The following is a 57,671-nucleotide window of genomic DNA, read 5'->3' as shown; positions in this document are numbered from 1 at the left end:
GCTGCGGGGCCACCTCGAAGGTGGAGACGTTCCCCGGGCGAGCCACCCATGACCGACGTCGACGGAACCCCGATGGGCACCCCCGATGATGACGCCCCCGACACCAGTGCCAGCGACCCCAGCGACCCCGGCGTTGCCGGCGAGCGGATGCCCGACCAGCGCCTCGACTCGGCCGTCGCCGAGCGCGGTCTGGCCCGGTCCCGCACCGTCGCCGCGCAGCTGATCGTGGGCGGACTGGTCACGGTCGACGGCACGCCCGTCGTCAAGGCATCCGCCAAGGTGCGGGACACCCAGCTGATCGAGGTGGCGGCCACCGACCACTACGTCAGCCGCGGCGCCCACAAGCTCATCGCCGCCCTCGACGCCTTCGCGGTTCCGGCCCTGGGCCGCACGGTGCTCGACGCCGGAGTGTCCACGGGCGGCTTCAGCCAGGTGCTGCTCGAACGCGGCGCCGGCCAGGTCATCGGGGTGGATGTGGGGCACGGGCAACTGGCCCCCCAGCTGGCGACCGAGCCGCGACTCGTGCTGGTCGAGGGGTTCAACCTGCGCTACGCCACGGCCGAGAAGATCGCGGCCGCCTCCGGGGTGCCGCAGCGGGTGGACCTGGTCGTGGGAGACCTGTCATTCATCTCCCTGACCACCGTGCTTCCGGCCCTGGTGGCGTCCGCCGCCGACGGTGCCGACTTCGTGCTGCTGATCAAGCCGCAATTCGAGGTCGGCAAGGGCAGCATCCGCGAGGGCGTCGTGCACGATCCGGGCCTCCGCGCCGACGCGATTGCCGGTGTGCTCTGGGCGGCGTGGGACCTCGGCCTCAAGACGAACGGTTTGATCGCCTCGCCCATCGCCGGCGGCGCCGGAAATCGCGAGTACCTGTGCTGGCTGTCGAGCGCGGTCGGCAGCAATCCGACAGAATGGATCGAACGCACAACGGCGCTGGTGGGAGTGACTAAATGAGTGCAGCACCACGCAACATCCTCGTCGTCGCGCACACCGGCCGCACGGATTCCCTCGAGGCCGCCGTCACCGTCTGCCAGCAGCTGCTGGCCGCCGGAGCCGTGCCGGTGCTGGCCCGCAACGAGCGCGCCGACCTGCTCGCGCACTGCCCGGACCTCGACGACCAGATCGCGATCCTGCACGAGTGCGTCGCGACCACCGAACTCGAACTCGTGATCGTGCTCGGCGGAGACGGCACCATCCTGCGTGCCGCCGAAGTCGTGCGCGGCTGTTCGGCCCCATTGCTCGGCATCAACCTGGGCCACGTAGGTTTCCTCGCCGAGAGCGAGCGCGACGACCTCGGTGAGGCCGTGCGCCGGGCCCTGCTGCGCGACTACCTGGTCGAGGAACGCATGGCCCTCGCCGTTCGGGTCAAGCTCGGCGATGAGGTGATCTACGAGACCTGGGCGTTGAACGAGGCCACAGTCGAGAAATCCAGCCGTGAACGGATGCTCGAGGTCGTCATCGAGGTCGACGGCCGCCCGCTCTCCTCCTTCGGTTGCGACGGCGTGGTCATGTCCACGCCCACGGGCTCCACCGCCTACGCCTTCTCGGGCGGTGGCCCGATCGTCTGGCCGACGCTCGACGCGCTGCTGCTGGTGCCGCTCAGCGCTCACGCCCTCTTCGCCCGCCCGCTCGTCGTGGGCCCGGACTCGTCGCTCGCCGTGGAGGTGCTCGCCCGCACCGGCGGGGCCGCGGTGCTCTCCGCCGACGGTCGCCGCGTGCACGACCTGCCGCCGGGCTCCCGTGTGATCGTGCGCCGTTCACCGATTCCCGTTCGGCTGGCCCGCCTGCACAGCGGCCCGTTCACCGACCGACTGGTCAACAAATTCAACCTGCCCGTCACGGGCTGGAGAGGCCCGGTCGGCCGTGAATAGGCGTTCCGCATGATCGAGGAGCTCGTCATCCGTGACCTCGGTGTCATTGCCGAGGCCACCCTGCCGCTCGGCCCCGGCTTTACCGCCGTGACGGGCGAGACCGGCGCCGGCAAAACCATGGTCGTCACCGCGCTCGGCCTGCTGCTCGGCCAGCGTGCCGATCCCGGTCTCGTGCGCCAGGGCCAGTCGCAGAGCTGGGTGGAGGGCCGCTGGCTGATCCCCGCCGACGGCACCGTCGCGACCCGCGTGCGGGACGCCGGGGGAGACCTCGACGGCCCCGAACTCATCCTCAGCCGCTCGGTGTCCGCGGAGGGACGCAGCCGGGCCGTGGTCGGCGGGCGCAGCGCCCCCGCCGGCGTGCTCAGCGACCTCGGCGGCGACCTCGTGGTCGTGCACGGCCAGTCCGACCAGGTGCGTCTGCGTTCGGCCGTCGCCCAGGCTGCAGCCCTGGACCGCTTCGCCGGGCCGACGCTCGCCGACACCCTCGACCTGTTCCAGAGGGCCTACTACCGCTGGCAGGGCCTCCAGGGTGAGCTCGACCGACTCGTCGACGAGCAGGACCAGCGCGCCCGCGAGGCCGACACGCTGCGCGCCGCCATCGACGAGATCGAACTCGCCGCCCCGCAGCGCGGCGAAGACGAGTCGCTCAGCGAACGCGCCGAACGCCTCGGCAACCTCGAGGAGCTGCGCATCGCGGCCGCCCAGGCCCGGGAGTTGCTCTCGGCCGAGGAGAACCCCGACGAGATGCCCGACGCCGTCGCCCTGCTCGAGTCCGCCCGGCGCCAGCTCGAACGGGCCGGGGAGCACGACCCAGCCCTGCCGCCCTTGGCCGAGGCACTCGCGAACGCCGGCTTCCTGGTTGCCGACATCGCCGCGCAGCTCTCCAGCTACCTGGCCGGCCTCGACGCCGATGGCGCCCGCGAACTCGAGGTCGTGCAGGAGCGCCGCTCGGAGCTCACCGGCCTGGCCCGCAAGTACGCGGGCGGCCTTGACGAGGCCATCGACTTTCTCGACACCGGCAGTGCCCGTCTGCTCGAACTCGACAGCGACTCCGACCGCATCGACACGCTCCGCACCGAAACGGATGCCGCACGCCAGTCGACTGACGGCCTCGCCGACCAGCTCACCGGCATCCGTCGCGCTGCCGCAAAGGCCCTGGGTGCGGCCGTCACAGCCGAACTGGCCGCCCTGGCCATGCCGAACGCGTCGCTGCTGGTCGAGGTCGACGGCCGGGCCGAGATCACCGCCACCGGACGCGACCTCGTGAAGATTCTCCTGCGCCCGCACGCGGGGGCGGAGCCACGGTCGCTGGCGCGCGGGGCCTCCGGTGGCGAACTGTCCCGGGTGATGCTTGCGATCGAGGTCGTCATCAACGCGACCGACCCGGTGCCGACCTTCGTCTTCGACGAGGTCGACGCCGGCGTGGGCGGCGCCGCGGCGATCGAGATCGGCCGCCGGCTGGCCCGGCTCGCCGAAACCGCCCAGGTGATCGTGGTCACCCACCTTGCCCAGGTGGCCGCGTTCGCCGGCAACCACCTCAGCGTCGTCAAGGACAGCGACGGCTCCGTCACCGCCAGCAGCGTGCGCCAGCTACACGGCGACGAGCGTGCCGCCGAAATGGCCCGCCTGCTCTCCGGCCTGCCCGATTCCGCGAGCGGACTCGAACATGCCCGGGAGCTCATGAACCTCGCCCGCGCCAACCGATAGGTCAGCCCTCAATGCTAGAGTCGAAGCCCGTGGTGGAAAATAAAAGCACGGACGAATCAGTACGCAACGACACGACACGACACATCTTTGTGACCGGTGGTGTCGTTTCTTCTTTGGGCAAGGGCCTGACGGCGGCAAGCCTCGGCAATCTCCTCACGGCCAGCGGACTCCGCGTGGTCATGCAGAAGCTCGACCCCTATCTCAACGTGGACCCCGGCACGATGAACCCGTTCCAGCACGGCGAGGTCTTCGTGACCGACGACGGTGCTGAGACCGACCTGGACATCGGACACTACGAACGGTTCCTCGACATCAACCTCAACCAGGCCGCGAACGTCACGACCGGTCAGGTCTACTCGCAGGTGATCGCCAAGGAACGCCGCGGCGAGTACCTCGGCGACACCGTGCAGGTCATCCCGCACATCACCGACGAGATCAAGCGCCGCATGCGCCTGCAGGCCAGCGACGAGCTGCGCCCCGACGTGATCATCTCCGAGATCGGCGGCACGGTCGGCGACATCGAGTCCCAGCCGTTCCTCGAGGCGGCACGCCAGGTGCGCCACGAACTCGGCCGCAACAACGTCTTCTTCGTGCACGTCTCGCTGGTGCCGTTCCTCGGCGCCGCAGGGGAGCAGAAGACCAAGCCCACCCAGCACTCCGTCGCCGCCCTGCGTTCCATCGGCATCCAGCCGGATGCGCTCGTGCTGCGCAGCGACCGGCCCGTCTCCGACTCGAACAAGCGCAAGATCGCGCTGATGTGCGACGTCGACGAAGACGCCGTGGTCAACGCGGTCGACGTGCCGAGCATCTACGAGATCCCCACCATGCTGCACGATCAGGGCCTGGACAAGTACATCACCGACCGCCTCGGCCTGCCCGTCACCAGCGTCGACTGGACCGGTTGGCAGAAGGTGCTCGACGCCGTGCGCGAGCCCCAGCACACCGTCACCATCGGGCTGGTCGGCAAGTACATCGACCTGCCCGACGCCTACCTGTCGGTCACCGAAGCGCTGCGCGCCGGCGGATTCGCCAACCAGACCAGGGTCCAAGTCACCTGGATCGCCTCCGACGACTGCGAGACCGAGGAGGGCGCGAACCGCCTGCTCGGCGAGCTCGACGGCATCTGCGTTCCCGGCGGCTTCGGCGTGCGCGGCATCGAGGGCAAGCTCGGCGCCCTCAAGTTCGCCCGCGAGAACGGCGTCCCCGTGCTGGGCCTCTGCCTTGGCCTGCAGTGCATGGTCATCGAATACGCCCGCAACAAGGCCGGCCTCACCGGCGCATCCTCCTCGGAGTTCGACGAGGACACCGAGTTCCCGGTGGTCGCGACCATGGAAGAGCAGGTCGAGATCATCGCGGGCGGCGACCTGGGTGGCACCATGCGCCTGGGTCTCTACCCGGCCGTTCTGGCCGAGGGATCCATCGTGGCCGAGCTCTACGGTGCCTCCGAGGCGTCCGAACGTCACCGCCACCGCTACGAGGTCAACAACGCGTTCCGCTCTCAGATCGCGGATGCCGGCCTGTGGTTCTCGGGTACCTCACCCGACCGCCACCTGGTCGAGTACGTCGAGCTGAAGCGCGAGGAGCACCCGTTCTACGTGGGCACGCAGGCGCACCCGGAGCTGCGCAGCCGGCCCAGCCACGCGCATCCGTTGTTCCGCGGCCTGATCAGCGCGGCCCTGGACCGCCAGCAGGCCAGCCGCCTGTTCGAGGTCGAAGCCAAGGAAGAAGCCTGAGCCGTGACCCACCCGTCTGTGCCCGCCGCCAATGTGACCGCTTCTGTGACCGCCGAGAAGTCCGGCGAATCGGCCTCCGCCCCGCTGGCGGATGAGCCGGCCTTCGCGGCGGTCTCGGACAGCGCGATCGTTTTCGACGGCAAGGTGTGGGATGTCCGCCGCGACACCTTCGGCTATAACGGCTCCGGCATCATGCGCGAGTACCTGGACCACCCGGGCGCCGTGGCGATCCTCGCCCTCGACGAGCACAACCAGGTGCTGCTGATCAAGCAGTACCGACACCCCGTGCGCACGCGCGACTGGGAGCTGCCGGCCGGGTTGCTCGACGAAGACGGCGAGCATCCACTCGTCGGAGCGCAGCGCGAGCTGGCCGAGGAGGCCGACCTCGTCGCCACCGAGTGGAATGTTCTCGGTGAGTTCGCCACCTCGCCCGGCGGCAGCAACGAGGTCATCCGCATCTACCTGGCGCGCGGCCTCGCCGCGGCTCCGGAGGTCTTCGAGCGTACCGAGGAGGAAGCCGACATCGAGGTGCGCTGGGTGCCGCTTGATGACTGCGTCGATGCCGTGCTGGCCCGCCGGGTGCAGAACCCGTCGCTGGTGATCGGGGTGCTCGCCGCCCAGGCAGCCCGCGCGCGTGGCTGGAGCACCCTCGGGGCGGCGGATGAGCCGTGGCCGCGGCATCCGGTCAATTGGGACCACACGGTGTGACCGGTTGGCCTCGTCTGGTGGTGTGAGCGGTGCGGCTGGTGTTCCTGCTGGCCGGGGCGTTGCGGGTGTGGGCGGTCCGTCTGCTCCGGGAGTTGCCGGTGGGGTCGTCGCGGCGGCCGTGGACTCGTATCTGCGGCACGTCGCGATCGAACGCGGCCTGAGCACCAATACGGTGTCCGCCTACCGGCGTGACCTGGCCATCTACAGCCGGTGGCTTGCCGCGGTCGGGTTGACCGGACTCGCCGACGTCACCCGGCAGCACATCTCCGACTACGTGCGGTTCTTGGGATCCCGCGAGGAGTCGCCGCTGACCGCGGCGTCGATCGCGCGCATCCTCTCGACCGTGCGCGGGTTTCACCGATTTCTGCTCGAGGAGGGCGTGGTCGACACGGATGTCGCCCACGAGTCCAAGCCGCCCAAGCTCGGCACCCGGCTGCCCAAGGCCATTTCGATCGAGCAGGTCACGCTGTTGCTCGCGGCGACCGACGGCGACGAGGTGCAGAACCTGCGCGACAAGGCGCTGCTCGAGCTGCTCTACGCCACGGGCGCCCGCGTCTCGGAGGTGGTCAACCTCAATGTGGACGATGTGCTCGACCCCGAGGTGGTGCGCCTCACCGGCAAGGGCGACAAGCAGCGCATCGTGCCGGTCGGCAGTTACGCGCGCGCGGCCATCGACACGTTCCTGGTGCGGGGGAGACCGCTGCTCTCCGCCCGTGGACCGGCGACGCCGGCCCTGTTCCTGGGCCTTCGCGGCAAGAGGCTCAGCCGGCAGAACGCGTGGTTGATCATCCGTGCCGCGGCCGAACGCGCCGGCCTCGAGGGGCACGTCTCGCCGCACACGCTGCGGCACTCCTTCGCGACGCACCTGCTCGAGGGCGGGGCCGATGTGCGCGTGGTGCAGGAGTTGCTCGGCCACTCCTCGGTGGCCACCACCCAGATCTACACGCTCGTCACCGCGGATACCCTGCGCGACATGTACACGACGGCGCATCCGCGGGCGCGGGTGTCCCGGCCCGTCCCCCCGGTCTCCCCGCTCTCCCCGGTCTCCCTGCTCTCCCCGGTCTCCCTGCTCTCCCCGGTCTCGCCGGTCTCGCCGGTCTCGCCGGTCTCGCCGCTCTCGCCGGCCTCGCCGCTCCCGGACCCCAATTCCGCATAACTGTTCCCGTTTCGGACAACTGTTGCCCGTGTCCTGGCAACAACTGTCCGGAACGGCAACAGTGGCGGCCGGGGCCGCCGCGCGCCGCTGACGCTTGAGCTTTCCGGGACATTCCGTTCGAGCGGCCACCGAAGGCTGCGTCTCGCGTTTTCTCCGAAGTTACGTGACGACGGATGCCGAGAGCCGCCCACGCTCGCGGCTGCGGCGGCCCCGCCGGTGGTTGAGCCTCCCGAAACCCGGTGACCTGGCCCTCGAACCCGCCCGTCGGCATCCGTCACCGTCGCTAGCTTCGGAGTTTTTCGGAACCCGCCGGTCGAGCGGCCACCGAATGCGGCGTGTCGCGATTATCCCCGAGGTTACGTGACGCCGGCTGCCGCGAGCCGCCCCCGCTCTGGGCTGCGGCGGCCCCGCCGGTCCGGGATGCGTAGCCAAACCCCGCCTAACTGTTGCCGTTCCGGACAACTGTTGCCCGCGTACCGGCAACAATTGTCCGGAACGGCAACAGTTGCGGCCGGGTCCGCCGCGCGGGGCATCCGTCACCCGCGTCGCCACCCGCGTCGTCACCCGCGTCGTCACCCGCGTCGCCACCCGTCGGAGTCTCGGCGCCCTCCCTGGCATAGCTCCTGCAATTTGGCTGCCGGGAGCCGGTTCCACCGTGTTTTCGGGCCTATTCTGCAGGATTTGCAGGAGTTATGCACGAGGGGTTACACACCAGGCCGGCGGCTGACCAGCGGAAGCCAGTGCAGATCCCGCAGACGGGCGCAGGTCGGTGCGGCCGACCTCAGAGCAGGCGCAGCCCCACCACAGTGATGATCGGCTCGCGCTGCCCGCCGGAGTGCACGATGTGGCCACCGCCCTCGTCGACGGTGAGCTGGCTCGCGTGGCAGCGCAGGGCAGCCGTGACCGTCGCGAGGTGCGCCGACAGGTCGAACCACTCGGCCGCACCCGCACCCGCACCCGCACCCGCACCCGCACCCGCACCCGCACCCGCACCACGCGCATCCGAAGTAGCACCATCCACCCCCACCTGCACCACCTCGGCAAACGCGACCCCCGCCGCCCGGCTGCCGGCCAGCGCCGCTTCATGCATGCGCACGTGATCCGGATGCCCGTACCCGCCACCGTTGTCGTAGCTGATCACGAGGGCAGGCCGAAGCTGCCCGATCAGCGCGGCCACATCCGCGGTCACTTCGGCCAGGGGCGCCCGCACCAGGGCGTCGCCGTCGATGTCGTCGGCCGGCCCGGCCAGCCCCGGACGAATCCAGGTCATGCCCGAGTCCCGGTACGCGCGCGGCGCGAGGCCCGCGGCGCGCGCGGGCGGCGTGCCCAGCCAGAACCGATCCGCGAAACCGATGCCGAGGGCCGCCGCGGCGCAGGCGAGCTCCCGCTCGCGTTCCCGGGTGAGCGCATCCGTGCCCTCGAGCACCGACAGCGGCCCGCGCACGACCTCGCCTTGCTCGCCGCGCGTGGCGGTCAGCAACGACACCCGGATGCCCCGGGCCGCCATTGCCGCAATCAGCGCACCCGTCGCAATGGTTTCGTCGTCGGGGTGAGCGTGCACGAACAGAACAGTGGGAACACCGTCCAGCAGACTCACGCGCTGAGCAGTGAGGGGCGGCGGTCGCCGGCACCGGGGCGCACCAGCGACCGGTACACGGTCACGAGGCCTTCTGCCGACCGCGGCCAGTCCAGGTGCTCGGCCCGCTCGCGCGCGGCGAGCGACAGACGCCGGGCGAACGCGGGGTTCGAGAGAATCTGCGTGAGCGCGCCGGCCCAGACCTTCGGATCGCGCGAATCCAGCACCACGCCGGTGTCGCCGTCGAGCACCGCCTCGCGCAGTCCGCCGGCCGCCGCGGCGACGACGGGAACACCGCTCGCGGCCGCTTCCAGCGCCACGAGCCCGTACGTTTCAGAGTGCGAGGGTACGAGCACGACCCGCGCGCCGCTCAGCAGCAGGGCCAGGTCCACGCGGGACTGCGGACCCACGAAACGCACGTTGCGCTCGATTCCGTGCCGGGCTGCGAGGGACCGAAGCTCGTCGATATAGCCGTCGTAGTCGGCTGACGCGTCGCCGGCGATCACGAGTTCGGGCCGGATCGGCTCCGGCACGGCCGCGATCGCCTCGATCGCGAGGTCGAGGCCCTTCAGCGGCTGCAGGCGCCCCGCGACGATCGCGTACCCGCGGATGTCGATCGGTCCAGAAAGCTCGGCGGCCCCAGCCGCGGCGGCAGCGACACTCCGGATGTCCGTGGGCCGGAACAGAATCCCGTCCACCCCCGGCAGCACGATCGAGATGCGCTCGGGCGCACCGCCGAGCCGCTGCACGATGGTGTCGGCCTCGGACTCGCTGATTGCGACCAGGGCATCGGACTCCTGCGCCAGCCAGGCCTCGCCAGCCATGCGCCCGGGGGACTCGGGGCGTTCGCCGGCCGACAACGGCGTCGACGCGTCGGCCGCGATGCTGTGGAAGCTCTGCACGTGCGGGATGCCCCGGCGGCGCGCGAGCGGGAGCGCCGCCATACCCGAGAACCAATGGTGCGAGTGGATGACGTCGTAGGGTCCCAGCGCATCCATCTGCACGCGGAACGCCTCGATGAACTCCTCGTGGTCGCCCTTCGGCACGGGACGGGCCGGTCCGGCCTCGAGAAAGCGGAGCGTCACCCCGGGGCTCAGCTGCATCGTCTCCGACACGGGGGAGGAGCGACGGGTGAGGATATCGACGTGGTGGCCGGCGGAGGCGAGAGCCTCCGCCTGGTGCCGTACGACCACGTTCATGCCCCCGGCGTCGCCCGAGCCCGGCTCAGCTCCCGGGGACGTGTGCAGGCAAACGAGCGCGATTCGGAGGGGCGTAAATGGCTGAGGCACCTGAAAATCTTAACGCAAGAGCCTGTGACTCACCCGGTTCCACAGATCAGAGACCGATCACGGACCGATCACGGACCGATCACGGACCGATGACAGGCCGAGACACGCCGGATTCACGCGGCAGACCTGCGGTTTTCGGCGATCCGTGCCGCAACATGCCCGATCCGATCGCTACAGTGGGGACAGTGACAGGTGTAAGACGGATCGAGGGCATCTCAGTGGCGCGCAAGCAGGATGACCGGACACGACTTTCCGGTTTAGACGAGGTACCGGTCGGTGCGACCGGTCGACCCAAGCGCGACTTCGACGAACCCGCGGTTCTGCCCAGTCACGGCCCGGCGCGCATCATTTCGCTGTGCAACCAGAAGGGCGGCGTCGGTAAGACGACGACCACCATCAACCTGGGTGCCGCCCTCGCCGGCTACGGCCGCCGCGTGTTGGCCATCGACTTCGACCCGCAAGGCGCCCTCTCCGCCGGTCTCGGTGTGCCCACCCACGACGTCACCACCATCTACGACCTGCTGCTGAGCGGCTCGGTCAGCCCGCACGACGCCATCCAGAAGACGTCGGTGCACAACCTCGACATCATCCCGGCCAACATCGACCTGTCCGCCGCGGAGGTGCACCTCGTCAACGAGGTCGCCCGCGAGCAGATCCTGGCCCGCGTGCTGCGCAAGATCTCCGGCGACTACGACGTCATCCTGATCGACTGCCAGCCGTCGCTGGGCATCCTCACCGTCAACGCGCTCACGGCCAGCCACGGCGTGCTCATTCCGCTCGAGTGCGAGTTTTTCGCCCTCCGCGGTGTGGCGCTCTTGATCGAGACCATCGACAAGGTGCGTGACCGGCTCAACCCGGCCATCGAACTCGACGGCATCCTGGCGACCATGTTCGACTCCCGCACCCTGCACTCCCGCGAGGTGCTCGAGAGGGTCGTCGACGCGTTCGGCGACAGTGTGCTCGAGACGGTCATCGGCCGCACGGTCAAGTTCCCCGACGCGAGCGTCGCCGGCGTCCCGATCACCGAATTCGCACCCGAGCACGCGGCCGCCAAGGCCTACAAGCAGGCGGCGCGGGAACTGATCCAGCGTGGCGCCGTCGCCTGACGCGGACGCACCGAAGTCGTTTTCGGTCGCCCTCGGCAACTTCGAGGGTCCCTTCGACCTGCTCCTGTCCCTGATCGGCAAGCACGAACTCGACATCACCGAGATCTCCCTGAGCCGGGTCACCGACGAGTTCATCGCCTACCTGCGCGGCCTCAACCAGGACGAAGAGCTCGACCAGGCCACCGAATTCCTGGTGGTCGCGGCCACCCTGCTCGACCTCAAGGTCGTCGGGCTGCTGCCGCAGGGTGAGCTTGTCGACGCCGAAGACGTGGCTCTGCTCGAGGCCCGCGACCTGCTGTTCGCCCGGCTACTGCAGTACCGGGCCTTCAAGAGCGCGAGCGCCTGGTTCCAGGGCCAGCTCGATGCCGAGTCCACCCGGCACGTGCGGGCGGTGCGGCTGGAGGAGAAATTCCGCCGCCAGACTCCCGAGCTGGTCTGGACTCTCTCCCTCGGCGACTTCGCCGCCCTGGCCGCCCTCGCACTCACCCCGCGGGTTCTGCCCGGCGTGGGGCTCGACCACCTGCACGCGCCGCTGGTCAGCATCCGTGAACAGGCGGCCTACGTGGTACGGATGCTGCGCGCCGCCGACACGCTCACGTTCCGCGAGCTGATCGTGGGCGCCGAGGTGAAGGGCGTCGTGATCGCCCGTTTCCTGGCTGTGCTCGAGCTGTACCGCCTCGACGCCATCTCTTTCGACCAGCTCGTGCCGCTCGGCGACCTCAGCCTGCACTGGAGTGCCGAGACCTGGACCGACGACACCCTCGCCAACCTCGGAGCCGACTATGAGCATTGACACGACTATGAGCAGTGACACGACTATGAGCAGTGACACGACTATGAGCAGTGACACGACTATGAGCAGTGACACCGCCCCCGCAGCAGAGAACACAGAAAACACAGAGGGCACGGATGCCCCGCGCCCCCCGCTCGAGCGCACCCTCGAGGCCATCCTGATGGTCGCCGACGAACCGCAGGGGCTGCTGCAGCTCGCCGCGGCCGTCGACGCCACGCTGGGCGAGGTGCGCGCATCCGTCGCCCGGCTCGTGGCCGACTTCGACGGCCTCGCCGGCACCGTGCGCCGCGGCTTCGAGCTGCGCGAGGTGGCCGGCGGCTGGCGCATCTACGTGCGGCCCGAGCACGATGTGACCGTGGCCGACTTCGTGGTCACCCAGAACCCGAGCCGGCTTTCGCAGGCGGCCCTGGAGACTCTCGCCGTGATCGCCTACAAGCAACCGATCAGCCGCGGGGCTGTAGCCTCGATTCGTGCCGTTAATGTGGATTCGGTCGTGCGCACACTGCTCGGCCGCGGTCTGATCACCGAAGCGTTCACCGACAGTGAGACCGGTGCGATCAATTACGGCACCACAGACCTTCTGCTAGCCCAGCTCGGAATCAACTCGCTCGACGAGTTGCCATACCTATCGCCGTTGCTCAATGACGGCGCGAACGGATTTGAGGAATTGCCATGACAACCGACAACCAGGGGATTCAGGGGACACCCACCAATCTCGAGGCCGCCGCCGACGGCGTGCGCCTGCAGAAGGTCATGGCCTCCGCGGGCGTCGCGTCCCGACGGGTCTCCGAGGAGATGATCGCCGCCGGCCGCGTGCGCGTGAACGGCAAGGTCGTCACCGAACTGGGCCGCCGGATCCACCCCGACTCCGACCTGATCATGGTCGACAACGTCGCCGTGCAGCTGGACACCAGCCGCCGCTACGTGATGCTGAACAAGCCCGTCGGCGTCGTCTCGTCGATGCAGGACGAGAGTGGACGCCCCGACCTGCGCGAGTTCACCGACCAGTTCGAGGAGCGCCTGTTCAACGTGGGCCGCCTCGACGCGATGACGAGCGGCCTGCTGATCCTGACCAACGACGGCGATCTCGCGCACGTGCTCGCGCATCCGTCGTTCGGGGTCTTGAAGACCTACATCGCCAAGGTCGAGGGCCGCGTGTCGGCGCAGACCATCCAGCTGCTGCAGAGCGGCATCGAACTCGACGACGGGCCCATCTCCGCCGACAAGGCGCGCATCCTGACCAGCCCTCCCGGCGACGGCTTCAGCCTGGTCGAGCTCACCCTGCACTCCGGCCGCAACCGCATCGTGCGCCGCATGATGGAGTCCGTCGGCCACCCCGTCGTCGACCTCGTGCGCCGCCAGTTCGGCCCGCTGCACCTCGGCACGCTGCGCGTGGGCGCCGTGCGCGACCTGACCAAGGTCGAACTCGGGCAGCTGCTCACCGTGTCGCGGGCCGAAACCAAGATCTAGGCCCAGGTCAGGAGTTCCAGTGGTTGAATCTCGCTTGATCGGGCCCGTGCGCGTCGTGGGCGCCGGCCTGCTCGGCACCAGCATCGGCCTGGGCCTCCGCGCGCGCGGCATCGACGTCATCCTCGCCGACGCGTCGCCGACCAACCTCAGCATCGCCGTCGACTACGGCGCCGGCCGCGCCGCCACTGCCGGCGACCTGCCGCAGCTGATCGTGGTGTGCGTGCCGCCCGACGTGACGGCCGAGATCGTCGCGCGCGAGCTGGCCGCCCACCCGCAGGCGATCGTGACGGATGTCGCGAGCGTCAAGCTCGCCCCGCTGCAGGAGTTGCGCGCGCTGGGGGCCGACGTGTCCCGCTACATCGGCGGTCACCCGATGGCCGGCCGCGAACGTGGGGGACCCCTTGCCGGCCGCGCCGACCTCTTCGTCGGCCGCCCCTGGGTGGTGGCCGCGCACGACGCGATCAGCTACCAGCAGGCCACCGCGATCGACGACCTGATCCTCGACCTCGGCGCGATCCTGGTCGAGATGAGCCCCGAGGAGCACGACAGTGCGGTGGCGCTCATCTCCCATGTGCCGCAGGTCGTCTCCACGATCATGGCTCGCCGGTTGACGGATGCCGCCGGCTCGGCCCTGAACCTCGCCGGCCAGGGTCTGCGCGACGTGACCCGCGTCGCGGCCAGCGACCCCGAGCTGTGGGTGCAGATCCTCGGCGCGAACGCCGAACCCGTGCGGGACATCCTGCTTGCCTACCGCGACGACCTCGACCGCTTCATCGACGCCTTGGAAGCCCCCGCCGCACCGGGCGCGCGCCGCAAGGTGGCCGAGGAACTCGCCGGCGGCAACGCCGGGGTGGCCCGCCTGCCCGGCAAGCACGGCCAGGACCGCCGCTTCGTGTCGCTCAGCGTGATGGTCGACGACACCCCCGGGCAGCTGGCCCGACTCCTCAACGAGGTCGGCGAGGTCGGGGTCAACCTCGAAGACCTCCGCCTCGAGCACTCACCGGGCGCCCAACTGGGCCTGGCCGAAATTTCTGTACTCCCTGAGGCCGTTGGTCGCCTCACCGAAGAGCTGGCCGCCCGCGGCTGGCGGATTGCTGGTTAATCATGGGTCGTCACTCAAGCCCCCACATCGTCGCCATCGACGGGCCGGCCGGCAGCGGCAAGTCCAGCGTCAGCCGCGCCGCCGCCAGGCGCATCGGCTTCGACTACCTCGACACGGGCGCCGCGTACCGGGCCTTCGCCTGGTTCGTCAGCGACCGGGGCATCGACCCGGAGAACACCGACGCCGTCGTGGCCGCCCTGGGCGACTTCGACTACTCCATCGGCATCGCCCCCGACGAGCACGTCGTTCGGGTCGGCCGGGCGGATGTCACCGACGCGATCCGCGACCCCGCCGTCTCCGCCATCGTCAGCTCCGTGGCCCGCATCCCGGAGGTGCGCACGCACCTGACGGAGCTGTTTCGCGCCATCGCGGCAAGCTCCAAGCGCACCGGAATCGTGATCGAGGGCCGGGACATCACCACCGTGGTCGCCCCCACCGCCGAGATCCGCATACTGCTCACGGCTTCCGAGGAGGCTAGAATGGTTAGGCGCTCTGCGGAAATATCGACCCAATCGACTGAAACCGTGGCGGAGCAGCTGCGATCGAGGGATCGCGCTGACTCACAGGTTGTCGAATTCATGAGCGCCGCAGACGGTGTGACCACCGTCGACTCCACCCATCTCGACTTCGAACAGACCATTGACGCGGTCCTCGACGTCATCAATACCTACCGCGAGGCCATCGCATGACCAACAACAACGACTTCGACGACACGATCCCCGACCCCGACACCGAACTGGTGACGCGCCTGGACGATCTCGACGACGACCTGGTGACGCAGCGCGCCGCCGCCCTCCGCACCGGATTGAACGAGTACGACCTCGCGGACGAGGACTTCGACGTTCTTGACACGGTGACGGAAGACCCCGACGCCATCCAATACCTGCCGGCCCTGCCGGTCATCGCCATCGTCGGCCGCCCGAACGTGGGCAAGTCCGCGCTCGTGAACCGCATCCTCGGCCGCCGTGAGGCCGTCGTGGAGGACACCCCCGGGGTGACCCGCGACCGCGTCACCTACAAGGGTGAATGGCACGAACGCCGCTTCAGCCTCGTCGACACCGGCGGCTGGGAGCCCGACGCCAAGGGCATCGACGCATCCGTCGCCGCGCAGGCCGAACTCGCCATTGAACTCTGCGACGTCGTCATGTTCGTCGTCGACGCCAACGTGGGACCGACCTCCACCGACGAGGCCGTCGTGCGCCTGCTGCGCAAGGCCGGCAAGCCCGTCTTCCTCGTCGCCAACAAGGTCGACGACATCCGCCAGGAGCCTGAGGCCGCGAGCCTCTGGGCGCTCGGCCTCGGCCAGCCCTGGCCCGTCTCGGCCCTGCACGGCCGCGGCGTCGCCGACCTGCTCGACGCGATCCTCGAGGAACTCCCCGAAATCTCCGCCGTCGCCAAACAGGAAGTCGGCGGACCACGCCGCGTCGCGATCCTCGGCCGACCGAACGTGGGCAAGTCGAGTCTTCTGAACAAGGTCGTCGGCGAGGAGCGCGTTGTTGTCAACGAGCTAGCCGGAACCACGCGCGACCCCGTCGACGAGCAGGTCGAGCTCGGCGGCAGGGTGTGGCGCTTTGTCGACACGGCCGGCATCCGTCGTCGCGTGCACCTTTCGCAGGGCGCCGACTTCTACGCCTCACTGCGCACCAGCGCCGCCCTGGAAAAGGCCGAGGTGGCCGTGGTCCTGATCGACGTGACCGAGGTGATCAGCGAGCAGGACGTGCGCGTGATCGACCTGGTGCTCGAATCCGGTCGCGCCCTCGTGCTGGCCTTCAACAAGTGGGACCAGATCGACGACGACCGTCGCCGCTACCTGGAACGTGAGATCGAGCAGGACCTGGCGCACGTCTCCTGGGCTCCGCGGGTGAACATCTCGGCCAAGACCGGCCGCCACATGGAGAAGCTCGTTCCGGCCCTCGAGACCGCTCTCGAAGCCTGGGACACCCGCATCGCCACCGGCAAGTTCAACGCGTTCCTCGCCGAGCTGGCCGCGTCGCACCCGCACCCCGTGCGCAGCGGCAAGCAGCCCCGCATCCTGTTCGGCACCCAGGCCTCCAGCCGCCCGCCGACCTTCGTCATCTTCACCACCGGGTTCCTCGACCCGGGCTACCGTCGCTACATCCAGCGTCGCCTGCGCGAGGTTTACGGCTTCGAGGGAAGCCCGATCAACATCAGCATGCGCGTGCGCGAGAAGCGCAAGCGCTAGCCGCTCAGCGCTGAACGCTCAGCGCTCCGCACGACCAAAGGCCCCGACCGGGAGATGTCTCATCTCCGGGCCGGGGCCTTTCCTGTCGTCTACACCCCGAGTTCCATCACGACCCGGTCTTTCCGCACCCGCGCCACCTCCACGAACCCGGCCGCAGCGAACAGCGACATGGTGCCGTGGTACAACTCCGCCGACGGCGCCTTCGGGCGCAGCGCCACATCCACCGGGTACCCCTCCACCACCCGGGCACCGCCGCCGCGGGCCTGCGCGACCGCCCCGCGCAGCAGCGCCGCCGCCACCCCGCGCCGCCGATACCCGACCCGCACCACGAAGCACGTCACCGCCCACACGGATGCGTCGTCGGGCTCCTGCCAACTGCCCTCCGTGACCACCTTCGCCCGTTGCAGTCTCGAATACGCCATTTTGGGCTCGACCGCGCACCACCCGACCGACTCCCCGTCGAGATACGCGATCACGCCCGGTCCGGGGGCGCTGGCCTGCACCTGCTCCCGCAGCATCCCGACACACGCTTCCGAGGTGGCGTTCTGGAACTCCCGGTTCGCCAGCTTGAAGTACTGGCACCAGCATCGTGCCGGGTCGCCGAGGATGCCGAACACCAGGCTTACGTCTTCCCACGGCACGGATGCGACGGCTTCGACCCTGACTTCGCGCTCTGCTGGCATGCACTCACGCTACGCCCGCAGAGTCGCACCGCCGCGCTGTGCGTGCGCCGCTTCGCGCGTGGCACGCCACCCGCGAAGCGGCGCAGCCCCCGCGTAACGCTGGCGCGCACCATGAGGACACCTGCCCGCAGATTCCGCGCTCAAGCGACGGATGGTGTCCGCAAGCGCTCCCGGGACGCGGTAAGATATTCTAGTTGTCTCCTGCTGGTTCTGTTCGCTGGAATCGTTGCAGGAGCGGCGGGCTGTGGCGCAGCTTGGTAGCGCACTTGACTGGGGGTCAAGGGGTCGCAGGTTCAAATCCTGTCAGCCCGACCAAATGTCCCGGAAACTCAAGGGTTTCCGGGACTTTTTTGGTTAAGAGATTTGATTGTGTCATCACTACGTCATCACTTTCAGCCCATTTCCGCCGTTGAGCCGGCCCTGCCGTGCGAGGCGCTGAGGTCGGTTTCGGTTCCTCCCGATCGTCCGGGATCGCCCGGCACACCTTCTGGGTATGAGCATTCACAACGAGAACCCAACCTCTCCTTCCACCGACGACTGGGGCCTGGAGCCCCTGATGGACGTCCACGAGCTGGCCTCCTACCTGGGCATCCCGATCTCCACCGTCTACGACTGGCGGGTGCACGGCAAAGGCCCGGCCGCGTACCGGTTCGGCAAACACCTCAAGTTCGCCATTTCCGATGTGCGAGCCTGGATCGCCCAGCAGCGCGAACCCACCAGCTAGCCCAGGCGTCCCGATCGGCGGTGAGCTGAAATGCCCCGGCAACGGTTGACCATCGGCACCTTCGGCGACATCACTACCCGAAAGTTACCGTCCGGCCGATTTGCGGCAAGGACCCGTTATCGAGACTGGGACGGCCACGCACGTTTGGTGCAGGCCAGCGGCGCCACTGCCAAGGCCGCTGAACGGGCACTGAAGGCGAAGATCGCCGACCGGGACCTGTTTCAACCCGCCGACACGTCCCTCACCCCGGACAGCCTGTTTAGCCACCTGGTGACCTACTGGTTGGAGGACATCGACCTGGAGGACCGGATTTCGAAGACCACCCGCAACCTCTACGAGCGCAACATGCGCACCCTCGTCTCACCTGCCTTTGATCACCTAACGTTGCGGGAGATCGGTGTGGCCCGGTGCGACAAGTTCATCAAGCAGTTGGCGAAGATCTCCTACAATCGCGCCAAGCAGGCCCGGGTGGTGCTGCGGCTCGCCCTGGAGCTGGCTGTGCGGCACGAAGTCTTGCCGCGCAACCCGATGGACCACGTCGCCCGGCTGCACCGCGAGCCGCACGTCCCCGCCGCGCTCATGGCCCCCGAGGTCAACGTGATCCGCGCGGCGATCGCCCAGTGGGAAAGCGCCGTCAACCACACCTCCGGCCCCAAGCCCGACGGCCAGCTCGGCGCAATGATCGAGGTGATGCTCGGCACCTCGGCCCGAATCGGCGAGGTCCTGGCCATCCGCCGCCGGGACGTCGACATCACCAGCCCCGTACCCTCCATCCGCCTGGCCGGCACCATCGTCAGCCGCAAGGGGGAGCAGACCTTCCGGCAGGACCACCCCAAAACCGCCAAGTCCACCCGCGTCGTCGCCATCCCCACCTTCACCTCCGACGCGGTCCGCCGCCGGCTCGCCAAAGTCGGGAGTATGGGCCTGGATGACCTGCTGTTCCAATCCCGGGACGGAACCCCGCTGACCACCGCGAACGTGCGCCGACAGCTCCGACAGGTGCTCGAGGGAGCCGGCATTAATGGGGTGACCCCGCACATGTTCCGCCGCACGGTTGCGACCGCCGTCAACACCAATGCCAGCATCGAACTCGCTGCCGAGCTACTCGGCCACACCGACACCAGGGTCACGGTGATGCACTACATCCAACGCAACGAACTCGTGAACCCGGCCACCGCCGCGCTCCTCGACCGGGCGTTCGCAAAAGACGAAGACTGAACACGGTGCTGCCACGGTGGCAGCACCGTGCCATCTGGGGATTCGCTGCCTCGAACAGAATCTGCGACCCGAACGCCGTTGCTGTCCTGGCGGGCAGTCGCGATGGATACTGACCTGTCGCGGTGCCGCCACCGCGGCGGCACCGTGTCATCTGGGGTTTTGCCCTTCCGCAGGGAATCCTCGCCTCGGACCGCCGCACTCATTGACCGGCGTTGGCGAGAGACGAGTACCGTTCACGGTTGGGCCACGGTGGCCCCACCGTCCCATCTGGAGTTTTACCGAAAGCCCGAGAATCAGGCCGTCGATGCAACGTGCAGACCTTCAACAATGTACCTTCCATTTTGCGCCTAGGATCGATCGTTTTCAATCGTTCTATCCTTGAAAGCGGAAGAACGCCCGTAGCTTCCTTGGCGGTCATCCTGTGGGTCCATCATTCTCTTTGGATACGCTCCCGCCTTCGCCCAGCTCGCTCATCTCGCTCTGCTGTTCTGTCGTGAGGTCAGCTTCCACCGCGAGAGGGTCAGCGCCCGATCAGCGTCCTCGTCGAGCCGATGCTCGACGAACAGTGCCCTGGCGGCGGCCGGATTGGGGCCAGCGTCTGCTCCTATTCGCGCTTCCGGCTGACATGCCAATTATGCGTTTGCGGGAAGGTTTGCCCCTTCACCAGCTTCGAACTCTCGGAACCACGAAGGACGACTTTCAGGTGTGGTTTCCTGAAGCGTTGCTTTCGCGGCCGCCAATACCGTTGCAAACCAGACGATGTCCTCCACCCTGGAGATAACTTTCGTGCCAGCCTCACTCTGATTCTCTCTTCCAGACCCGGCGTCGGAGAGTGCAATTGGTATTTGGGACTCGAGGGCAGCTGCGTTCGCGAGGGGCTCGGGACCCGCTAACCGCATGCGAGCTGACGCCTTCACAAATGGCTCAAAGTTCCCAGCTGGGGTGCGCTTTCGGCCAGCGTCAGCGAAAACCAGCGGATAGAGGCTCCAAGACGCGCCACAGAAGGGCTGAATGGAGACCAGCCCGGCGTTCGCGCCCCTTTCGGGTGTTACCGAATCCGTATACATCTCCAGCGCCAGCGACTTGGGATAGGGGTCGACGTAAACAATCCTGAGCACTCCGCTTGCGACGATTAGGCGCATGCACATGTGGCATGGAAAAGCTGTCGTGTATAGCGTTGCGCCCTTAACAGAGATGCCCAATCTAGCGGCTTGCATCAGCGCCGACATCTCAGCGTGCACGATGCGTCCGAATTCGATAAGCGACATCATTCGGGTCTGATTTAGGTCGGCACTCTCGGATTCCATGATCGCTGTCAGCCGTGCCTCAGCGGATTTGTCCGAAAGTTCGGACGATAGGAAGCCCCCTTTATTGAGGGCTGACACCAATTCATTGAGGGTCCGACGGGTTTGCTTCTTGTTGTAATCGCCACCCGTTGTGAAGTCCCGTCCGTCCGCAGGGTCGCCCGCCCAATATTCGCCGCCACCAGCCTTCGGGACCTCGTTTGAACCGGTCGAAACTATCTCACCCTCCGACGTCGTAATCACGGCGCCAACCTGTCTGCCTGGATCGGCAGAACGAAGTGAAGCGCCGAAAGCATGATGCATTGCTACTTCATCGCGCGTCGGTGTCAGAAAAGGATCTCCGAACAAAAGGCCCACCAGCCGAGCAACCTCAGATCCCACGTCTTCACTCATGTCAATGAGATAGTCAGCTTGGGAGTAGACGTCCCTGCCCTGCTGCCCAAACTTGTTCTCGATGTCTTTCTCATCTCGTCTCATCAGTTCGCCAGCCGCTGATCCCGGCAAGGAATCCTGTGACTCGTCGCGCAGCTGCGTCGATAAGTTCCTTAGTCGTGTCATCGCATCTTGCTGGACGCCGACGAGTACGAATCGTTTGCCATACGTCTGCCTGAGGAGGGAAACCTCGTCTTCATGCTTCAGAGTGCGGAGGAGCCAAGCGAACCGACGCGCGCGAGTATTTGTGCCTCGAAGGTCAAGCATGCGGGCTGCCGCGATTGCGGCCAATGCATCACCGCTCTTATAGCTATCTCGAAGCTCATCGCCTTTGTCCATGCGGGCCGTGTAGTAGCCAAATGACTCGGTCGCGGCTCTGTCTACATCGAGCAATTGGCTAAGGCGAATCGTTTCGGATTGATAAGCGTACACGCGGAGCTCGTCTTGGAGACGAGCCAATAGTGCGTCGAGATCCGTACCGATGGGTGCGACAAATCCGATGACTATCTCGAAATCCGGCACACGCTTGGCGTCTACTAGCAACTTTCCCCAATGAGAATAGGATCGCCCGCGCCGATAGGCGCGTGACTTGTTCACCGTACCGCCAGTTTCGTCGTGTCTTGAGCTTCAAGATTGGGATGCGGGGTCATTGATCGCCGATCCTGCCCGCTTCGACTCGGGTGGGCGCGTCTGGGACTTGTTCGGAACAAAGGCCGAGCGAGCCCCCAAAAACGGCAGTCGACGACAAGCCGGTCTTCGCATACGCAATCAGACTCCCGCAGCCGCAACGCGGCATCGCCGACGCAGTCGACGCGCCGGCCGCCAAGACGCTGCCGGACCTCCAGCACTCCGTGAAGTGGGACATGGCGCAATACGGCGTCGGCGACGGGTGGCGGTCTAGCTGCGGCGGCTTCGCGGGCCACGTCAAGCTCATGTTCTTCAATGGCGCCGCGCTCGAGCCGGTACCTTCGGTGAAGACCCCCCAAACGCGTCGACACGGCGGGGACGTCAGGTGATAAACCACTTTTGGCCAGCCTTCTCGATACGGTTCAACGAACGGTCGCAGACGGCCACGGGGGGATCCGATGATCAGTAACGCGCGGCACTCGCATGATGCGAGCAGATCAACGAGCTTCGCACCGTGATGGCCGAAATCAGCACTACGTTCTGCTTGGTGAAATCATCGTCAAAGACTGGGCGGAGAACGCCCGCGCGACCGACTTGCTCGACTATGCGCACCTTCGACGGTATTGCACCGCACGCCGGGACAAGTCTTCATGAGTGACACCGTTCTGCCGCTCTCCCTAATGAACCGCGATCGTTTTCTCGCGCTTTTCTACGACGCAGAACGGTTCGATATCCACGCCAAGACCGTGATGCATTTGCACGTGCTTCGCGTGGACGGAGGCGCCTTTGCTATCAAGCCGCTGTTCAAGGAGCTGGTGAATAACAGCGTCAGCTACGTGCTCTCGCGCCAGAACTTGCAGAAACTACTGCAGGACCCAAGCCGTATGGGTGAGTTCTTTAGAAAGACCCAGGCACAGTTCAAGGCACCGGATTCCAACGCGGGTGAGGGCGGCGAACTCCTTCTTTACTCGTTTCTTGAAGGCCACCTTGGTGCCCCGAAGATACTCTCGAAAATGGAACTCAAGACGTCCTCGGAACACTACGTACATGGCACAGATGGCGTGCACCTGCTCGAAGTGGTGCATGGGGATTACCAGCTGATCTTTGGTGAATCAAAGATGTACGGAGATGCGACGGGCAAGATTGGATCGAGTCCCGGTCGCGGCGTAAAGGCCGCGTTCGAGTCGATGGGCAAGGTACAAGAAGATGACTTCGATTTCGACACTTGGCTCGTCGAGTCGGAGCTGCTGAAAGAGAATCTCGACGAAAGCAAGATTGAGTTGCTAGCGTCCATCCTCTTACCGCCCGCGGCAGGCACTCCGTCGATTACGAAATCGAATGCCTTCGGTGTCTTCATCGGCTACGAGCTTGATGTGACCACGTATCCATTTGCCATCCATACAGCGGTAGAAATTGAGACCCATCTTCGAACGCTGGCGCTCAGCGCGCTTGAGGCCGAGGTAGCAACGATCAAGGCTGAGATCGAGAAGCGCGGCCTGGGCGGCTACCAGTTCCACATATATGCGGTTCCGTTCCTGAAGCAAAACGTCAACGGGATGGTTCGTGGAATTGAGGACATTCGCATCGACCTCGCGTCTGAGTTGAGCGGCAAGAACTTGCGCCCGCCCAAGGAGAAGACAAAGAAGTGACATCTCGAACCGCAGCTGACGTTCTCAGCGACATGATCGTTGGACGCCCGGACTTCCAAGCGGCGCAGGCAAGCCTTGAACGCGCTGTTGCAGAGTCGTTCCTTTCTGGAGACGTGATTCAGCCCGTCGCCTCGGCCGATGCGAAGCACCTACTGCGCTACGCGGACGTGCTGTCGCACTCTAGTGAGCCTCGCCATCGAGAGCTCGCCTATACGACCATTGCCTTGCTTCGTGAATATGACGCGGTGACGGGATTCGATCAGGAACTGAGCGATCGAGTGCTGGCAATTGCCGAGGCCGTTCTGGTGCAGCTCGGAAACTTCCCTGGACTTCGGACGCTACAGCAGGGTGTCGGTAGCCGATATGCCCTGCCCCTGTCTCGTGGCACGTTGCGTATCGCCAAGGAAGTCCTCCAGCGAACGAACAAGGGGGACGCGATCCTCACCGATACGCAGTACGCCATCACCGAGAAAATGCGCGGTGAGGATTACTTCAGCTTCTCGGGTCCGACCTCGCTAGGCAAGTCCTTCATAATCAAGGATGCGCTGTACGACATTGTTCGGCGCGAAGAGTTGAACGAGCACTGCGTTGTCATCCTGGTGCCCACCAAGGCGCTGATCGGGCAGACAGCTGCTGACCTCCGTAACCTCCTCGCGGAGGTGCCAGAGGTGAACGTAGCCACGTACCCCTCGCTACCCAAACTGCTCCGCCAGAAATATCGACGCACTATCTTTGTTCTGACTCCAGAGCGGCTGCTCCGATATCTCGCGAACCCGGTGCGTGAGATCGACTACCTCATCGTTGATGAGGCGCAGAAGGTCATCGCGAAGAACGACGCTCGTAGCTCGCTCTATTACCACGCGATCGTGGAGGCCACGCGACGATTCGCGACAAAGCTAGTCTTCGCCTCGCCAAGTATCGAGAACCCCGAGCTGTTTCTGGAATTATTCGGCCGGGCCACAAACGGGGTAATCTCAGTGCGCGAACGAACTGTCGCGCAGCAGCGTTACTTCGTTGATCTGGTCAGCAGGAAGCAGTACTACTTCTCGGGACTCGATACTAAGCCGCAGGAACTGCGCGATCCTCCAGCTCAGGGCGACGTGCTCGATCTAATTCTGTCTCGAAGCGGCGACCGCAAGGCGATCATCTACATCAACGGATCGTTGAAATCAGCTGAGTTCGCATTGCGGCTCGCGGAACGTCGCGGCCCGGTACCCCACGAAAGGGTCGAGGACTTGATCAAACACGTCCGCGAGTACGTGCACAAGGACTACTTTCTCGGTACTACGCTTAGCCGCGGCGTCGCCTTCCACCACGGCAAGATGCCGCAGGAAGTGCGAGAACGCGTCGAGCAAGCATTCGCGGACCCTGACTCTCCCATCCAGTTCGTGGTGTGCACATCGACTCTTCTTGAGGGCGTGAACCTTCCGGCGAAGAACATCTTCGTCTTGAGTGATAAGCACGGAAACAGCACGTTCACCAAGATCGACTTCGAGAACCTCGCAGGTCGGGCCGGACGTCTCACCTACGATTTCTCCGGCAACGTCGTATGCGTGCGCGAGGAAGCGAATCGGTGGGCGGGCGGCACACGTGCGTTAATCCCCCGGGCTGAGCCAGCCCGCGCGGAGAGCTTCCTAGTAAAGCCGGCGAACAACCGAAAGAAGGAGTACACCGACATCGCGCGGATCTTGCGCGGCGAAGACCTCCCGGGCAAAACCTCGGCTGATCACCGAAGGAGTGTCGAGCAGTACGCGTCGATCCTAACGTTGCACCAGATCGACAATCAGCAGACGCCATTGCGAAGCTACTTCCTCGACAAGGTGCCCGATGGCCGTGATCTGTTGAAGAAGGTCGCTGCTTCCGTCGCAGTGCCTCCGGATGTGTTGCGACGCTCGCCGAATATTTTGCCCAAGTATCAGGATCGAGTCTGGAACGAGCTCACTACAGCATCGGCTGAACCACTGGTGGCTGGTGATGCTGATCTAACCGACGTCCAGACCTTTCTCAGCGTGCTCAGCCGGCTCAGCAAACTCTACGGCTGGCGTTCGACGGAGGTTTCCGGCACCGATCCGCTGATGCCAAGAAACGCTGACGACGCCGGGTGGGAACGGCGCCTCTTCTACTGGGCTCTTCTCATGCGCGGATGGGTCCGCGGCGACCCAATCAACCGAGTAATTTCGAGCTCCATCGCCTACTACGCACAGCGAGGTTGGATCTCATATCGCGACTACTCCCGCGAGGAGAGTCTCGTCACCGAGCCATTCAACCGACAGTCAGCGAAGCACGTCAACCTCATCATCGAGTGGACACTTCGGGACATTGAGGGTGGGCTGCGGTTCCGCATAATTGGCTACCTGCAGAACTTCTTCGATGTAAGCGTCATGTCGCTCGGGCGAGAAGCGTCCGGAATCAACGTCGCCGCACTTGTGGAGTACGGCACTGCCGACCCGCGGGCGATTCAACTGCAGGAGGTCGGTTTCGGCCGAACGGTCGCGGCAGAGATCCTGTCAGACCATCTCGACGCTTTGCAGTTCTCCCACGCGCACGAGCTTGAGGACTTCGACCACGAGGCGATCCTCAAGAGCATTAACCTCTCGGACGAGGCTCGCGTGGAGGTCGAGAACATCATGGTCAAGGTCGACACCAAAGTCGGTGCGTGACTTGCACGACGACTTTGATCCGCGTCTACTATTACCGCTCCACCAAGTCGACTTTGAGGAACTCCAAGAGGTCGTGACCGAGGAGCCGTTTGTTCGAGAGGGATTCGAGCTCTTGAAGGAAGCGTCGATTCTTCTTGCGGTGGTCGCCGGCATTCGCACTGAGCGTCTCAGGAATGGATTGAGTCGCGATCAGGCGATCATCGTCGGGCACTACGCGCGCATGACGAAGCTCATGAAGAGTCTGATCCGGCAGTTGTCCGACGGGCATGGCGGTGACCAGCAGATCGCGGTGAGCCGCGAGTTCATGGACTCGGTTTCGACCGTAATGTATCTGCTTCGGGATCCTGGCGACGGGGCTCGATATACGTCCTACGTGATGGACAGCCTGATTGCTGAGCGAGAATTTCTTAAGGACGTGCGTGAACAAGTCGCGCAGCGCGGCGGCGTGATGCTCCCCATAGAAGAGCGCATCAACCGTTCAATCGCAGATACCCTCTCCGCGGCCGGCGTGCGTGAGAAGGATATTCCGTCGCGCCGAAACAATGGCTGGCCGAATGCTCAGGCGAGGATCGAGTTGCTCGGGCCAACCGCCTACTCCGCCTATAGGACAGGATCCGGGGCGGTACACGGGAGCTTCACCGAAATTTACAAGAACTATCTTGACGGGACTTCAGGCGGGTTCGAAATCGAACTTCGACCGCAGCGGTTTCGTCCGCAGCCGCTGCTTTCCATGGCCCTGCTGTCGCTGATGACCTTAAGCGACTACAGCTTCAAGTTCCTGGGGGTGGCGTTGCCCCAGGTGCTTGAAGACCGCGGACGTTCTCTACTGGATGTTCTCCGTCGGGTGGATGACCTTCACGAACGCTACTTAGCGGACCGTCAGGTAGCCCGCAGCTAGAACGAGAACGAGCAGATGAAACGAGCGATCCCCTGGACAACGCCACGGGCTGGCTCGAGATCGTTTTGGAGTATCTGAGTCGAAAAGGCTCTGCATGACAGCCGTCGCGATGGATTCGAGCGAAAGGGATGGCCCTTTGTACAAGTTATCGGAGCGGCCACCACGTCGCTTCGCGACCCTGACCGCTCAAAAAAACGAGGCTGGTTAGCGCCGGGGACCTGCTCGCGCCCGTCGACGCGCGCCCGGATCAAACGGGCACTGCCCTTTCCAGTGGACCGCGCGGAGCCGGGATTCTGGTGGCAAAAGACGATATACCCGTATGGCGGTGCGCTCCGGGGTGTCTCATGGGCGGCCGGAGTATGCGCGGGCACTCCGCTCAGGACTACATTCGCAGCTGGGATGAGCCGCCTCTGCGACAGGTTGAGGTCAACCAGACCGTCGCTCCCGCGAGAAGAGATCGCCGACGTCCTGGGGGCGAATCCAGAAATCGAAGTTCTAAGCGAATATAGAGTGAATGGCCCCGGTCGGATGGAAGTGACCAGGATGAGATCGTATTCCAGGCCGGTTCTGACCAGCCAGGGCACTCTTGACTGGACTGGCGCAGCCACGCTTAGCCGTTGACCGGCCGCGATCCCCACAAGCCGGCAGCCAGAACTGACACCAACTCTCAAGAAAATGGCGCCTCAATCGCCCGCCAGCTGTACCAGATCTGAATTGCCACGCCTCTTGCAGATCGAGGCGGCACACCTCCTAGGTGACAACGGAGGAGGCCGCGGTGACGGTGTCGATGCGGGTGATGAGCGCCGGCGACGGCTACAAGTACCTGCTACGCACTGTCGCGGCTGGCGACGGGAAGCGGGCACTCTCCACGCCGTTGACCCGTTACTACAGTGCGAAGGGCACGCCACCGGGTCGATGGATGGGAAGCGGTCTGCCGGACCTTGGTTCAGGTCGCATCCTCAAGGGCGCTGAGGTCACTGAGGAGCAGCTGCAGCTGCTGATCGGTATGGGGCGTGACCCGGTCGATGGGGCGCCGCTCGGTCGCGCCTATCCCGAATACCAGAGGCCAGCTGGTCCTGTGCCGCGCGGCAGCTCTCAGGAGACTGCCATGCGGCGGCGTGCGGTTGCAGGGTACGACTTCACGTTCTCGATTCCGAAGTCGGCGAGCATCCTCTGGGGCGTGGCAGACGCAGCCACGCAGTCGCCGATCGTGCAGGCGCATCATGCCGCGGTTTCCGAGGTCGTGGCATACATGGAGCGCGAGGTCGCGGCGACGCGAACAGGAACCACCGCGTATGACGGAGCCGTGGCGCAAGTTGATGTGACGGGCCTGATCGCCACCGCGTTCGACCACTTCGACAGTCGAGCCGGCGACCCGCACCTGCACACGCACGTGGTGATCAGCAACAAAGTGCAAACCGTGCTCGACGGCAAGTGGCGCTCGCTCGACGGTCGACCGATGCACGCAGCCGTAGTCGCGCTCTCCGAACTGCATGAGTCCTTGTTCGCGGACGCCTTGACGCGATCACTGGGCGTGCGGTGGGAGATGCGGGAGCGGGGGAGGGACCGTCACCCCGCCTTGTCGATCAGTTCAGTTCCGGAGGCGCTCGTCGCGGAGTTCTCGTCGCGGTCTCGGCATATCGAAATCGCGACCGACGCGCTGATCGACGCCTACCTGGGTCGGCACGGCCGCCGGCCCGGCCCGGTGACCATCATGAAGCTCCGCGCCCAGGCGACACTATCCACGAGGCCCTCGAAAGAGGTGCGCTCGCTCGCCGAACTCACCGCGGCGTGGCGCGACCGAGCGGAGCGAGTGCTCGGCCAGGACGCGACGAAATGGGCGTCCACGGCAGCCACAACCTCGCCGGCACCTATGTTGCGTGCCGAGGACGTGCCGCGGGAGGCGATCGATGAGATCGGGTGGAGAGTGATGACATCGGTGAGCGAGAAGCGTGCGACGTGGCGGCATTGGAATCTCGCCGCCGAGGCGGCACGCCAGCTGGCGCAGCACCGGTTCGTATCGACGTTTGATCGCGAAGCCGTCATGGGCCTCGTCGTCGATGCCGCGGAGCAAGTCTCATTGCGGATCACTCCACCCGAGCTCGCGCCGACTCCGTTCTCGTTCCTGCGCGCGGACGGCACGTCCGTCTTCCGACCGAAGCACGGCACCCTCTTCACCTCGACGCAACTGCTTGACGCGGAGTCACGCCTGCTGGAGCGCGCCGCGGACACGACCGGCCCCCGAATAGCCCCGGCCACGCTTCGCGCAATCTCACAAAGGCGGCTATCAGGTGGCGTCCTGCTTTCTGACGACCAGGTCGCCGCGCTAACATCCATCGCCGACTCTGCGCGAGCCGTCGATGTCCTGGTGGGTCCGGCCGGTGCAGGCAAGACGACGGCGATGAACGCGCTTCGGCACGCGTGGGACGCCGAGCACCATGCGGGCTCGGTGGTGGGGCTCGCTCCTTCGGCCGCCGCCGCTCAAGTACTGGCAGAAGATCTCGGCATCCCAACCGAGAACCTGGCGAAGTGGTGGCAGAACCATCTCGACCACGGAGTGACCTTCCACGCCGGCCAGCTTGTCATCGTCGACGAGGCCTCCTTGGCGGGCACACTGTCCTTGGATCGGATCACCGCACTTGCCGCGAGCACCGGTGCCAAGGTTCTGCTAGTTGGCGACTACGCGCAGCTCCACTCGGTTGACGCCGGCGGCGCATTCTCCATGCTGGTCCACAACCGGGCGGATGCCCCCGAGCTCGTCGACGTGCACCGATTCACCCACGAGTGGGAGAAGACAGCCTCCCTCGGACTGCGCCAGGGCGACCCCGACTCGATCGACCATTACATCGCGCACGCCAGAGTGAGCGGCGGTGACACCGAGTTGATGATGGATGCCGCCTACACGGCCTGGCGCGCTGATAGCCGGGCGGGCGGGGCCACGGTGCTGATCAGCGACTCGAACGAGGCGGTCGCATTGCTGAATGCGCGTGCCCGAACAGAACTCATCCTCGAGGGTCGCGTTGACGCGGTCCGCGAGGTCGCACTTCATGACGGGAACCGTGCCGCTGTCGGCGACACAGTGATCACCCGCCGGAATGACCGGCGGTTGCGCAGCTCTCGAACCTGGGTGCGCAACGGAGACCGGTGGACCGTGACCGAGGTGCGGCGGAACGGCTCGGTCGACGTCCGCCAGCACGGCCACCGGCGGGGGAGCACGGTGCGGCTTCCCGCGGACTACATCAGGCACCACCTCGAACTCGGCTACGCCGTCACATCACACCGCGCGCAAGGCATCACGACCGACACCGCTCACGTCGTCGTGACCGCTGGGATGACACGCGAAAACCTCTACGTGGCAATGACGCGAGGCCGCGACACGAACAGCGCTTTCGTCGCCGTCGACCGCCCCGATGTCTCCCATGTCGGGCCGCGACCGGGCGGAGACAAGAATGCGACGGCTCGCGGTGTCCTTTTGAGCGCTCTGCAGCACGTGGGCGCCGAACAGTCCGCGCACGAAACGATCGTGGCGCAGCACAATACGTGGGGTTCCGTTGCCCTCCTCGCTGCAGAGTATGAGACCATCGCGGCAGCCGCGCAGCACGACAGATGGGCGGCATTGGTGCGCAGCAGCGGATTCTCTCCCCGCCAGGCCGAGCAGGTCATCAATTCGCCCGCATTTCGTGTGCTGGCAGTGGAACTTCGGCGAGCCGAAGCCCATCATCTCGAGGTCCAGAGCCTGCTTGCTCGCGCGGTTGCAGGACGCGGAATGGATGACGCTCAGGATGTTGCGGCGGTTCTGTGTTCTCGACTAACGACGGCGGTCGGACGTGACGCACGCGCGCGCAGGACGCCGCGACTTATCGCAGGACTTATCCCTAAGGCAATCGGACCGATGACCTTGGAAATGCGCCAAGCTCTCGATGAGCGCTGCGACCTGATCGAATCGCGGGCGAACGCCGTACTCGACGAAGCATTGCTCGCCGGCGCCAGGTGGACTCGGGCACTCGGGCCCGTCCCACGGCGACAGGAGACAACCAGTTGGAGAGAGCAGGCGCGCACAGTGGCGGCATACCGAGACCGCTACGCAATAGCTGGCACAAAAGCACTTGGCACCGCCCCGCAAACAGAGACCCAGCGACGCGATGCCGCTCGCGCTCGTGTCGCGCTGGAGGCCGCGAAGCGTCTCGCGGAAGAACAAGACGCGTTTGCAATTCTCGGCCCGGGACGCACGGCGGGTCCTTCGCCCGTGCGCGTCCGCATGTAATAGCCAGCGTCTGCTCGCACTGCCATCGGGGCTGCCAACCGGCTTGCTTGGGCACGGATGGCCTTGCGAGACAACGACCGGGCGTCGCCTGGCGGCCGTTGTCCCCAGTTGCTTCGGCGGCTTCAAGGGGTCGTAGCAACACCGTACGAGTGAGGTGTTGGTGATGGCGTCGAGAGTGGTGTTGAAGGAGCGCGAGGACCTGTTCTGGGTTCGGGTTCGCGCGGGGATGTCGGCGGCGGCCGCGTGTGAGTCTGTGGGAGTGAATCGCAGACAGGGATATCGGTGGATCAAGGCTTCCGGCGGGCAAATACCCGTTCCGGCCGCGGCGTCTTCGGGGCGCTATCTGGGTCAAGAGGAGCGTCTGCGCATCGCGGATCTTCGGCTGGGCGGCGCAATCGCAGACAGGGATATCGGTGGATCAAGGCTTCTGGCGGGCAAATACCCGTTCCGGCCGCGGCGTCTTCGGGGCGCTATCTGGGTCAAGAGGAGCGTCTGCGCATCGCGGATCTGCGGCTGGGCGGCGCCGGCGTTCGTGCGATCGCCTGGGACCTGGGGCGCTCCGCGTCAACCCGCTTGAGCTCAATCACAATGTGTTCGCGGTGGTTTCGGGACTGTTCAATTACTCGGCTGAGCATCCTGTCCACGACGACAACGCGTCCGTCTCCATCCGTCACGGGCAAGTCGAGGTCGTCCGGTGCCAAGTCGTGTCGTCCCAGAAGGTTGGTATGGGCGTTTAGCGCAGTACGAAGGGTGTTGTCGTCGGCAGTTAGCGCGTACTCCTCGCGAAACACCCAGGTCTCCTCGGAGAGGATACGGTGCAATTGGCGTCGCTCTGTGACGAGCGTCTTGAGGGTGGAGTCATTGATAATTTCCTCAAGCCCGGTGAGGAATTCTAGGCGCCCGACGACCTGACTTCCGACGCGGAGCAGCGCTCCCAGGGAGGTCTTCTTGATGAGGTCGTTGAGCTCACGCGCGCGGAGGTACGGGATCCCAGCCATGACCTGGCCGGAATCGAATCTCTTATGGACTTATGGACTCCAGCGGTCGAAGCAGCAATCCTCGAAGTAACCCAGCCTTACCGAGAGCGGCGGCTGTGCGGAGACGGCTCCTCACTGATTGTTGACGGCTGTCTTGATCTACTCGAACCCAGAACGGGGCGTAGGATCCTGGCCATGGAGGACGGATTTGAGTCGATTGTCGCACCGCGCTGTCGTACGTGCCTGTGCTCCTATGAAGCCTCGGGGACACCCGACTATCCGTACTGGGTTTGCCCCTCCTGCGGGATCCCGCTTCTCAGTTGAGCAACCTCGGTCATGCCCTAACCGTGGCTGGGTGAGCGTGCGTTTATCGTGGCGGTTCCGCTCCGCCTGAAATTCAGTTCACCGCTGCGGGTGCCAGCCAAAGAACTTTGGCATGCGGACCTGCCCCATGTGCATGGGCGGTGCCTTGCGACACAGCTCTACTGAGAAGGGGGTAAGGCCGGCTCTATGCCGTTGTGCGTAGGATCGTGCTCATCTGACCCTGGATACGAACGAACACGCGGGTTTTGGCAAGCGCTACTCTGGCGATATGACCAAGTATGAAGATACCCCCGAGCAAGCTGAAGCCAGTTTGCAGCGCTCCAACGATGAACTGAGCAGACTCGACAACGCGCTCACGGTCGTTGAAGCGCGCTCTGAAGAGCTAGAGCGAGACATCGACGATGCCTTCGCTGCCGGTGACGGTGAGCGACAAGCCAAAGCAGAGGAAGAGATGGAAAGGGTTCAGCAGGAGGTCCAGGACATCAACACTGATCTAGTGGGTGCGCATCAGTACCATGCAGACAATCAAACGTTTTGGTTCGACAGCTGAGCCATCCCTAGCGAAACCTACTTCTTCTTCGCGTTCGCCCGGGCGAGCTTTTCCTTCAGCTTGGCGATCTTGAGTTGAGCCTCCGCGTCCTTGCGGATCTCTCGCGGCGTGCGATTGGTAGCGCCCTTGGTGCGTGCCATGTTTCCCCCAGTTGGTAGGTCCGACTATCGCTTTTTTTATCATAGATGTCGCTCGTGATTACACACGACCGGGCAGAGTCCTGACTCCCGACTTATTCGACGGAGACGATACATCCAAACTCGTAATGACGGGAGCGTTCAGATACGGTTTCGTGGAGAGCTCAGACGGGTTGACGATGAGCGGCAACTTCAGCTCCTGGACTGCTGAAACTGGTACCGGCACGGTCATTGTGCCGTAAGAGAATTGCGCGCGTTATCGATTCGAAAAAGGGGCGCACAACCCGCTCACATCGCTGACCCAGTCAATTTCGCAGGCGCTTCTGACAGCGTTCAATTCATCCGGATGATGTCGGGGCGCGAGGACCTCATTCGGTGATGTCTGTGCCCCACTCTGTCAGATCGCAGTGCACGCTCTGCTGGGTAGAATCCTCGGCCCGACTGATAGGCGAAGATCTTCGATGGTCGTGAGGTCGGGGACGTCCTCATCGCGGCGGACAGCGATCGAGCCTTCGACGCGTGGGCCGGGGGTGAGGGTGGGTGCGCGAAGTAGACTTGGTTTTATGCATGTAACTCAACAACGCGCCGCCCTGCAACGCCAGATCTGGCAGATTGCCAATGAGGTGCGCGGGGCAGTCGATGGCTGGGATTTCAAGCAATATGTGCTCGGCACCCTGTTCTACCGCTTCATTAGCGAGAACTTCTCCGGTTACATCGAGGGTGGCGATGACAGCATCCACTATTCCCGACTGTCCGATGACATCGTCACCGATGATGTCAGGGACGATGCCATCAAGACCAAGGGTTATTTCATTTACCCTAGCCAGTTGTTCACCAATGTGGCCGCCGCTGCCCCAGCCAACAAAGCCCTGAACACTGACTTGGCCAACATTTTCACTGCCGTCGAAGGCTCGGCCAGCGGCTACCCGTCCGAGCTGGACATCAAGGGCCTGTTCGCTGACTTCGACACCACCAGCAACCGCCTCGGCAACACCGTCAAAGAGAAGAACGCCCGCCTGGCCGCGGTACTCAAAGGCGTGGCCGAACTGAACTTCGGCGACTTCGAGGGCAACCACATCGACCTTTTCGGCGACGCCTACGAATTCCTCATCTCCAACTACGCCGCCAACGCCGGAAAATCGGGTGGCGAGTTCTTCACCCCGCAGCACGTCTCCAAACTCATCGCCCAACTGGCCATGCACGGGCAAACCCAGGTCAATAAGATCTACGACCCGGCTTGTGGATCCGGTTCTCTGCTACTGCAAGCCAAGAAGCACTTCGATTCCCACATCATCGAAGAGGGATTCTTTGGTCAGGAAATCAACCACACCACGTACAACCTGGCGCGGATGAACATGTTCCTGCACAACATCAACTATGACAAATTCAACATTCAACTCGGCGACACGCTGCGCACACCACATTTTGGCGACGAGAAGCCCTTCGATGCCATTGTCTCCAACCCGCCGTATTCAGTGAAGTGGATCGGCTCGGATGACCCCACACTAATCAACGACGACCGTTTCGCGCCTGCAGGGGTGTTGGCACCAAGATCTAAGGCCGACTTCGCTTTTGTGTTGCACGCGCTGCACTATCTCTCCGGCAAGGGACGTGCAGCCATCGTCTGCTTCCCTGGCATCTTCTACCGGGGTGGCGCGGAGCAGAAAATCCGTCGATACCTGGTAGATAACAATTACGTAGAGACCGTTATTGCACTGGCGCCAAACCTGTTCTTCGGCACTACCATCGCAGTGAATATTTTGGTGCTATCGAAGCACAAAGCCGATACAAAGATCCAGTTCATCGACGCCAGCGGGCTGTTCAAAAAGGCAGTCAATTACAACGTACTCACGGACAATGATGACGAAGACAATCCGGGGCACATACAGCAGATCATGCAGGTGTTTGACACTAAAGCCGACCTCGCGCACTTCGCCACGTCGGTGGATTTCGATGCCATAGTCGACAAGGATTACAACCTGTCGGTCAGTAGTTATGTGGTAGCCGAGGACACTCGCGAAGTTATCAACATCACCGAGCTCAATGCACGCATCGAACAAGTCGTCGCGCGCCAGGTCGAACTGCGTTCTTCGATTGACGCGATCGTTGCCGACCTGGATGGCTCAGAGTGAGCCGAATTGCCGAACTGATCGCGGAATACTGCCCGAACGGAGTTGAATACAAACAACTCTCAGAATTGGCGAACACAGTTCCCGGGCTTAGTGGCAAGAGTAAAGCAGATTTTCAAGATGGCAATGCGCGCTTTGCCTCGTATAGGAATATTTTCGCTAACCCAGTTTTGGACTTACAAGCCCCGGACTTGGTCAAGGTGAAAGAAGGTGAGAAACAGAACTCTCTTCAGCTGGGAGACATTCTCTTCACCGGCTCTTCAGAGTCATTTGACGAGGTCGGGATGTCGTCAGTTGTTACCACGGAACCGCAGGAGCCTATCTATCTCAATAGCTTCTGTTTCATCGTCCGGCCAAACCGAAATGACTTGCTCGACCCGGAATTCGCTAAGCATTTGTTTCGTAGCGAATCGGTAAGGAAGCAGATTCGTGGAACCGCCAACGGAGTTACACGGATCAATATCTCAAAGCCGCGATTCATGAAAGTCTCGATTCCGGTTCCGCCGCTTGAGGTGCAACGTGCCATCGTTGAGACTCTTGATTCGTTCAGTCTGCTGGAAGCGAAGCTGGGAGCTGCGCTGGAAGCAGAACTCGACGCCCGCCGCCAACAACATGCCTATTATCGCCGCGTGATTCTGAAGAGCGTTGGCGCCGCGAGCGCGTCGTTAGCAAGCCTTGGTAAGTGGCAGGGCGGTATCACCCCTTCCAAGAGCGAGTCGCGATACTGGGCCAACGGGGACATGCCTTGGCTTGCGTCGATGGATATCAGTGATGAGTCGACGGATGAAATTCGAGGTCGGGTGACCGAAGCCGCCTTGAAAGAGACCTCCCTCAAGATCGTTCCCGCTCCGGCCGTTGCCGTGGTTATGCGGTCGAATATCTTGCGCCGCCGGCTACCGATCGGTCTGGTCAAGGTCGACACGACGGTCAACCAGGACATACGTGCACTTATCCCGCGCGAGGGTGTCGATCCGGAATACGTCTTTCAAGTGCTGAGGGCTGACAGCGAAGAGATCCGTGGCCAGTGCGTGCGTACGGATGGATCGATGGCTGCTTTGAATTCGCAGGAGTTCTTTGCATGGGAGATTCCGCTGCCTTCGCTTGAGGAACAGCGCAGCATCGCCGCCGAACTTCGGTCGTTCGAAGTTTTCGTTGATGACCTCGTTACTGGTCTCCCTACCGAGCTTGCTGCGCGGCGGACGCAGTACGAGTACCACCGCGACAGGTTACTCGCATTCAAAGAATTGAATGAGGACGCGACATAACATGGGTAAGACGCTCACAGAGGTCGCTAGCCAGCTGAGCGCCACAGATAAAAAGGTGCAGCTGATCTACGCCTTTAACGGCACCGGGAAAACCCGCCTTTCCCGTGAGTTCAAGCACCTCGTTGCCCCCAAGAGCGGGGATAGCGAAGAAGGATCCGCCGACAAACTGGCACCGCCACGCACCAAGATTCTGTACTACAGCGCCTTCACCGAAGACCTCTTTTATTGGGACAATGACCTCGAGATGGATGCTACTCCGAAGCTCTTGATCCAGCCCAACTCATTTACTGACTGGTTGCTCGCACTACTCAGAGATCTCGGACAAGATGGAAATATTGTCAGGAACTTCCAGCATTATGCCAGCGACAAGCTGACCCCACATTTTAACGAAACCTTCTCTGAGATCACTTTCTCACTCGAGCGGGGGGACGATGAAAACTCCGGCAGCCTCAAGATTTCAAAAGGTGAAGAGAGCAACTTCATCTGGAGTGTTTTCTACACGTTGTTGGACCAAGCCGTATATACGCTCAACATTGTTGAAGCCGAAGACCGCGAAACCCCGCAGTTCGATCGGCTTGAATATGTGTTCATAGACGACCCGGTAAGTTCCCTGGACGAAAACCATTTGATCGAGCTAGCCGTCAATCTTGCGGGTTTGATCAATACCAGTCCAGATTGGCTGAAGTTCATTATCACCACCCACAGCCCTTTGTTCTACAACGTGCTTCATAACGAGTTAGGTCTTGCCAAGAATGGCAAGAACAAGGGCTGTTATCTACTACGCCGTCTCGAAGACGGCACTTTCGATCTGGATGTTAAATATGGTGATTCCAACACCAGCTTTTCCTATCATCTGCATCTTAGGAAGACTCTTGAACAGGCGATTTCTGCCGGCCAAGTCGAGCGGTATCACTTCACGCTCCTTCGTAACCTCTACGAGAAAACAGCAAGCTTCCTTGGCTACCGAGACTGGTCGGACCTTTTGCCCGATGACAAGCAGACCTATTTGAAACGCATTATTAATTTCACCAGTCACAGTAGCTTGTCCGGTGAGGCGGTTGCCGAGCCGACGCCGCAAGAGAAGCAGACAGTTAAGTTTCTTCTGGACAATCTGATTAATAAGTACGGCTATTGGCAGGAGCAACAGAATGGTTGAGCAAACCAAGCCGATCGTCGAAGCTAGCAACTTCATCGTTCTTGACAGATACGTCAAAGCATGGACGTCTACGGCAAGCTACCAAACTGAGTCTGACCTGGAACGCGAGTTCCTCCAAGACCTTGTCGATTTGGGGTATGAATACCTACCAGATCTGAGTACACCGCCATCGTTGCTAACCAACGTCCGTGAGCAGCTACAAGCGTTGAACAATGTGGAGTTCTTAGATGGCGAATGGGCGCGTTTCGTGGAATCTTGGCTGGATAGGTCGAGTGATGGCGTGGTCGAAAAAACTCGGAAGATTCACGACGACTACGTTCATGACTTTGTGTTCGACGATGGTCGAATCCAGAACATCTATCTGCTCGACAAGAAAAACATTGCTCGCAACAAGGTCCAGGTGATCAAGCAGTTCCAGCAAACCGGCAGCCACGCCAACCGCTACGATGTGACCGTTCTGGTCAACGGTCTGCCTCTAGTCCAGGTAGAGCTGAAGAGGCGTGGCGTAGCCATCCGCGAGGCCTTTAACCAGGTACACCGCTACAGCAAGGAGAGCTTCAACGGCGAGCAGTCCCTGTTCAGGTATTTGCAGCTATTCGTAATCTCCAACGGTACCGACACGCGCTACTTCGCCAACACAACGCAGCGCGGTAAGAACAGCTTTGACTTCACCATGAACTGGGCGCAGGCAGATAACAGCCCGATCAAGGACCTGAAGGACTTTACCGCCACCTTCTTCCAGAAACACACTTTACTCAATGTACTGCTGAGCTATTCCGTCTTCGATGTCGGCAATACGCTGCTGGTGATGCGGCCGTATCAGATTGCCGCGACTGAGCGCATCTTGTGGAAGATCAAGAGTGCGTATCAGGCCAAACACTGGAACAGCACCGAGAGCGGCGGCTACATCTGGCATACGACTGGTTCGGGGAAAACCCTGACCAGCTTTAAGGCCGCGCGCCTTGCGACGGAGCTTGATTTTATCGACAAAGTATTCTTCGTAGTGGACCGCAAAGATCTGGATTACCAGACCATGAAGGAATACCAGCGTTTCTCGCCCGATAGTGTGAACGGTTCGGATAGCACGGCGGCCCTGAAACGCAATCTGGACAAGGACGACAACAAGATCATCGTCACCACCATCCAGAAGCTCAACAACCTAATGAGGAGCGAAAACGATCTGCCAATTTACGGCAGGCAAGTGGTCTTCATCTTCGACGAGTGCCATCGCAGTCAGTTCGGCGAGGCACAGAGGAACCTGACTAAGAGGTTCAAAAAGTTCTACCAGTTCGGTTTTACCGGTACCCCGATCTTCCCGCAGAACGCTCTGGGGGCGGATACCACAGCGAGCGTGTTCGGCCGAGAGCTGCACTCGTACGTCATCACTGATGCTATTCGTGACGGGAAGGTTCTCAAGTTCAAGGTGGACTACAGCGACGTTCGTCCGCAGTTCAAAAGCATCGAAAGCGAGCAGGACGAGAAGAAGCTCAGCGCCGCGGAAAACCGGGAGGCCTTGCTGCACCCGGATCGCATCCGTGAAATCACCCAATACATCCTCGACACCTTCCGGCAGAAGACTCACCGCCTACAAGCGGGAGCCAAGGGCTTCAATGCTATGTTCGCCGTGAGTAGCGTGGACGCAGCGAAGCTTTATTACGAAGCTTTCAAGACCTTACAGAAAAGCCGCGACAAGCCTTTGAAGGTTGCGACCATTTTCTCGTACGCTGCCAATGAGGAGCAGGATGCGGTAGGTGAGATAGCGGATGAAGGTTTTGAAGTCTCAGCCTTGGGCACCAGCGCCAAAGAGTTCCTGAACGCAGTCGTTGCCGACTATAACTCACTGTTCAAAACCAGCTTCAGCGTGGACAGCAAAGGCTTCCAGAATTACTACCGTGACCTGGCAAAGCGCGTAAAAGACCAGGACGTGGATTTGCTCATCGTGGTCGGAATGTTCCTGACGGGCTTCGACGCGCCCACGCTGAACACCTTGTTTGTGGACAAGAACCTGCGCTACCACGGCCTGGTTCAGGCCTATTCGCGTACCAACCGCATTTTCGACTCCACTAAGACCTTCGGCAATGTCGTCACCTTCCGCGACTTGGAAGACGCAACCATCGACGCCATTACCCTATTCGGCGACAAGAACACCCGCAATGTGGTGCTGGAGAAGAGCTATACCGAGTACATGGAAGGCTTCACTGACGTAGCCACAGGAGAGGCCCGGCGCGGATTCGTCGACGTGGTGAGCGAACTTGGGAAGAGATTCCCTGATCCCGTGGACATCGTCAGAGAGTCCGATAAGAAGGCATTTGCAAAGCTGTTCGGTGAGTACCTGCGCGTGGAGAACGTGCTGCAGAACTACGATGAATTCGCCAGCCTAAAGGCCTTGCAGAGCATCGACACGGGCGATCCCCAGGCTGTGGAGGATTTCAAGACCAAGCACTACCTGAGCGACGACGACCTAGCTGTATTGCAGAAGATTCAGGTTCCCACCGATCGGATAATCCAGGACTACCGGTCCACCTACAACGACATCCGCGACTGGCTACGCCGCGAGAAAGCCTCGGCGGAGAAAGTGCGTTCCAGTATCGACTGGGATGATGTGATGTTCGAAGTGGATCTGCTTAGATCGCAGGAGATCAATCTTGATTACATTCTGGAGTTGATCTTCGAGAAGAACAAGAAGACCAAGGACAAGGTGTCTTTGGTCGAGGAAGCGCGCCGGATGATTCGCGCTAGCCTCGGCAACCGGGCTAAGGAAAGCCTTGTGGTGGATTTCATCAATCAGACTGATTTGGACACACTGGCGGATAAGGCCAGCGTAATCGAGGCATTTTTCAGCTTTGCGCAGGCGGAGCAGCAGCGCGAGGCCCAGGAACTAATCAACGATGAAGCACTCAATGTTGAAGCCGCCAGACGTTATATCAGCAACTCGCTCAGGCGTGAATTTGCCAGCGAGAACGGCACCGAACTGAATGCGCTTCTTCCCAGAATGAGCCCGCTTAATCCGGAGTACCTAACAAAAAAGCACAGCGTCTTCCAGAAGATAGCCGCATTCGTTGAGAAATTCAAAGGTGTTGGTGGCGAGGTCTGAGCTGAGGCTCTTCTGCTTATCGAGGGACTGAGCTGAAATACGCATCTCGACAATGTTCACCAGCTGTGTCGTCGCGAGTACTTTGCCCGTGCGCATCCGATTGTAGTTTCCGGCCAACGCGACAATTGCCGTGTGCGTGGGGAGAGTTCTCCGGCTGTCTACGAAATCTCCGTCAGAGGTGATGAGAGGCACTAGGATCCGGACAGTCGTAAGATTCAGGCGATCTCGCTAAGAAGGTTAAGGGTTGGTCCCAAGCGGGATATGCCGTTGGGGCTTTTTCGGCTTGAGCCGCGCTTCGTCTTCGGCCACTCCGCGGAGTTGTTCGGAGAGGGCAGCGGTTGGGGCGTACCCGTTAGTGGTGATGAGCAGAAATGCCTTTGCTGCAGCGATCCGATCTGGGGTGCGCCAGGCGTTCTGCCAGGCATCTGTCTCGATGAGATGTCGTGCGACGACGCGTAAATCCGACTCGATTTCAGCGTACGCACCGATCGCGTTCACGCTCGCTAACTCGACGGCGTCGCGAACCGCGCCCAGCACGAGCTCGGGGTCATCCTCTCCCTTGAGCAGGCCGCCGGCGAGACGTGTTGCGAGGGCCTTGCGGCCGCGAGTGCCTATACCGCGAACTGCCGGGAGCGCCTCTATCTCTTCAGCAAGTTCCCTCCGTCTTGCCCACCTCGCGGCAACGTCCCGGGATCGATTCTCTCTATCTCGTTCCTCTTGCCGGCCCTGTAGCTCATCTATTCGATCGCTCCACTCGGGAGTAGCCATGTAAAGGAAGCTTTCGCCGGCAGCGACCCAACGAACGTAGACGCCGTCGAGCTCGCCGTCATATTTCTTGAAGTCCTTGACCTCGGGCTCAAGTGCCGCAGTCTCGTTTTCTTCGCTCATCTCGGAGACGGAGTCCTCGAAACTGAACTCTGTTGCGTCGATAGAAAGGAACGGCGCATTCATCGCTTTCGCGACATCCAGTGCTTCGTCGAGTCCGACCTGAGCATTGACGAAAATAACGGATGGTTCGGTACCGAAACTGGCGTTTAGGACCGGGAGGCCACGTTCGCGTGCGCCGGCTCGCGCGTTCTTGAGCACAAGCGACATTTCGGGTCCTGGCGCGCGTTCGATCGTCATGGCATGACTGTACCGACTTTCCGGGCCTTGGCCTCGGTGGCGCCCGATGAAAACGAGGAAGAGGAGACCCTGGCTCAAAGTCGCAAGATGCGACCAGCTTGGCAACTGATGATGAGGGCGTTGCCGAATCGGATCGCTGTGCCATTGGCGAGCACAACAGGCGCGGCCTCTCAGATCAAGCCGTGACTCGCGTGGGCCGATATCGCACGGCGACTGCACCCGACTGGAACTCATTGCGGTCCACAAGCTCGAGCTGAATGCGCTCACGCAGACCGGCAAGCAAAGTCGGCCCGTGCCCGTCAAGGACCGGCTGCACCAAAAACTCATACTCGTCGATCAGCCCCAGATCGGCCAACGCCCGGGGGAGCGTCACGCCACCCACCCACAGGCCCTCGCCTGGTTCCTGCTTGAACCGCTGAACCGCTGCTCCCAGGTCGCCTCGCACTAGCTCGGCATTCCAATCGACCTCGCTCAGTGTGCTCGACACGACGTACTTCTTCGCCCGGTCGATGGTCTCGGCGAACGGTTTCTGCCAGTCCTTCATCCAGTCGGGCCACGTGCCCGTGGGCGGCTTCCGCCACGCTGACTCCATCATCTCGTAGGTCACTCGGCCGAAGAGCAGGGCATCGGCTCGCTCCAGCTGAGCTGTCCAGTAGCGCATCGACTCCTCGTCTGGGGGGAGTCCTGCGTCGTGATGGCAGCAGCCGTCGAGCGTGACGTTGATCGAGTATCGGAGTGGTCTCATCTCGTTGCTCTCCTTTGATGCGCCCCGTTCGTCGGACCGATCTCAATCGAATGCCGGGGCTGTTCCTTATCGACGCCCAAAATAGCGCCCAATGTACAGCACTGTCCGTGATGCGAACCAGACCGCGGACCGAGCGTACGACCGATCGCCACCACCAGCGATGCTCGATCACATGCGGCGGCACATGGGGGAGAGGTTGAGAGGGCTCCTGATGGCGCTCATAACGGGTTCCCGAGGTCATCATTTACTCATCTAATTCATCTCAATTTGACCCAAAACGATGACCTACAATTGGAAGCAGCGAACCGCCCGGTTCCCTGTAAACACAAGGGAATCCGAGGGTTTTCGGAGACATTCGGTAACGACTGAATTAAGGCCAGAACCTTCAAGGGGTCGCAGGTTCAAATCCTGTCAGCCCGACCAAAGGGGCCGTTCGCGAAACTCTTCACGAAACGGTCCGGTCGAAACAAAAAGAAATCGCTCCTGAGGCTTCTCAGGAGCGATTTCTGGTTTTCGGGCTTCTCGCGTCCGGTGTCGGTCGCGATTCTTGAGTTGTGGTTGTCTTCTCGGCTGCTGAGCGTGTTTTAAGGCGATTTCAGGCGCGCCGCATTGTTTCGAAAGCTGGGTGTTTTGCCCTCTCGGGCAGTACGTGGACCGTTGCGGGACGGTTAGGTCCGTAACGGTGGTCCGCCGGTCTCGTCCGATGCAAGGTGTTTGGCTTTGTCCGGCCGCACTACGCCGGCCGGGTAGGTGTCGGTGTAGGGGTTGTGCCATTCGCGGTCGCGTCTGCGAATCGTACGGGCAATGGGTTCTCCGTGGACGTGCTTCTTAGCGTCGTCTTTGATTTTGTCGCTGATGAAGGCTGCGATTTTGCGGAGGTTGAAGTTCGTCAGGAGGATTGTCACGATGATTTGCGCGGCGCCGAATCCGCGGACACGGCGGCGGCTGGCGGATTCGATGTCTTCGGTTCCGCCGCTCTTGATCTGGTTGTTCAGTGATTCGATGGAGTTGCGGGCGTGGGTGTGGAACTTGTCCCATTCCGGGGTGCCGTATTCAAATGCCTGGGCCGTGCGCTTGAACTGCGCGGTGTCGAAGGACACGGAGTGCTGGGTGCAGATCTTGTCGGCGAAGTTGGGAAGGTCTGCCCCGTCGACCGCGGGTCGGGCTTTGTCCGTCACGGTCTTGAGCAGCTCCCGGAGGGGGCAGGTCACCGTCGGGCTGGGACCGAGGGCCGGGCAACGTAGCACGACTCGGCCCTTTGCATCGGGTTTCTCCTTGACGTGGAGCTGGAATGCGGTGCGGCTCTTGATGCGCTCCCGGTAGGTCGCCGTGTCGATGATGTTGCCCAGGAGGTCCTTCGTTGCGTTTTGGAGCGGTTCGGGGGTTCCTGGGCAGTAGGTGCCGCCTTCGATGAAGTGGGCGCCGCGGTCTCCGCCTTTGGCGCCCAAGTTGGTGATGCGGTAGTCAGTTGATGGCGTGAAGCCTTCTTTGAGCGCATCGTCGTGAAGTCGTTCCGGCGTCGAGTTGGCCCAGTATTGTTTGTCAGCGTCCCCGACGCCGGCCTCCAGTCCGAGGGCTTTGGTCGCTCTCATGAGGGAGACGGCTTCTTCGGCAACGCGGACGTTGGGCAGGCTCATGGTTGCAGCGACGGCCAGTCCGGGAAATCTGTGCTGTCCGGGGGCTTCGGAGTCGACGCGGACGGCGATGTTGATTTCCCAGCCCCAGCGGAAGTTTGCGAATCCGGCTTTCTTGTTTGGAGTGGTGTTGTCGATTTCCCCTTTGGGCATGTCGACGCGTTCACCGGTCGTGACGTGCCAGCCAACGAAGGCATCCACCGGACCAGGCTTGAGGGTTCGCTTTTCTTCGACCTTGGCCTCGTCTGCAACTCGCTGTGCGAGGGTCCTGTGTGAGTACCCCTTTTTTGTCGGGGCGCCGACGTACGTTTGGTCAAAGGAAATATCGACCTTCTTGGAGGCGCGACGGATGTCGCGTGACTGCTCGTTGAAGGTCATGACGAGGAAAAGCTTCGTGAATTCGTCCAGGCGAGCTTTGCGTTTGTCGGCCAGCACTGCGTCGTGCGCGCGGAGAATTTCCTGAATTTGGGTGTACGTCTTCGAGTGTCGGCGTTCTTGAGGGAAGGGGTCCATCAGGTCGTTGATGCGGTGAAAGGCCCGGCTGGTGTTGGCGTACCAACGATTCTTCTCAGCGATATGACCGACGAAGTCTGTCGTCGGGGCCTCCAGCCCGAGAAGTTCTCGAGAAGCATCGCTGAGGCGGAACATAAACAGGTCACGCACGCACGTGAGGTGCATCGCCGTGCCCTCTTTGGCTAGCAGCAGCATCCCGGTGAGAATGGCCCGTTCTGAGATGAGAGACGGGCGACCGCCGATACTGAACGCGGCCGCATCTTCGTCCCTCCAGTCCTGAAGTCGCTCGAGGACACCGGTCTTGCGAACCCGGCCTTCCATGAGTGCCACGGTGGCGTCGTCGATGAGCTGGTGAATGTGGCCGCGGCCCATCACCTCCGCCTGCGTCATTCCGCCGAGGTCGGGTTCGTATCCGTTGAACGCGTAGTCGATGTCGCCGGCGCTCATCGGGCGACCTCTTCACCGATGATGAGACCGACGTAGGCGCTGGTGTTCGCCGGTTTGGCGTGCACGAGGTGCTTGTCCAAGCTGTGGGCGGAGGCGAACCCGGCGATGGCCAGGAGCACCGAGACCGGGAGTCCGTTGTCGATTTGGGCGATGATCCAGGTTGAGCGCAGCCTGGACACGGTGGCTCGCACGCGGGCGGGATGCTCGGTCAGGAAGTTCTGGATGACCCGTGGTCGATACTCGTCCCAGCGATACCCACGGAAGACGAAGTCCTGGGGGTTGGTGCGGTCCTGGATGCTGCGCAGCAGGGTGCGGTTCCAGAGGTGCATGACCGGGACCCGGCGCGGACGCTTCCCCGGAATGTTCACGAACACCCGGCCGTCGACGATTTCAATGTCGCCGATTCGCGTGTCGATGATTTCGTCTGCGCGGAGGCCGGCGCCCCCGGCGAGGCCGAGGAGTGCCCAGGCGTTTCGTCGTTTCAGGTCGGTGGTGAGGCTTGCGGCCCAACTGTGCATGGTGGCGGCGTCGGAGACGGTGAATGGGCGACGACCGGGAAGGTGAGGCGCCGGGAGGCGTTTGATGCCGGCGCCCGCGAGGGTGTCGGCAACGGTGCCGACCTGCCTGACGAATCCCCAGCGGTGGGATTCAGAGTGCTTCGGTAGACACGCGTGCAGATACCGGGACACGTTGTTCTGCGTGTACACACGCTCGACGGTGAGCTGCGTGCCCGTTGTCGTCCACACCCAGGCTGCAAAGCGTGCTGACATCGACATGAGTCGGCGGGTCGCGTCGAAAGTGCGCGGTTGCATCTGGACGGCATTCAAGATGGTGAATTCGCGCACGGCGGCCCATTGCACGGGGGAGACGTGCGGCCGGTACCGCACGATGATTCCCCACACGTAGTCGGGAATCTCCGGGTCCAAAGCGCGAAGATGCGCGTACGTCGCGGAGTCGGCGTGGAAAATGTCGTTGAGTTGGTCTTTTCTGTTCACGAACGTTATGTGCGTGGGGGTTTTCAAAAGCTGCAGCCGAAAACACCCCTCCCTGAACATCGTTGTTCACCAGTGTGAGCAAAAATCCCGGTCAAACCCGTTTACCGGGCGCGGGAGGACGGATTGAATTGCCCTGTTCTGGGGGCAAATGTGGCGACTTTGTCGAGGGCGGCGAGGTTCTGGAGTCCGGAAATGCGTAGCAATTCGTGGGTGGGGGTGTCGCTGAGGAGGTGTTCGAGTAGCCAGGTGGTGCGCATCCGGCTGGGGCGCACGTCCAGTTCCGTGCGTGCTCGCTGCAGAAAGTCTGTGATCTGTCCCGGATTCACGCCGGTGCGGCCGGGGCGGAAGAGCCAGCCTGTCGTGTGGAGGTTGTTTTGCAGCCGGCGAAGAGGACGCTGCCAGGCGGGGAGGAGGGGAACGACGCGGGGCCGACTCTCCCACACGATCACCTGAATCTGATCGTCGCGAATGTCGAGGTCGCTGACACGGACGTTGAGGAGCTCACGGGTGGCGAGGCCGGCACCGAGCCCCAGGGCCAACAGCACGATCGCATCGTTCTGACGTCGGCGTGTACCCTGGGTGATCGCCCAGCTGTGAAGTGCTGCGATCTCGCTGGGTGTGTACGGTTTCGTCGGTGCCGATCGTGGAATTGCTCGTCTGCCGCGGACAGTCTCCGCGGGGTTCAGCGCCTCGACCATGAGCGACAGGGTTGACCGGTGAGTGGCCTTACTCCCTCGGGCGTACCGCGTCATACCGAGATGAATGAACTCGTCGACGGTGACAAGTCGGAAAATTCGTGGTCTCTGCAATGGTGTGCCTCGGCTCTGCCAGCACCAGAGCACGAATGCCGAGGCAGCGGGATACAGCGAAGTGACATCACGACCGGAGTGTGCCGCGGTGTCTGTGACCGCCTCGGTGACGAACGCGCCGATTGTGTCCCAGTACGGCAGGGCGTTAATCGGCCGGTAATCGTGCGACGGCTCGCGGACATCGGTCATGATCGGACCAAACTCCGAGGCACCGGGTCGATGCGGACGACGGCTGTGGATTCTCGAGTTGTGCACCAGACGCCGGGGGCCCACAGGTTGATCAGCAGCACCATGGGGTATCCGAGGACGCAGCGAACGACCTCGATGAGGTCAACGTCCTCCGTCGCGGCGGAGCCCCAGCATCCCCGGAAACGCGGGGCTGGGCACTCGCTGGAGTTGCCGCCGGGTGAGGTCTAGCCAGTATCTCGTTCCGGACTCGGTCGTCACGACGTAGCAGCCGGTTGCGTCATCCGTTAGCGATTCCATCGTGCGCTCCCTGCGGCGTCCCGGTCAACTGCCCGGCCCAGCAGGCGGATCTGCTGGTGCGGGCTCGATGCTCAGGATTTGCGTCGACAGATGCCAGCGGTACTCCAGCAGGTCCGCTTCTCGAATGTCAGGTTTCATCGTCCAATACCCAGTTTCACCGACGGTGCAGCGCACGATTTCGATAAGTGGCCGCGCTTGGTCGTTCACCGTCGGGGCTGAGCCAGGACCCGAACGTCGGGTAACAGTCATCGCGTCCAGGTCGAACCTGTGGGTGGTGCCGTGGGTCGTCGTGACGATCCAAAGTTCTCCTTCAGGACCGACCAGTGTCTCTGTGCGCTTCATCACTCGCTCCGCCTCCTTTGCGGTGACGAGGTCTACCAGTTGGGGAGGTCAGGCCGCTGAAGCACAACCCTAGGGAAATCGCTGATTCCAAACCACCGACTCAGCGACAAAGCGCTGCGCTCGGTCTTTCGGAGCACCGCGCATAGATCCCTCGAGGTCGCAATCCGTGCGACCCGAAGGGGAACACCATGCACAACGAATACCATCCGTCAGAACTTCACGACAAGGCGCGGGGACTTTGGACACTGGCCGGCGACCGCGGTGACAGTTCCGCGCTCTACGAACGCGCCGATGGCCGAGTCGCACGCGAAGGAATACCACTTCACGACGTGATCTCCCGGCGGGCGGCGAACTGGGCCGAGGCCCTGTATCGGTACGAACACTTCTGGCGGGTGAACGGCCGTAGCCCGCGTGAGAACACTCGCGACCGGTCCAGTCTCCCGCCGGAGGAACGTCGCATGGGGGAGTGGGCCCGCCACCAACGACGCTTCGACGACAGACTCAGCAGCTACCAAAAGGTCCGGCTCGACGTGTCACCCGCTTACGAGTGGGACCCGCTCGAATCGGTCTGGCAGGCACACCTCGCCGAGTGCGAACAGCACGGTCGGACAACCGGCCGCCTGCCCCGCCTCCACGCGGCAGATCCGGCCGAATTCGCCCTGGCACGGTGGCTCGGCCGACAACTTCGCCAGCTACAGCAAAGGACTCTGCCCGACAGCCGCGCGACTCAAGTTGAAGGGCTCCTGGCCCGCAGGATCGAGATCAATGACTCACCGTGCCCCTGATACTCATGGCAGACGGGTCTAGAGCCATCGTGTGCCGTGTTTTTCTGTGAGTTCCTTGATCGGTACTCACTGACCATCGCACGATGTTTTCCTACGTTGTTGGCCCAACGCACCAAGACCGGGAACCACACCACTCCGCGGGACGCAGGCATTAGTAGCTATACGGAAATCGATCAGTATACGGATTTCTGACATTGCGGGCGGGCCGTTCCTCCTTCGATCCGCCGAGCATGGGCTCTGCTTCATGGGTGGCCAAAGTGGTCGGTCCACCCAGATGCAGCTTCAGGCCGACACGGTGTCACATCCGCGGGGCATACTGGCCAGATGAGCCTCGAGATACCAAAGTTGATCCCCGGCGTTGATCCCGCCGGCGTTTATGAGATCGTCCTCAAGGACTCGAGCATTCTGACGGTCGCTTTGGCATCAGGGTGGCCGATGCTGCTACAGCGCTTCCCCATCGCTGGCGCGGAGCGGCTGTGGCTGGACCGGACCCCGCACGAATTCGACTCACTGCCAGCGTTCGTGGTCGGCGAGCCCGTAATCCTCAATGATGCTCGCGGCACGTTCCGGAGCCCTCCCATCGCCTGGATCGTCCGACTCAACGACGATGATGACGACGAGTAGGCGGGAGCCCGGAGCGTATTGTGCTGATGCCGATTCACCCGAGGCACGAGGCCTCGACCGTGACCGGAAGGCAGAGTCGAGTTTTGAGGGCGTGGGCTCGCCACGCAAATTCGACGCTTCCCCGTCTTGGCGCGGGAGCGTGTTGGGTGGTTGTTCAGGGAGTTCGACCTACCGCGAGCGGTCGACCGAGAGGATCTTGCCGGAGACGACCGTAGGGTCAGGTGTCGAAATAGCATGTACTTCGACGCTCGAGCTGTTCTCCACGGATGAAGTTCAATTGCAGAACATGTAGATTCGATGCCGCTCGACCTGGAAGGTGTCGACGACGATGATTCGGAGCCTCGCGCATGAACGAAAACCCTGATGCGACAACGCACGAGAGACTCAATCCTGATCTCCGAAGCATTCCCAATAAGCCAGGGGTTTACCGGGTGGAGACGCTCTCGGGCACCGTCCATATAATCTCCACCATCGGACGCTTGACTTGGAGGCGGCTGCCCGCACCCACGTCGGGAGCAGGAACCTATGACGGTAAAGCGGTGATCCTGAGTGATATGTCGGGCCTCGAAGTCGGTGAGCGCGGACTGCTCATCATTTCCGACGGCAGCTATTTGTACGGTCCGTCGATACACTCAACCGCGCGCATCGAAACACCCTCGAATCTAACGTGCCGTGAGGGCGCCGCGCCGGGGCCACAACCACGCCCCGCCGGATTCGCTCCCGAGCTTCGCCTGCGACCCCACGGTAGAGCGGCGACAGCTTCAGCCGCTGAAAGCGGGCCGAGGCTGGTGGGCGATTACACCGAGCTTGTGACAACGTCTTGCGATCTTGACGCCAGGTGAGAAACGAGGCGGTAGTTTCGTTCACACGGAGCCCGAAAACGTCATCGCGCTGCCAGTGAGCCAAACTCGAAACTGATCTGAAAGGTCGACATGAGATCGAAGGGCGGTGTGGCACGCATGCCGCTCTTCATGGATGTTGACGGCGGGCTCTGCGGCCTGACTTTTAACAATGTGGCGGTCTGGAAGGAATTGGATAGGTTTCCGACGTTCGCTCCTGCGCCCTATCCTTCCCATGCCTGGGTCAGCCGCGCAGCGGTCGCCGCCTTGAACGAATTGATCGACGAGAGACTCGTCGAGCCGATCTGGTGCACGTCATGGGATGCCGGCGCCAACTTCTTAATTCCGGCGCTTGGGCTGCACGGGGGCCCGTGGCGGGTAGCCACGGTGGGCACGCGACAGGGGGACCTGATGTTTCGTGACATCTGGATCAAGACGAAAGCCGTGAGCCGTGTCGTGACGGATCAGGATTTCGTCATGGTCGACGACCTCCTCGGCGACGAGAACCGCGGCCCATGGACACCACAACGCCGGAGCATGGATCAGGCCTTCGGCAGCACGACCTCACTCTTGGTCGGTACCAAGCCCGAGAGGGGATTGACAGTTGATGACGTCCTTCGTATTCGGGCGTACGTCCAATACCGGGAGGGTGCAGTCGATGCGCCCTAGGACCGCGCGACGAGGCCGTGGCTCGTCGATATGGACAAACCAGGACCAGCCAAGTCGTGAATGGAGACCCACGGATGAACGATAGTGACGGCGGAGATGCCAATGACTCCGATGTGGTCCTCACGACCGGCCTCCAAGAGATTCCTGACATTCCCGGCGTGTACACGGTCGAGACGCTTTCGGGGACTGTCCACCTCATATCCACTGTTGGTCGGTTGACGTGGACAAGGTTGCCGACGCCCACCTCGGGCTCGGCAGTTTACGACGGTCAGTGCGTGATCCTAAGTGAGATGGGGGATTTCGTTGTCGGGCGACGCGGTCGCCTGACCGTCTCGGATGCCAGTTATCTGTATGGCAGCACGACGCATTTGACGGCTCGCATCATCAGGATCACCGTTGAACCCGGGAGTACGCAACTCGATAAACGCATACGAGCCTGCACTTGGAGGCAGGGCAGAGGACTCAGATCCACCTGACGAAATCAGACCGATTCGGACGGACTCCGGTCCCATCGGTCATGACAAACGCGTTGGCTGCGTGGTGTCGAACTGAACATCGTTGTCGATCCGAGCACCTCGTTTCCGGGTCGCGCATAGATGAAGGTATGCGACACGACGATTCAGCAATCAATTCCATCCTCCAAGCCGACCCGCTGCTCAACGAACTTCAGAACGACTGGTTCGTCAGCCTGATGGAGTTCTTCCACGCGTGGGAGGACAATCCATCCACGGATTCCCTCAACGGTCCAGCCCGAAACGTAATGAACAGGGCATCGGAATACAGCATGGCGTTAGGGCAAACTAGCTCGATGCTTGAACAGGCATTCGACTACATGCGCCACGGGCAAACATGCTGGAGAGAATGTTGCGTGACCGAGTATCTCAACCTTGAGAAGGCGAAGCTCGTCTTCGACCCGCTGGGCGTCATGGGCACGGACATCAGCTTCTGACGGCGAGCCCTCGGACGCCCACGCACCACGCCATCCGCAATGCTCCTCAGCTGAAGGGCTAAGGGGCATTGCGGTGGCTTGTCGGTGAGGCCGAACCGTTCCGCATTCTATGAGGCAACTTTCACGGGAATTCAGGTTGGGAATGGCCCCGGGGAGTACTGAGCCACGCCAACAACCGACCAACGGACCCGTTCTCAACGTGCTGGCGCTGAGCCAAGGAGCGCTGACGGATCCCCGCTCCACGACACAGCAAGTTCGTCCCGGGCAGACTCCATCCCCTTTGCGCGGTGCATGGTGAGGGCTTGCGGGTACCCGACCGTGGATTTGCCGGAATCGAGAGCTCGCACGGCTACACCACGTTCGGCCGCCCCGAGACGACACGATCTCGCTGACCGCGATCGCGAACGAGAATCCCAATTGACTCGGGCTCGCCGCCGCTCTGAAGCCATGCGGCGGCGAGCTTGGCGGCCACATCGAGCTCCTCGGCAAGGCTCAGGTTGGGAAGCAGTTGAGGTGCCGGACCAGCTCCTCGCAGAATGATAGTCCGACGCCTTCTCTTGCCCTCCTCGAGGTCAAGGAAATGGATCCCGCTAAGAAGTCCGATGGCATAAGCCAGGCACTGTGCTGTCGTCCGATATCTCAGCGGGAGGCGCTGGGAGCGGTCGACAATCCTGATGAGGAACTTGCTCAAGGCCACGCGCTGGTCGTAGACGCGCTGATGCGAATCCTCGGCGAAAAAGGTCATTCGCACCTTCACCAACGAGCGCACGCAGCGACAACCAATGCGTTGGTGTCAGATCCTGTCCCTCATCAATCAGAACGTAGTCTGCTTTGTGCACCGTTCACCAGGCTTTGGTGCCATCTGAATCTCAGCGGCGTGGTCCCTTGGCCGACAGCAGCTCTAGACCGAGGCCTCCCTCCCACACCTGTTGGCTGTTGAATGAGATCCAATCGCCCGACGCGAATTCCTTGAGCGGATAGGTGGTGCCCCGTGGCTGGACCGGGTTGCATGCCACCCCGCCGTCGCGAGATGCGCACACGTGCCGAGCGGCCGACGTCCTTGGGTGTATCGGAATCCGAATCGCTCCGACCGGGATCTCGTAGTCCTCCCACCGGATGCGCCGATTCGACCACAGCGGGATGTCACCAAAAGGTGTGTTGCAGTGCGGACAATGCTGCGCCAGATACCGTTGCTTGGCGGTATGACTGGAGAAAACTCTGTACTGGGTCGCGACCGGCACGCCTGACCGAGCGATGGCCGCGCGCACGGGCTCCTCCACCGACGTCTCCGACCGGTCGGTCGCTAGCGTTGGGTAGCGGGACGCAAAGCTCACCGAGCACACTTGCCCACACATCGTTCGCATTCTGACGCCGGTGACGTACCAGACGGTAACCCACCGTCCGCAGGACTCTCGCCAACATTTTGTCATTCCGGCCGAGACGCCCACTCCCTCAACTTCCGCCTCGAAGTTCTCGCGCACGCGGCCGCCGAGCAGGAGACGCAGACCGTCTGCTATTGGCATTCGCTGAAGCTCGCTCCCGACGTTCTCTGGCAGCAGCATCCTCATATCGTCGACATCACCATCAATTGGAATCGCACGCACGCCCGCGGTCGAGTTGTGGTTCTCTGGCCCGGCGAGCCATTGACATGTGACACGGAATTTGTCAAGGTGGATGAGGCCAGCGTGAGTTTAGGCGGCTAGTTTCGGTTCGATTTCTTGTGCTTCGGTGGGTTTGTTGATCCAAGCCGCGTCGGGGGTAGCGAGGATCTGCGGGTCGGCGTTCGTGCCAAAGCGTTCCGGGTTTCGAGCGCGGGCTGCGGCCAGCGTTTTGGACCGTTCGAGGGCTTTGCCGGCGGCGAGTCCGTAGTGGACGTCAGCGGGCGTACTCAGCCCGATGCCTGTGTGCCGGTGTGTGTGGTTGTAACCCTCGACGAAGGTGTCCATGAACCGGCGGGCGTCGCCGAGGCTGCTGAAGCGTTCCGGGAACAGCGGGGCGAACTTCAACGTCTTGAACCACGCCTCTGAGTAGGGGTTGTCGTTGCTCACCCGGGGCCGGGAGTGCGACTTGGTGACTTCCAGATCCGAGAGCAGCGTGGCGACGGTCTTGCTCGTCATCGACGTGCCCCAGTCCGCGTGGACGACCTGCGGGGTGCCATGGATGCCGAAGGTTTCCGTCATCATCTCCGCGGCGAGAACGGCGGACTCGGCCGGATGGACCTTCGCGCCGACGATGTAGCGGGAGAAGATGTCGATCATCACGTAGCAGTCGTAGTACTTGCCCTTGATCGGGCCGGGCAGCTTCGTGATGTCCCAGGTATAGACCTGGCCGGGTGCGGTGGCGACCAGTTCCGGGATCGCCCGGGCCGGGTGCCGGGCCAGGTGCCGGCGTTCCTTGACCTGCCTGTGCTCGGCCAACACCCGGTAGATCGTTGAGATCGACGCCAGATACACGCCCTCGTCCAGCAGCTGCGCGTAGATCTGGATCGGCGGCAGATCCACGAACCGGGTCGAGTTCACCACGGCCAGGATCCGGGCCCGCTCGAGGACGTCGAGCTTGTTCGCCGGCACCAGCACCGTTCGCGCGGTCGGGGTGCGCGGTGCCCGGGTCGCAGTCGCCCGCGGCAACCCGACCAGAACGGCCGCCGTCCGGGTCGAAACGCCGCGGCGGGTCAGCTCACGGTAGGTAGTCATTACGGTTTCGTCTGCGGTGTTTCGTCCCGCGAGCTCTTCGAAAGACTTTCGAGTAGCTCGTGCATTTTTGACATGATCTCCAACGCCACCCCCGTCGTTTCCAACCGTCGCTCGGTCAGGTCCAGCTGGCGGCGGAGCCTCGCGATCTCGGCCTGTTCGGGCGTGAGCCGGCCGATCTTCTCCCCAGGTTTCTTGCCTTGCAGCACGCCCGCATCCCGCAGCTTTCGCCACTCCGTGATCTGCGAGGAATAGATGCCCTGCTCCCGCAAATACGCGCCGCCCCCGTTCCGGGATATCGCGTCCTCATATACGGCGAGGTGGTCGAGTTTCTGCTTCGGCGTGAACGACCGCCGCGGCGTGGGACCGCCCGCGCGGGGGCCGGGACCGCTGTTGTTCATGGAACTATCGTCGCGCACGGCGATCAACGATGGGCTGGACATGGTGGGACTTCCTGATTCTCGCCCTACGTCAAACGGCGGACTTGCTCTGAGCTACTGGCCTCAACTCATCCTGACGGTAATGATGAGAAGAGTCTTGAGGCTGCGTGACTCTAACCCTGACTGAGTCCTTCAAGGATTGTCTTTTACGTGATCTGTCCGCGGTCTTGAGGCTGCTCAAGGTGCGCTGACCAGGCGGACATGACTTTATAGGAGCCTGAAGCGAATTCCCATTACCGTCTTGTCTGCCCACCTGGCCAACGTGCCCATCTTTTACCCAGATGGACGCAATGGAAGGGCAACTTCATCATGGCAACAGACCCACCGAATGTCATCGTCGGCGTCGACACCCACTCCGATACTCACTTTGTCGCCATCATCGACGAGCACGGCAAACACCTAGCTGCTGAAGAATTCCTGGCAGTCAGTTCGGGTTACCGGAAGATCCTCGCCTTCATTACCCACTTCGGTCTGATCATCGGCGTGGGCGTCGAAGGAACCGGCAGTTACGGGGCGGAACTGAGTCGAGTTCTGCGAACAGCAGGACTCCCTGTCCACGAGGTCAACCGACCCAACCGTCAAGCACGGCGTCTACGCGGAAAATCGGATCCCTTAGACGCCTATCAGGCAGCAGAATCGGTCTTGGCCGAACGAGGCACGTCGACGCCGAAAACCAAGGACGGCCCCGTTGAATGCCTCCGCGTCCTCCGTGCCGCCCGCAGTTCAGCGATGAAGGCCCGCACAATTGCCATCAACCAGATCAAGGGGATACTCGTCTCCGCTCCGGAGCACGTGCGCAGTCGGTTCCGCCCGCTGACCACCGCGCAACTCATCCCGGCGTTGGAGCGTTCCCGTCCAATGGGAAACCTCACGGACACTGAGATCGCAACGGCCCTCACTGTGAAGAAACTTGCTGTCCGATACCGATTTCTCGAGCGGGAGATTCTTGACACCGATGCAGTGATGGCAGAGATTCTTCGGGACTGCGCGCCTCTGTTACGGAATGTCCCCGGTGTTGGCATAGAAGTAGCCAGCCAGCTCCTCGTTACCGTGGGCGACAACCCCGAACGCATCGCCACGGAAGCGCAGTTCGCAGCACTCGTCGGCGTAGCTCCGATACCCGCCTCGTCGGGCAAGACAAGCCGGCACAGGCTCAGCCGCGGCGGCGACAGAGCGGCCAACGCGGCAATCCACCACGTCGTCGTCTCACGCCTCGCAACCGACTCCCGCACGAGAGACTATGCGGCCCGACGAACGGCTCAAGGCAAGACCAAAAAGGAAATCATGCGCTGCCTGAAACGAGACGTCGCCCGGGAGCTCTACCGTCAACTCACCAACCCACAAGCGGCGCCCTCGATCACCGACCTACGCACCGCGCGCGAAGACCTCCACATCACCCTCCGCGAGGCGGCCGGACACTTCAATACCTGGCCTGGCACCCTCTCCCGAATCGAACGAGGACTCAGCCGAGACGACAACCTCGCGAGCCAATTTCGGGACTGGCTCCACGAGCAAAAAGCCGTCCAAAATATCAATTGACAACTATAGGAGCATCACGTAGGGAAGGGCCGTTCGCGAGACTGTTCACGAAGATGTCCGGTGGAAACAAAAAGAAATCGCTCCTGAGGCTTCTCATGAGCGATTTCTGGTTTTCGGGCTTCTCGCGTCCGGTTTCGGTCGCGATTCTTGAGTTGTCGACTGCGCGCGACGAGCTTGCGCCTCCCATCGGAGCAGCAGACAACATATTGGGCGTGGACGACGCCTAAGTGCGATGCGACGTATTCGTTTGCCAACCAAATCTGTGCCGCGCGAGGCACGGACATCTTCAACAGGGGTCGGTCAAGAATTCTGACATCAGACAGGACTCATGGCGAGTCGTGAGTACCCGCAAGACGATCGACTTGCTGGCCATTAGATGCGTGGCCCCGACCGATCCCTGTCTCTCCGTTCGGGTTCCGGATACAACGTATTCACTCTGAGCCAGTCGTCGAATGACAACATGCTCACCGTCGTCTTCCCGGTATCGCGCCATTCGCGGAGGCGTCCCATGAGTCCAGAGACATAGTCGGCGGCATAGCCGCGCCACTCATCTGGTTCAGAGACTTGCTCGCCAGGACCCAGGTCCGATCGAAAGTCGACTATTGCGACGACGCCAAGCGTCTCTCCGAGCGCGGCGCGAACCGATCGTTTTGCGTGACGCATCCCCGGCGGCATCACATGCCAGGCATCCTCGGCGGCTTCGTAGTAGCTATCGATCGGTCGAATCCAATCGGCGGCGGCCGTATGGCCACGTGAGTTGCGGAGCATTCGTAGGATGGCGTTCAATGAGCCCAACATCTCTTCGGCTGCGGCAACTCGACGCTCTTTCTGAAATGTCTGTCGATCGCGTCTGCCGGTGAAGAAGCTCGAAGCGAATGCCCCCAAGAAGGCGCCCACCACGGTGATCACCAAGGTGCTAAAGACACTCGTCATCGCTACATCCACCTCAGAATTCTCCCAAGGACGGTAGGTGCGTCGATAGCGCCACAATAGGTGTCATTTGCGCCCGAAGGGAATGGCGTCCGATGGAACTGGAGTCCACTCTGCGTGCGGATGACCGTTTGGCCCTGGGTCTTGCGGGCCAGTTCAGCAGAGGCGAGCGCTAAGGCGCATTACGCGATCTGGACGGTGCTTCCAGCGGCCCTTGTCGATGCGAGGACCACCGCCAGGATCAACTAACGGAAGCAACCACGGATTGGCGTCTTACTTGTTACGCGTTGGTAGTCGTCGCGCTT

At 62.7% G+C, this 57,671-nt stretch carries 46 protein-coding genes and 1 tRNA gene (1 of these 47 running past the window's edge); 33 read left to right on the top strand and 14 right to left on the bottom strand.

The features are described 5' to 3' along the window. The 7 genes from E3T40_RS16280 to xerD form a co-directional block, all read left to right on the top strand. Nucleotides 1-52, top strand: the 3' portion of a protein-coding gene (locus E3T40_RS16280) for a hypothetical protein (protein ID WP_158250237.1). 119 nt of this gene lie to the left of the window's left edge; 52 of the gene's 171 nt are visible here — the last part of the coding sequence; the start codon falls outside the window, past its left edge; it ends in the stop codon at nt 50-52. A 95-nt stretch (nt 53-147) separates the two neighbouring features. Continuing rightward, nucleotides 148-954 (top strand): TlyA family RNA methyltransferase, encoded by an 807-nt coding sequence (locus tag E3T40_RS04235; protein ID WP_104100466.1) that lies wholly within the window; start codon nt 148-150, stop codon nt 952-954. Next, a complete protein-coding gene (locus E3T40_RS04230) occupies nt 951-1,871 on the top strand; it encodes an NAD kinase (protein ID WP_104170029.1) in 921 nt (306 codons plus the stop codon). Before E3T40_RS04235 ends, E3T40_RS04230 begins: the two co-directional genes overlap by 4 nt. A gap of 9 nt (nt 1,872-1,880) precedes the next feature. Next, nucleotides 1,881-3,578 (top strand): DNA repair protein RecN, encoded by a 1,698-nt coding sequence (gene recN, locus E3T40_RS04225; protein ID WP_134542751.1) that lies wholly within the window; start codon nt 1,881-1,883, stop codon nt 3,576-3,578. Nucleotides 3,579-3,589: 11 nt separating this feature from the next. Beyond that, on the top strand, nt 3,590-5,311 hold the full coding sequence (locus E3T40_RS04220) for a CTP synthase (protein ID WP_134542750.1): 1,722 nt from the start codon (nt 3,590-3,592) through the stop codon (nt 5,309-5,311). 84 nt (nt 5,312-5,395) lie between these two features. Then, nucleotides 5,396-6,019, top strand: a complete 624-nt coding sequence (locus E3T40_RS04215; protein ID WP_241981670.1) for an NUDIX hydrolase — start codon at nt 5,396-5,398, stop codon at nt 6,017-6,019. 67 nt (nt 6,020-6,086) lie between these two features. Continuing rightward, entirely contained in the window at nt 6,087-7,175 is a 1,089-nt protein-coding gene (xerD, locus tag E3T40_RS04210) for a site-specific tyrosine recombinase XerD (RefSeq protein WP_370287866.1), read from the top strand. A gap of 781 nt (nt 7,176-7,956) precedes the next feature. On the opposite strand, the gene E3T40_RS04205 is transcribed toward xerD, so the two are convergent. Continuing rightward, complete coding sequence (locus E3T40_RS04205; RefSeq protein ID WP_166786574.1) at nt 7,957-8,772, bottom strand: PIG-L family deacetylase; 816 nt, start codon at nt 8,770-8,772, stop codon at nt 7,957-7,959. Then, entirely contained in the window at nt 8,769-10,040 is a 1,272-nt protein-coding gene (locus tag E3T40_RS04200) for a glycosyltransferase (RefSeq protein ID WP_241981668.1), read from the bottom strand. The genes E3T40_RS04205 and E3T40_RS04200 overlap by 4 nt, the downstream gene beginning before the upstream one ends. A gap of 185 nt (nt 10,041-10,225) precedes the next feature. Here E3T40_RS04200 and E3T40_RS04195 point away from each other — a divergent pair, with 185 nt between their 5' ends. From E3T40_RS04195 to der, 7 genes are all read left to right on the top strand, one after another. Continuing rightward, a complete protein-coding gene (locus tag E3T40_RS04195) occupies nt 10,226-11,146 on the top strand; it encodes a ParA family protein (protein WP_369827950.1) in 921 nt (306 codons plus the stop codon). Continuing rightward, a complete protein-coding gene (locus tag E3T40_RS04190) occupies nt 11,130-11,939 on the top strand; it encodes a ScpA family protein (protein ID WP_134542747.1) in 810 nt (269 codons plus the stop codon). The genes E3T40_RS04195 and E3T40_RS04190 overlap by 17 nt, the downstream gene beginning before the upstream one ends. A gap of 61 nt (nt 11,940-12,000) precedes the next feature. After that, nucleotides 12,001-12,615 carry an SMC-Scp complex subunit ScpB gene (locus E3T40_RS04185; protein WP_104170022.1) on the top strand — a complete coding sequence of 205 codons (615 nt, stop codon included), beginning with the start codon at nt 12,001-12,003 and terminating at the stop codon, nt 12,613-12,615. Next, entirely contained in the window at nt 12,612-13,409 is a 798-nt protein-coding gene (locus tag E3T40_RS04180) for a pseudouridine synthase (RefSeq protein ID WP_104100394.1), read from the top strand. The genes E3T40_RS04185 and E3T40_RS04180 overlap by 4 nt, the downstream gene beginning before the upstream one ends. 19 nt (nt 13,410-13,428) lie before the next feature. Further along, nucleotides 13,429-14,511 (top strand): prephenate dehydrogenase, encoded by a 1,083-nt coding sequence (locus E3T40_RS04175; RefSeq protein ID WP_104170021.1) that lies wholly within the window; start codon nt 13,429-13,431, stop codon nt 14,509-14,511. Between the two features lie 2 nt (nt 14,512-14,513). Then, on the top strand, nt 14,514-15,200 hold the full coding sequence (gene cmk / locus E3T40_RS04170) for a (d)CMP kinase (RefSeq protein WP_134542746.1): 687 nt from the start codon (nt 14,514-14,516) through the stop codon (nt 15,198-15,200). Continuing rightward, nucleotides 15,197-16,714: a ribosome biogenesis GTPase Der gene (gene der / locus E3T40_RS04165; RefSeq protein ID WP_104100397.1), complete on the top strand. Its 1,518-nt coding sequence runs from the start codon at nt 15,197-15,199 to the stop codon at nt 16,712-16,714. The genes cmk and der overlap by 4 nt, the downstream gene beginning before the upstream one ends. Nucleotides 16,715-16,803: 89 nt before the next feature. On the opposite strand, the gene E3T40_RS04160 is transcribed toward der, so the two are convergent. Beyond that, nucleotides 16,804-17,397: a GNAT family N-acetyltransferase gene (locus tag E3T40_RS04160; protein ID WP_134542745.1), complete on the bottom strand. Its 594-nt coding sequence runs from the start codon at nt 17,395-17,397 to the stop codon at nt 16,804-16,806. Nucleotides 17,398-17,635: 238 nt separating this feature from the next. On the opposite strand from E3T40_RS04160, the gene E3T40_RS04155 reads away from it, so the two are divergent. The 3 genes from E3T40_RS04155 (at nt 17,636) to E3T40_RS04145 (ending at nt 19,339) form a co-directional block, all read left to right on the top strand. Then, nucleotides 17,636-17,712 (top strand) — tRNA-Pro (locus E3T40_RS04155). A 178-nt stretch (nt 17,713-17,890) separates the two neighbouring features. Further along, nucleotides 17,891-18,121: an AlpA family transcriptional regulator gene (locus E3T40_RS04150; RefSeq protein ID WP_241981667.1), complete on the top strand. Its 231-nt coding sequence runs from the start codon at nt 17,891-17,893 to the stop codon at nt 18,119-18,121. 30 nt (nt 18,122-18,151) lie between these two features. Continuing rightward, complete coding sequence (locus E3T40_RS04145; RefSeq protein WP_134542744.1) at nt 18,152-19,339, top strand: tyrosine-type recombinase/integrase; 1,188 nt, start codon at nt 18,152-18,154, stop codon at nt 19,337-19,339. Nucleotides 19,340-19,971: 632 nt separating this feature from the next. Here E3T40_RS04145 and E3T40_RS04140 read toward each other — a convergent pair. Then, nucleotides 19,972-21,672 carry a deaminase gene (locus E3T40_RS04140; protein WP_134542743.1) on the bottom strand — a complete coding sequence of 567 codons (1,701 nt, stop codon included), beginning with the start codon at nt 21,670-21,672 and terminating at the stop codon, nt 19,972-19,974. Nucleotides 21,673-22,352: 680 nt separating this feature from the next. On the opposite strand from E3T40_RS04140, the gene E3T40_RS04130 reads away from it, so the two are divergent. The 6 genes from E3T40_RS04130 to E3T40_RS04105 all read left to right on the top strand — a co-directional run bounded on the left by E3T40_RS04130 (nt 22,353) and on the right by E3T40_RS04105 (nt 33,024). Next, nucleotides 22,353-23,351, top strand: a complete 999-nt coding sequence (locus E3T40_RS04130) for a DUF1837 domain-containing protein (protein ID WP_134542742.1) — start codon at nt 22,353-22,355, stop codon at nt 23,349-23,351. Then, on the top strand, nt 23,348-26,011 hold the full coding sequence (locus E3T40_RS04125; protein WP_134542741.1) for a DEAD/DEAH box helicase: 2,664 nt from the start codon (nt 23,348-23,350) through the stop codon (nt 26,009-26,011). Before E3T40_RS04130 ends, E3T40_RS04125 begins: the two co-directional genes overlap by 4 nt. Nucleotide 26,012: 1 nt before the next feature. After that, nucleotides 26,013-26,909 (top strand): DUF5677 domain-containing protein, encoded by an 897-nt coding sequence (locus E3T40_RS04120; RefSeq protein WP_134542740.1) that lies wholly within the window; start codon nt 26,013-26,015, stop codon nt 26,907-26,909. Nucleotides 26,910-27,696: 787 nt separating this feature from the next. Next, on the top strand, nt 27,697-31,173 hold the full coding sequence (gene mobF, locus E3T40_RS04115; RefSeq protein ID WP_134542760.1) for a MobF family relaxase: 3,477 nt from the start codon (nt 27,697-27,699) through the stop codon (nt 31,171-31,173). 282 nt (nt 31,174-31,455) lie between these two features. Then, nucleotides 31,456-32,085 (top strand): helix-turn-helix domain-containing protein, encoded by a 630-nt coding sequence (locus E3T40_RS17525; RefSeq protein WP_166786573.1) that lies wholly within the window; start codon nt 31,456-31,458, stop codon nt 32,083-32,085. 657 nt (nt 32,086-32,742) lie between these two features. After that, a complete protein-coding gene (locus E3T40_RS04105) occupies nt 32,743-33,024 on the top strand; it encodes a hypothetical protein (RefSeq protein ID WP_134542739.1) in 282 nt (93 codons plus the stop codon). Nucleotides 33,025-33,041: 17 nt separating this feature from the next. Here E3T40_RS04105 and E3T40_RS17270 read toward each other — a convergent pair whose 3' ends face one another. Next, on the bottom strand, nt 33,042-33,164 hold the full coding sequence (locus tag E3T40_RS17270; RefSeq protein WP_255453795.1) for a hypothetical protein: 123 nt from the start codon (nt 33,162-33,164) through the stop codon (nt 33,042-33,044). Nucleotides 33,165-33,724: 560 nt separating this feature from the next. Between E3T40_RS17270 and E3T40_RS04100 the strand changes: the two genes are divergently transcribed. The 4 genes from E3T40_RS04100 to E3T40_RS04085 are packed head-to-tail and all read left to right on the top strand — an operon-like array spanning nt 33,725 to nt 40,805. Then, on the top strand, nt 33,725-35,293 hold the full coding sequence (locus E3T40_RS04100; RefSeq protein ID WP_134542738.1) for a type I restriction-modification system subunit M: 1,569 nt from the start codon (nt 33,725-33,727) through the stop codon (nt 35,291-35,293). Next, nucleotides 35,290-36,555 (top strand): restriction endonuclease subunit S, encoded by a 1,266-nt coding sequence (locus E3T40_RS04095; RefSeq protein ID WP_134542737.1) that lies wholly within the window; start codon nt 35,290-35,292, stop codon nt 36,553-36,555. Before E3T40_RS04100 ends, E3T40_RS04095 begins: the two co-directional genes overlap by 4 nt. Nucleotide 36,556: 1 nt before the next feature. Then, complete coding sequence (locus E3T40_RS04090) at nt 36,557-37,711, top strand: AAA family ATPase (RefSeq protein ID WP_134542736.1); 1,155 nt, start codon at nt 36,557-36,559, stop codon at nt 37,709-37,711. Further along, nucleotides 37,704-40,805: a type I restriction endonuclease subunit R gene (locus E3T40_RS04085; RefSeq protein WP_134542735.1), complete on the top strand. Its 3,102-nt coding sequence runs from the start codon at nt 37,704-37,706 to the stop codon at nt 40,803-40,805. The genes E3T40_RS04090 and E3T40_RS04085 overlap by 8 nt, the downstream gene beginning before the upstream one ends. A gap of 237 nt (nt 40,806-41,042) precedes the next feature. Here the strand turns inward: E3T40_RS04085 and E3T40_RS04080 are convergent, their stop codons facing one another. The 6 genes from E3T40_RS04080 to E3T40_RS16275 form a co-directional block, all read right to left on the bottom strand. Beyond that, on the bottom strand, nt 41,043-41,930 hold the full coding sequence (locus E3T40_RS04080) for a hypothetical protein (protein WP_134542734.1): 888 nt from the start codon (nt 41,928-41,930) through the stop codon (nt 41,043-41,045). Nucleotides 41,931-42,105: 175 nt separating this feature from the next. Continuing rightward, nucleotides 42,106-42,675: a dihydrofolate reductase family protein gene (locus E3T40_RS04075; protein WP_134542733.1), complete on the bottom strand. Its 570-nt coding sequence runs from the start codon at nt 42,673-42,675 to the stop codon at nt 42,106-42,108. A 668-nt stretch (nt 42,676-43,343) separates the two neighbouring features. Further along, complete coding sequence (locus E3T40_RS04070; RefSeq protein WP_134542732.1) at nt 43,344-45,269, bottom strand: hypothetical protein; 1,926 nt, start codon at nt 45,267-45,269, stop codon at nt 43,344-43,346. Next, the gene (locus E3T40_RS04065; RefSeq protein WP_166786572.1) at nt 45,266-46,264 is read right to left on the bottom strand and encodes a tyrosine-type recombinase/integrase; all 999 of its coding nucleotides are present in this window, start codon (nt 46,262-46,264) and stop codon (nt 45,266-45,268) included. Before E3T40_RS04065 ends, E3T40_RS04070 begins: the two co-directional genes overlap by 4 nt. 101 nt (nt 46,265-46,365) lie before the next feature. After that, nucleotides 46,366-47,262, bottom strand: a complete 897-nt coding sequence (locus tag E3T40_RS04060) for a hypothetical protein (protein WP_134542730.1) — start codon at nt 47,260-47,262, stop codon at nt 46,366-46,368. 321 nt (nt 47,263-47,583) lie between these two features. Further along, nucleotides 47,584-47,904 carry a hypothetical protein gene (locus tag E3T40_RS16275; protein WP_166786571.1) on the bottom strand — a complete coding sequence of 107 codons (321 nt, stop codon included), beginning with the start codon at nt 47,902-47,904 and terminating at the stop codon, nt 47,584-47,586. A gap of 185 nt (nt 47,905-48,089) precedes the next feature. On the opposite strand from E3T40_RS16275, the gene E3T40_RS04050 reads away from it, so the two are divergent. The 4 genes from E3T40_RS04050 (at nt 48,090) to E3T40_RS04035 (ending at nt 51,767) form a co-directional block, all read left to right on the top strand. Then, the gene (locus E3T40_RS04050) at nt 48,090-48,686 is read left to right on the top strand and encodes a hypothetical protein (RefSeq protein ID WP_134542729.1); all 597 of its coding nucleotides are present in this window, start codon (nt 48,090-48,092) and stop codon (nt 48,684-48,686) included. A gap of 324 nt (nt 48,687-49,010) precedes the next feature. Next, nucleotides 49,011-49,310 (top strand): hypothetical protein, encoded by a 300-nt coding sequence (locus tag E3T40_RS04045; protein ID WP_134542728.1) that lies wholly within the window; start codon nt 49,011-49,013, stop codon nt 49,308-49,310. 950 nt (nt 49,311-50,260) lie between these two features. Continuing rightward, a complete protein-coding gene (locus tag E3T40_RS04040) occupies nt 50,261-50,818 on the top strand; it encodes a hypothetical protein (protein WP_134542727.1) in 558 nt (185 codons plus the stop codon). Nucleotides 50,819-51,422: 604 nt separating this feature from the next. Next, entirely contained in the window at nt 51,423-51,767 is a 345-nt protein-coding gene (locus tag E3T40_RS04035) for a hypothetical protein (RefSeq protein ID WP_134542726.1), read from the top strand. A gap of 349 nt (nt 51,768-52,116) precedes the next feature. Here E3T40_RS04035 and E3T40_RS04030 read toward each other — a convergent pair whose 3' ends face one another. Together E3T40_RS04030 and E3T40_RS04025 are read right to left on the bottom strand one after the other, a co-directional pair. Continuing rightward, nucleotides 52,117-52,512: a hypothetical protein gene (locus E3T40_RS04030; RefSeq protein WP_134542725.1), complete on the bottom strand. Its 396-nt coding sequence runs from the start codon at nt 52,510-52,512 to the stop codon at nt 52,117-52,119. Nucleotides 52,513-53,458: 946 nt separating this feature from the next. Beyond that, a protein-coding gene (locus tag E3T40_RS04025) for an IS3 family transposase (protein ID WP_134542757.1) occupies nt 53,459-54,858 on the bottom strand; the annotation gives its coding sequence in 2 pieces (ribosomal slippage) (nt 53,459-54,531 and nt 54,531-54,858; 1,401 coding nt in all). A gap of 348 nt (nt 54,859-55,206) precedes the next feature. Here E3T40_RS04025 and E3T40_RS04020 point away from each other — a divergent pair. Further along, on the top strand, nt 55,207-56,436 hold the full coding sequence (locus E3T40_RS04020; RefSeq protein ID WP_134542724.1) for an IS110 family transposase: 1,230 nt from the start codon (nt 55,207-55,209) through the stop codon (nt 56,434-56,436). Between the two features lie 95 nt (nt 56,437-56,531). Next, complete coding sequence (locus E3T40_RS17265; protein WP_255453794.1) at nt 56,532-56,663, top strand: hypothetical protein; 132 nt, start codon at nt 56,532-56,534, stop codon at nt 56,661-56,663. Between the two features lie 145 nt (nt 56,664-56,808). On the opposite strand, the gene E3T40_RS04015 is transcribed toward E3T40_RS17265, so the two are convergent. Then, a complete protein-coding gene (locus tag E3T40_RS04015; RefSeq protein ID WP_134542723.1) occupies nt 56,809-57,381 on the bottom strand; it encodes a hypothetical protein in 573 nt (190 codons plus the stop codon). Nucleotides 57,382-57,671: the final 290 nt, after the last annotated feature.

Origin of the sequence: Cryobacterium sp. TMT1-19, assembly GCF_004403055.1 — a bacterium.
Classification (GTDB): Bacteria; Actinomycetota; Actinomycetes; order Actinomycetales; family Microbacteriaceae; genus Cryobacterium; species Cryobacterium sandaracinum.
Note: the sequence above shows the minus strand (reverse complement) of the source record. Positions and strands in the feature narration are given on the sequence as shown.

Coding starts and splice junctions, on each gene's coding strand:
- E3T40_RS04180 (WP_104100394.1), top strand. CDS start 12,612: ATGACAACCGACAACCAGGGGATTCAGGGGACACCCACCAATCTCGAG.
- E3T40_RS04050 (WP_134542729.1), top strand. CDS start 48,090: ATGCACAACGAATACCATCCGTCAGAACTTCACGACAAGGCGCGGGGA.
- E3T40_RS04080 (WP_134542734.1), bottom strand. CDS start 41,930: ATGACGATCGAACGCGCGCCAGGACCCGAAATGTCGCTTGTGCTCAAG.
- E3T40_RS04100 (WP_134542738.1), top strand. CDS start 33,725: ATGCATGTAACTCAACAACGCGCCGCCCTGCAACGCCAGATCTGGCAG.
- E3T40_RS04220 (WP_134542750.1), top strand. CDS start 3,590: ATGCTAGAGTCGAAGCCCGTGGTGGAAAATAAAAGCACGGACGAATCA.
- E3T40_RS04090 (WP_134542736.1), top strand. CDS start 36,557: ATGGGTAAGACGCTCACAGAGGTCGCTAGCCAGCTGAGCGCCACAGAT.
- recN (WP_134542751.1), top strand. CDS start 1,881: ATGATCGAGGAGCTCGTCATCCGTGACCTCGGTGTCATTGCCGAGGCC.
- E3T40_RS04035 (WP_134542726.1), top strand. CDS start 51,423: ATGCGACACGACGATTCAGCAATCAATTCCATCCTCCAAGCCGACCCG.
- E3T40_RS04235 (WP_104100466.1), top strand. CDS start 148: ATGCCCGACCAGCGCCTCGACTCGGCCGTCGCCGAGCGCGGTCTGGCC.
- E3T40_RS17270 (WP_255453795.1), bottom strand. CDS start 33,164: ATGGCACGCACCAAGGGCGCTACCAATCGCACGCCGCGAGAGATCCGC.
- E3T40_RS04045 (WP_134542728.1), top strand. CDS start 49,011: ATGAGCCTCGAGATACCAAAGTTGATCCCCGGCGTTGATCCCGCCGGC.
- E3T40_RS04150 (WP_241981667.1), top strand. CDS start 17,891: ATGAGCATTCACAACGAGAACCCAACCTCTCCTTCCACCGACGACTGG.
- E3T40_RS17265 (WP_255453794.1), top strand. CDS start 56,532: ATGAGCGATTTCTGGTTTTCGGGCTTCTCGCGTCCGGTTTCGGTCGCG.
- E3T40_RS04030 (WP_134542725.1), bottom strand. CDS start 52,512: ATGACCTTTTTCGCCGAGGATTCGCATCAGCGCGTCTACGACCAGCGC.
- E3T40_RS04020 (WP_134542724.1), top strand. CDS start 55,207: ATGGCAACAGACCCACCGAATGTCATCGTCGGCGTCGACACCCACTCC.
- E3T40_RS04075 (WP_134542733.1), bottom strand. CDS start 42,675: ATGAGACCACTCCGATACTCGATCAACGTCACGCTCGACGGCTGCTGC.
- E3T40_RS04105 (WP_134542739.1), top strand. CDS start 32,743: ATGACCAAGTATGAAGATACCCCCGAGCAAGCTGAAGCCAGTTTGCAG.
- E3T40_RS04070 (WP_134542732.1), bottom strand. CDS start 45,269: ATGAGCGCCGGCGACATCGACTACGCGTTCAACGGATACGAACCCGAC.
- E3T40_RS04160 (WP_134542745.1), bottom strand. CDS start 17,397: ATGCCAGCAGAGCGCGAAGTCAGGGTCGAAGCCGTCGCATCCGTGCCG.
- der (WP_104100397.1), top strand. CDS start 15,197: ATGACCAACAACAACGACTTCGACGACACGATCCCCGACCCCGACACC.
- E3T40_RS04230 (WP_104170029.1), top strand. CDS start 951: ATGAGTGCAGCACCACGCAACATCCTCGTCGTCGCGCACACCGGCCGC.
- E3T40_RS04130 (WP_134542742.1), top strand. CDS start 22,353: ATGAGTGACACCGTTCTGCCGCTCTCCCTAATGAACCGCGATCGTTTT.
- E3T40_RS04085 (WP_134542735.1), top strand. CDS start 37,704: ATGGTTGAGCAAACCAAGCCGATCGTCGAAGCTAGCAACTTCATCGTT.
- mobF (WP_134542760.1), top strand. CDS start 27,697: ATGCGGGTGATGAGCGCCGGCGACGGCTACAAGTACCTGCTACGCACT.
- E3T40_RS04060 (WP_134542730.1), bottom strand. CDS start 47,262: ATGACCGATGTCCGCGAGCCGTCGCACGATTACCGGCCGATTAACGCC.
- E3T40_RS04185 (WP_104170022.1), top strand. CDS start 12,001: ATGAGCAGTGACACCGCCCCCGCAGCAGAGAACACAGAAAACACAGAG.
- cmk (WP_134542746.1), top strand. CDS start 14,514: ATGGGTCGTCACTCAAGCCCCCACATCGTCGCCATCGACGGGCCGGCC.
- E3T40_RS04145 (WP_134542744.1), top strand. CDS start 18,152: ATGCCCCGGCAACGGTTGACCATCGGCACCTTCGGCGACATCACTACC.